Genomic DNA, 57,016 nt, shown 5'->3' with positions numbered 1-57,016 from the left:
GCGACGGGAAAATAAACGCATCCGCCGAAGCAAACGCCGATCCCAAGGTCTTGCCCGTCATGTAGCCCGCAAAAAACGTCGGCGTGCCTTCAAAGATTTTCTCCAGATCGGCGCGATAGGGCCCGTCGCCCACCAGCGCCAGCCGCGCATTGGGAATCGCCTCCAGCACAGGCTTAATGCGATCAATTTCCTTCTCTGCCGAGAGGCGACCCACGTAGAGCAGCAGCGGCGCGTCGGGATGTCCCTGAGTCAAGTGCGATCGCATGTCTGCACTGGCCAGCGACGGGTCAAATAGCTCCACATCCACGCCCTTCTGCCAGACATGAACCCGCTCCACGCCGTGGCTCTCCAGCGCCTCCTGCATTGCCGTCGAAGTCACCAGGTTAATCACCGCCTGATTGTGCATCAGCTTCAGGATTTCCCACAGCACCCCCTCCAGCATCCCCAGCCCATAATGCTCCAGATACTTTGGCAGGTGCGTATGATAGGAAGCCACCAGCGGAATCCCCAGCGACTTGGCATAATACAGCCCGCCCACGCCCAGCACCGCCGGATTCACAATATGGATCAGATCCGGCTTGAATAGCTCCAGTTCCCGCCGAATCGACGGGCGAGGCAGCGCCAGCTTTAGCTCCGGATACAGCGGCAGCGGAAACCCCGGAATCCCGTTGATCCGCGCCCCCTTATACTCCCTCAGCCCGCCCTCCGGCGAAAACACCAGCACCTGATCGCCCATCCGCTGGAGATGGTCCACTGTGTGGCTTAGGCGCGTCACAATGCCATCGACTTTGGGCAAAAACGTTTCGGTAAAGAGGGCAATACGCATAGGAAAGGGGATTAGGAAGGGGGATGTAGAGAGCAATAAAAAGTGCTGACTTGGAGAGGGTTCAGAAGCCAGAAACTAGGATTTACTGGGTTTACTGAGGATCTGACTCCTGACTCCTGACTCCTGATCCGGAAACCTACCCTTTCCACTTCACCTTCGGCAAAATCTCCTTCTCGTCAACACGGTGCTTATACTTCATGGCAAAGTTCAGCAACGAGTCGAGCAGCGAGTCAGACAGGTAGTGGGGCTGCAATCCCAAATCCAGCAGCTTGGTGTTCTTGGCGTTGAAGTAGTGTTCTTCCTTTTCAACGCGAGGATTTTCCAGGTGATCCACCTGCACCTTCAGCCCTAGCGCTTCGCCCGCCTTTTGCACCATGTTGGCTAAGTCGCCAACGCTAAATAGCTCGGTGAACTGGTTGAACACGCGGAACTCGCCGGGTTCTGCCGGGTTGTTGCAGGCGATCTCGATACAGCGCACAGTATCGCGAATGTCGAGCAGTCCGCGAGTTTGCCCGCCTTTGCCGTAGACCGTCAGCGGATGCCCAATGGCCGCCTGGATGCAGAAGCGGTTAAGCGCCGTGCCAAATACGCCGTCATAGTCGAGGCGGTTGATCAGCAGTTCGTCCATACCCGTTTCTTCGGTCAGCACGCCGTAGACGATGCCCTGGTTCAGGTCGGTGGCGCGTAGTCCCCAGATCTTGCAGGCAAAGTGGATGTTGTGCGAGTCATGCACTTTGCTGAGGTGATAGAAGGAACCGGGCTGCTTGGGATAGGGCAGCGTGTCTTTGCGGCCGTTGTGTTCGATAGTGATGTAGCCCTCTTCGATGTCGATATTGGGCGTGCCGTATTCGCCCATCGTGCCCAGCTTGACGAGGTGGGCATCGGGAAAATGCTCGCGCATCACGTAGAGCAGATTGAGCGTGCCCACGACGTTGTTCACCTGGGTCAACACGGCGTGTTCTCGGTCAATCATCGAAAAGGGAGCAGACCGCTGTTCGCCAAAGTGAACAATCGAGTCAGGCTGGAACTGGAGCATCGAATTTTTCAGAAATTCGTAATTGCACAGGTCGCCCACAAACAGGTCGATTGCTTTGCCTGTCAGGTCTTTCCAGCGCTTCAGCCGGGTTTGGATGGGCGCGATCGGGGTGAGGGTGTCGATGCAAAGCTCGTTGTCCCAATGCCGCCGAACGAGGCTGTCCAGAATAGCCACCTCATGTCCCCGATTCGAGAGGTGGAGCGCTGTTGCCCACCCACAATATCCATCGCCACCAATGACTAAAACTCTCATTGCTCAAATTCCGCTTGCCGATACTCCGGTAATTTACCAGTTTTGGGGGCACACTAAAACATTTAGCCGCATTTCAGTTTTCAGAAGCCGCTGTTTACATTCAATCTACTCATGGTTGAGATGAGCCTCCTTTTTTGTATCTCTCAATACCATTCATTACACTGGATCTATAGACCAGTGAATCGAGTGAATCACTCAGGAGGACTGAGGCGATGAGAAAGCTAAACGGCTCGTCTTGGACAACCCAGCGGTTTTTGCAGTTGAGTCAAGACCTTGGCCATGCCTTTGGGCCGGGTCTGGACTCCGCCACCCTGAATCGCCACAGCGATGCATGGACCCCAGAGAAACTGACTTACCTGAGCAAAAGCTTGTCTCGCGCTTTCTTGCTTTAGCAGCCTGTGAAAAAGCGCTGCTAGAGAAGCGATGGCGGGCTTTGTAAGAGCGAAAGCTGGTTGTCGGGCGGCGTGTAGCCCAGGTGTCGCCAGGCAGCGGGAGTAGCGACGCGGCCGCGGGGGGTGCGGTTGAGGTAGCCGATCTGCATCAGGTAGGGTTCGTAAACTTCTTCGATCGTCTGGGCATCTTCGCCTGTGGCAGCGGCCAGCGTTTCGAGTCCGACGGGGCCGCCGCCATAGTTTTCGATGATCACCGTCAGCATCCGGCGATCGGTCCAGTCCAGTCCGCAGGGGTCTACGTTGAAGAGTTCCAGCGCTTCGGCGGCGATCGCCCCATTCACGTCCGCGCCCCTGGCCTTCACCTCGACATAATCGCGCACCCGACGCAGCAGGCGATTGGCAATGCGGGGCGTGCCGCGCGATCGCCGAGCAATCTCCGCTGCGCCATCGGGCGTAATCGGCGTGTTGAGAATCTCCGCTGCCCGCAGAACGATTTGCTGAAGCTCATCTACTTCGTAAAATCGCAGCCGTTGCACCAGCCCAAAGCGATCGCGCAGCGGTGAGGTCAGCGCCCCCACTCGCGTCGTCGCGCCGACCAGCGTAAATTTTTGCAACGGCAGGCTGCGGGTGCGGGCGCTCTGTCCCTTGCCGATGGTGATGTCGATCCGGGCATCTTCCATCGCCGGATAGAGGATTTCTTCGGTGACGCGGGGCAGGCGGTGAATTTCGTCGATAAACAGAATGTCCCCCGGCTTCAGATTGACCAATAGCCCCACGATGTCTCGCGGCCGCTCTAGCGCGGGAGCAGTGGTAATTTTGCAGTCTACGCCCATTTCTGCCGCCAAAATCAGCGACATCGTGGTTTTGCCCAGCCCCGGCGGCCCGTAGAGCAGCAGGTGATCCAGCGACTCGTTTCGCGCCTTGGCGGCCTGGATGGCGATCGCCAGCACCTCTTTCAGATCCTTTTGCCCAATGTATTCTGCCAGTCGCTGGGGGCGAATCCGCTCCTCCGGCTTGCCTGTGTCTTCTGGCTGGCGATCGGGCGTGAGCAGCTTTTCGTCCGCAGCAGGTGATTTAGGCGATCGCCCTACCAAAGGCAGCCCATCCCGACCCGATTCAGAATCCTCAGGCTCCAGAGGGGGCTGTTTTGAGGAAATAATCGCCATTGCCCAACCTGCTCCTAACCTGTTTACAGCGGCTACAATCGTTTGATCCGATGCTTCTGCACTAGATACCTATGTACTAGATGCTTCTGTACTATGGTTAAACTTTAGTTGAACCTTGCGCGAGTCGTGCAAATTTTGCAAACCCTCAAGATTATCTCCGGCGGGCAGACAGGGGTCGATCGGGCGGCCTTGGATGGGGCGATCGCCCACGGGCTAGCCTACGGCGGCTGGTGTCCCCAGGGCGGCTGGGCAGAAGATTTTCCCACACCACCGGGACTGCGGGCCCACTACCCCCACCTGCAAGAAACCCCCAGCCCAGACCCCGCCCAGCGCACCGAATGGAACGTGCGAGACAGCACAGCAACGCTGATTTTGGTACGCAGCGAAGACTGGCAGCACTCCGCCGGAACCCAACTAACGCAGGCGATCGCCACCCACCTGAAAAAGCCCCTGCAAATCATCCAGTTAAACGAAGCGATCGCCCTCGCCGCACTCCGCGCATGGCTGCAAACCCTGCCCCAAAACGCCATCCTAAACATCGCCGGCCCTAGAGAAAGCGAATCCCCCGGCATCTACGCGATCGCCCACAAAGCCCTACTCCATACCTGGCGCACAAACCCAACAGAATAAAAAGCCCCCTTCCCCCTTCCCCCTTCCCTCTTCCTTTTCGTTTTTCGTTTTTCGTTTTTCGTTCTTCGTTCTTCGTTCTTCGTTCTTCCCCCCTCACTCCTCCACCCGATACCCCAACTCCGACAACCGACTGCGTGACTGTCGCCACTTGGGCTGCACTTTCACAAAAAGCTCCTTCGTTTTTCGTTTTTCGTTCTTCGTTCTTCCCCCCTCACTCCTCCACCCGATACCCCAACTCCGACAACCGACTGCGTGACTGTCGCCACTTGGGCTGCACTTTCACAAAAAGCTCCAGATACACCTTGCCCAGGATCAGCTTTTGGATTTGTTCGCGGGCCGCAGTGCCGATCGCCCGAATCATGCTGCCGTCCTTGCCAATCAGAATGCCTTTTTGCGAGTTGCGCTCGACGTGAATCGTGGCAAGAATGCGGGTGATGTCGGGGTCTTCGTCTACGCGGTCAATGGCGATTGCCACCGAATGGGGCACTTCATCGCGGGTCAGCGCCAGAACCTGCTCACGAATTAGCTCACCCATGATGAAGCGTTCGGGCTGATCGGTCACTAAATCCGGCGGATAGTAGTAGGGGCCGGGGTCGAGCCGCTGGATTAGCTGGGCTTGTAGCGCCTCCAATCCCTCGCCTGTCAGGGCGGAAAACTTGGCCAGTTCCCAGTTCTGAGATTCGGCGAGGGCGCGATAGCTGTCGTCAATGTCGGGGCGATCGCTCGGCTGTCGGTCTGCCTTGTTGATGCCCAGCAGCACGGGCGTTTCGGCGCGTTCCAGCAGCTCAGCAATAAAGCGATCGCCCCCGCCCAGTTCCGCCGAGGCATCCACCACAAACAGCACCAGATCGACCGAGCTAATGGCCATCCGCGCATTCTGCACCAGTACACGCCCTAGCTCATGATGCGGCTTGTGGATGCCGGGCGTGTCTACAAAAATGATTTGCGCGTCGGGCGTGGTGAGGATACCCCGCAGCCGATTGCGCGTGGTCTGGGCGACAGGCGAAGTAATGGCGATTTTCTGTCCCACCAACTGATTCATTAGGGTCGATTTGCCCACGTTGGGGCGGCCCACAATGCCCACAAAACCGGACCGGAAGCCGTCGGGCGCAGCCGGAATCAGGGACTCGATGCGACTATCGGGTAAGAAATCGTCGGATGAGGAGTCGTCAGACCGGTCGGACATTTCTCTCTCTGGGTGCAGTAAACAGGTTGCTCGTGGTCACCCCTGCATTATCTTGCACGATGGCGATCAAATCACTGCCCAGGAAGATTGCCGTATCTCGACCGGAGCCGCCGATCAGGTTGCGGCTATTGTCCAAACGGTAGCTGGCGGGGTTGCCCCGCACCTGGATTTTGTCGCCCTGCGCCTGCGAAAAATCGCCAATAATCGCGTAACCAGAACCCAGGTAAAACACCCCGTCTCGGCGCGTACCCAGCACGAAGGTATCGGCTCCTGCCCCGCCAAACAGGCGATCGCGCTCGGTACTCACGCCGCCATAGCCGATCAGCACGTCGTTGCCGTCTTCGCCAGAGAGCAAGTCATTGCCGCGATCGCCCCACAGCCGATCGTTGCCCTGCTGCCCGTATAGCTCGTCGTCGCCGTCGCCGCCCGATAGTTGGTCGTTGCCCGTGGCTCCAAACAGGCGATCGTTGCCGCCTCTGCCCAGCAGCGTATCATTGCCCGCCAGCCCCGACAGCACGTTGCCGCGCCCGTTGCCCTCGATCCGGTTATTCAGCCGATTGCCCGTGCCAAACTGGGCGCTGCCGTACAGCGTCAGGTTTTCAAACAGCAGCGACTTTAGCTCGTAATCGAGCGGAATAATGATGGTGTCGATGCCACCGCCTCTGGGCGGCTCGATAATTTTGAAACGGTAGCTGGTAACGAGGTAAGTATCATTGCCCCGCCCGCCATAAAGCTGGTCAAAGCCTGGCCCGGCCACCAGCAGGTCATTGCCATCACCCCCAAAGAGGCGGTCGTTGCCGCTGCCACCATACAGCTTATCGTCGCCTCCAAACCCTTCTAAAACGTCATTTCCTTCGTATCCAAAGAGTTCATTATCTTCTGCATTTCCCTGGATTAGATTGTTCTCGCTGTTGCCCTCACCGCGTCGGCCCGCAATCAGTTGCAGGTTCTCAACGTAATCCGTCAGGCGGTAATCCACATATGCAAAAACAATATCTGTGCCTTCGTTTGGCAGTTCAAAAATAATGTCACCATCGCGGATGATGTAGGTGTCGTTCCCCAATCCTCCAACGAGGGTGTCAAAGCCCGCGCCCCCGTCTATCAAGTCGTTTCCAGGTGTTCCGATGAGCAGGTCATCATCATCAGTGCCAAGGATAGGGATGATCATTTACGGGGTTCCAATAGCAATCTTCCCAAATCTATCAACCAAGTTTGGGCAAATGTGTTAGGAAACCGTAAATTCTCGGAGGATTCGTGTTTGTTTTGTCCTAATTTTTCCTTTTTCAATCGGGATGAAACTTTCAATCGGGATGAAACAGAGTGGAGCCGTCTTGCATTGCCCTCAGGATTACCCTCAGTATGGCCCTCAGCGCCTTGCTAAAAACCAAGCCTCCGTGGTGAAATTAAGCCTCCGTGGTGGTCTGCGCCCGCTGTTGCCCGTGCAGATGAGCTTCCAGGTTGCCGCCTGCCAGATAGATGGCGCGGATGTCTTCTGGTAGCGCAGTTTCCAGGCGTTCATACCCGGCTTGCAGTTGCGCCTTTACGCCCGCAGCAGTGATGTGTTCGCCTTCTGCCTGGAGGTAGGCGGCGATGCGCGGTTCGCTCCAGCGAAAGGTCTGCGCCATCACGATCATCAGCCGTTGTGACGGGGAAACCTGATCGAGCGATCGCTCGACATAGCATTGCAGCGGCGGCGGCGATGCCTCTAGAGAATAGTGAATGTCTTCGGCAGGGGGCAGTTCTGCCTGATTAATGCATAGAGCTGTGACGTTGATAATCCAGGATTGCAGTGTGATACCGGGGGTGCTGAGATCCAGCCCCAGCAGTTCGTGGAACAGGTGCCGCCAGGTGATGGAGAAGAGATAGTCGGCCTGCATGGGCGATCGCGCGGAGTGGCGAATCAGCGTATACACCAGCGGGCTATAGCGACAGTAAAGCGCAGTAAAGTATTGCCCAGCATCGGGATGCCGCTGGAGCAGCGTCAGCAACTCCTGATCGCTGTAGTGCGACAGAGACTTAATTAAAGGATGATTGGATTCCGGCAGAGAAGGCGTTTGCATAGGCGTTTCTTTTCGGCTTTCTGGAGGTTGTCTTTCAGGGCTTATTTAGTAGCTCCCAATCATAACCACTGCACCCCAGGATGGAAGCCCCTGACAACAAAAATCTAAGAAAAAACTTCAAAAATCTGGCGCAGTAATTTGGCTTCCCTATCACCACACCAGAAATTTGTCATAGCTTGTCATGGGCTACAGGGGACTTTGGCATGAACCTGTACCGTATACTAAACGCAGGTGTTAAGGATCATTACCTGAGCGCCGCCGATTTAATGACCAATCGCCCTTTAGTTGAGTCGCAGGATGTATGAGTTCGGGAATTGACCTGCAAGGCAGCTTTATTCAAGCGTTGATGGATTTGGGCTTGTCGCCCGGTGTCGCCAAGACCATCTGGATTCCCTTGCCAATGGTGCTGATTGTCGGCGCAGTGACGGTGCTGGCGCTCGTGGCTACTTGGCTAGAGCGGAAGGTGTCGGCGGCGGCCCAGCAGCGGATTGGCCCGGAATACGCCGGCCCGTTGGGGATGCTGATTCCAGCGGCAGACGTGGTAAAGCTGCTGTTCAAAGAAGACATTCTGCCCGCCAAAACTGACCCCTGGCTTTTTGCGATCGCCCCTCTGTTGGTCTTTATCCCGGTGTTCCTGTCCTATCTGATCGTGCCCTTCGGTCAAAACCTGCTGATCAGTGACTTGGGCATTGGTATTTTTCTGTGGATTGCGCTGTCGAGCATTGCCCCTATCGGGCTGCTGATGGCAGGCTATGCGTCCAACAACAAGTATTCGCTGATCGGCGGGCTGCGGGCTGCGGCGCAGTCAATCAGCTATGAGCTACCTCTGGCGCTGTCCGTGTTGGCGATCGCCATGATGTCCAACTCCCTTAGCACGGTAGATATCGTGCAGGGACAGTCCGATTACGGCATTCTCGGTTGGAACCTGTGGCGGCAGCCCGTGGGCTTCGTCATCTTCTGGATCGCGGCGCTGGCCGAGTGCGAACGGATGCCCTTCGACCTGCCAGAGGCCGAAGAAGAAATCGTCGCAGGCTATCAGACTGAATACAGCGCCGTAAAGTTCATGCTGTTCTACGCGGGATCCTACGCCAACCTGGTGCTGTCGGCGCTGCTGGCTTCGGTGCTGTATCTAGGCGGCTGGGAGTCTCCTGTATCGGTGAGTTGGTTGGCCAGTCTGATCGGGGTTAGCGAGTCTACGCCCTGGCTCCAAGTCATCACCGCCAGTCTCGGCATCGTCATGACGCTGTTCAAGGCCTACCTGTTTATCTTCCTGGCAATCCTTTTGCGCTGGACGGTGCCCCGCGTCCGCATCGACCAACTGCTTGACCTGGGCTGGAAGTTTCTGCTGCCCGTGTCCCTGGTTAACCTGCTGCTAACGGCCGGGCTAAAGCTGGTGTTTCCAGTGGCCTTCGGTGGCTAAGGTTCAACTCCAAAGACCATTCGTTCTTCAACCTCCCTCCCCCTCCTTCCTATGCTGAAATTTCTCAAGCAAGTCTCTGACTATACCAAGGAAGCAGTTCAAGCAGCCAAATACATCGGTCAGGGCTTGTCGGTCACCTTTGACCACATGCACCGTCGCCCGATTACGGTGCAGTATCCCTACGAGAAACTGATTCCTTCGGAGCGCTTCCGCGGTCGCATCCACTTCGAGTTTGACAAGTGCATCGCCTGCGAAGTCTGCGTTCGGGTGTGCCCCATCAACCTGCCCGTGGTGGACTGGGAATTTAACAAGGAAACCAAGAAGAAGAAGCTGAATCACTATAGCATCGACTTCGGCGTGTGCATCTTCTGCGGCAACTGCGTGGAATATTGCCCCACCAACTGCCTGTCGATGACCGAAGAATACGAGCTTGCGACCTATGATCGCCACGAGTTGAACTACGACAACGTAGCCCTGGGTCGCCTGCCCTACAAGGTGACGCAAGACCCAATGGTGACCCCGCTGCGGGAGTTGGGCTACCTGCCCAAGGGCGTGATGGAACCACACGACCTGCCTGCCGGGTCGCGCCGTGCTGGCAAGCTGCCCGAAGAAATTCTCGACGAGGCCCAGCCTGCGGAAGCTGCACCCGAAGCCTAACGGACAGGTTTATGGGCGCTTTCATTAGCGCTTCCGGGCAACCCACAGGCAACTCGCTCGATCCGTACTCTCGACCTTTCCTCTTCTCGTTCAGGAGACCGACTGTGAATCTGGCAGATGGCGTTCAACTGGTTTCTTTGATTGTGCTGGCGGCAATGATGCTGGCGGCGGCGCTGGGTGTGGTGCTGCTGGACAACATTGTGTACTCAGCCTTTTTGCTGGGTCTGGTGTTTATCAGCATTTCCGGGCTATACATTCTGCTGAATGCCGGGTTCGTGGCGGCGGCACAAATCTTGATTTACGTCGGTGCGGTGAACGTGCTGATCCTGTTTGGCATCATGCTCGTGAACAAGCGCCAGGATTTTGCCCCCGTGCAGAAGGCGTGGCTGGGGAAAGCGGCGACGGGTTCAGTGTGCGCCGGACTATTTGGGCTGCTGGCAACGATGATTGTGGCAACTCCCTGGGGGCTTTCGGACGCGCCGATTGCTGGAGATGAGGCGTTGGTGACCATCGGGCTGCATTTCTTCAGCGATTTCCTGCTGCCGTTTGAGCTAGCATCGGTGCTACTGCTGATGGCGCTGATCGGGGCGATCGTGATTGCCCGTCGCGAGTTCCTGCCCGAAGAGGCGACAACCGAAGACGGCCCCCGAACCTCGCTGACCCTCCCCGAACGCCCCCGTGAACTCACTGGAACCAGTTCTAGAGATTAGGTTCACCCCGTTTCCACTGGACATCCCGACTCTTGACCTCTGACCCCTGATCTCCGACCTATGCAGCTTCAGTATTTCCTCCTACTCGCCGCCGCTCTGTTTTGCATTGGCATCTATGGCCTGGTCACTAGCCGCAACGCCATCCGTGTGCTGATGTCGATTGAACTGCTGCTCAACTCCGTCAACCTCAACCTGATGGCGTTTTCCAACTCTCTTGATCCCAGCGCGGTCAAGGGGCAAGTGTTTACAGTATTTGTGATTGCGATCGCCGCTGCGGAGGCGGCTGTGGGTCTTGCCATCGTGCTGTCCATTTACCGAAATCGCGATACGGTGGATATGGAGCAATTTAATCTGCTGAAGTGGTAGCAGATTGAGACGGCGAGCGGGTGGAGCTAAAGCAAGTCATCATCATTCACAAGTCGGGAAATGCCCTTAGCCAAAAGTGGGCCGAGCGCTGTGCAAAGGAACTGGAGGCACGGGGCTGTCGCGTGTTGATGGGGCCGAGCGGCCCAAGGGACAATCCATATCCAGTATTTTTGGCTTCTGTTTCCCAGCCGATTGATCTGGCGCTGGTGCTGGGAGGCGACGGCACGGCTCTGGGTGCAGCACGGCATCTAGCAGACGAAGGCATTCCTATCCTGGCGGTGAACGTGGGGGGGCACCTGGGCTTTTTGACCGAGCCGCTGGATTTTTTGAGTGAAGATTCGCAGCAGGTGTGGGAGCGGCTGACGAGCGATCGCTTTGCGGTGCAGCGGCGGATGATGCTGCAAGCGACGACCTACGAAGGCAACCGCACCAACCTGGAGCCAATGAGCGATTGCTTCTTTGCGCTCAATGAAATGTGCGTCAAGCCTGCCTCAGCCGACCGCATGGTGACCTCAATCCTGGAAATGGAGATCGACGGCGAGGTGGTGGATCAGTACCAGGGTGACGGGCTGATTGTGGCTACACCGACGGGTTCCACCTGCTACACCCTAGCGGCGAACGGGCCAATTATTCACCCTGGCATGGAGGCGATCGCCGTCACGCCCATCTGCCCCCTTAGCCTCTCCAGTCGCTCCATTGTGCTGCCCGCTGGGTCAGTCGTCAGCATCTGGCCCCTATCTGACCCTGACATGACAACCAAACTCTGGATGGACGGCGTGCTGGCCACTTCCATCTGGCCGGGTCAGCGCGTCGATATTCGCATGGCAGAACGCCCTGCCCAGTTCATTATCCTGCAAGAAAATTATTCCTATTACCAAACCCTGCGTGAAAAGTTACAGTGGGCCGGAACACTCGTCCGCTACAGTAATAACCACCGAAATTAGAGGTTCTGCTGGGTCGAGTACCCGACTATTACAGGTTCAGGCTTAGTCCGATTGGGGAACGCTCTTTAAAGTCCACCCAATCACGCTCGAACGGGCTGAAAAAAGAACCTATGAACCTTAAATCTATTGCGCTCAGCCTTGTGCTGGGGCTATCTACGCCACTGCTGGCAGCAGACTTGTTGACTCCCCAAGCAGCGATCGCCCAAACATTCCCCACTGGAGACTATGCCAGCGACCGATGGTTTATCAGCATTTGGTTTGAGGGCGGCAGCCTGCAATACCAGGGAATCGATCGCAGCAACCAGGCAACGCTAAGACTGGCGGGCGCTGCGGTGTCTGGAGATAGCAGCCGTCGGGTTTACACCTGGCGCAATGGGGACTATCGCTATCAGGTGAGTTGGCGACCCAGCGATCCCGGCTTTATCCGGCTTCAGGTATTTCACCCCAACGGACGGGAACTGGTCAACAGCCTGCTGCAAGAAATCCCGCAATCTCCTTAGCGTCTGTCGGATTCCGAGAAAAAGTGCTGCCGTAGCCACAGATCTGGCTTAACCCAACGCTCGATAGAACTTACACAGTAGGACGATTTCTCGCGGGCTGCCAGCGCGCTTTAGTTTGGACTAACTGGCATCACAATAATGCTCAACAGGATGCCATAAAGAATCTGCTCAACCGTTCATAACAGTTGAACTTAAGGAATTGGATACAATCCTGCTCGCAGTTAAGCTGCTGTTGCAACCGGACTGTTCAGGGATTGTTCGGATGTCTTGCGTTTCGAGGCTCGTTTTTTGACCATCGGATAGCAGGGACGAGGAGTTGGCTTGTGCCCCTTGCCTCGTCCTGGCGATTTACCACGAGGTTTAGGCGCAGGAGCAGGGGTGCCAATCGCTGCCAAAATGCCTGCAAACGCTTGTGCGACCCGACCCGGAGTCAACGTTTCTTGCGGTGCCTGCCAGGGCAAGGGGTGGTCAGTACAGTCCTTTCGCGCTAACCACAACTGCCAACTGAGCAACGGCATCAGGCTGCTCCACTGTTCGGTTGCCGATACAGAACTGAACTGGGGATGTGTCCAATATAGCCTCTGCTTGGCAAAGCGATACCAGTGTTCAATGGCAAAGCGACGGAGGTAGTGCAACCACAGGGTTTCTAACGGAGGCATCTGCTCACCCAGCCAAACTAACCACAAAGGAGCCAAGCGTCGCGTGCTGCTCTGTGTCTCCAGCACCTCCACGCGCAACACTTCCATTGCCCGTTTGGGGGATTTGCGGAAATGGTATGCACTCCAACGACTGACCCGCACTCGTCCCCAGTTGGGATCATCGACTTCAACGGTTTCGACCGGGACACTCCAAGTGTCAGGGTCATTGAGTTTCATCTTATGTCCATGCTTGGCAGGTGCGCCTCGCCCTCGATACGCTGGGGGCGCGCCATAGACACATCGATTGGATGTAACCCGCAGCAGCAAGTCTGCCTCAATCCCTGCCGTTTGGTTGACAAAACTGGCATTGCCGTACCCTCGGTCGTAGATCGCCAACGGACGCACCGCTAACTGCCGAGTCACTTGTTTGAGTTGGAATGCCGCTTTACTGGCGGGTGTTTCAAAGCTGGTGATGCGCTCATGCCGCAATGGTAATGCCCAACTGCCCCTGTCTTCAGCAATCCAGGCTAAGGTACTGTAGTTTTGTCCGGCTATCGGGGCATGTCCTGTTCTGCCTGATAAGGTGCGGTCTTTCAAACGCCTGGCAGCAGGACGGTTCCACCGACTCGCATCACCTGCCAACAACGGTTGCTGCTGAGTCGGTATCTGCTGCACCAACAGCTTCAGCACCTTTGATCGGGGTAGGCGGCTATCGCGCAACGCTTCATAGGTGCTCGACCACTGGCGACGAAAGACAGGACTCTGCGATAGCCTCACAAACGACACGATGCACGCACTCACTAACACGGCATCCATCAGATCAAACAGGGCATCTCTGGCGTTTCCCAAGCTGGCATACAACGTTTGGCGAAATTGCTGAAGTTCGTTGAAAATCATGGGGTCAATGTTGGTTGTACTTCATTGACCTTACGGCAGTCGGTGCTTCTCATTGACTGCCTTCCTCTTCACCATTAGTCCAAACTAAAGTATTTAGATTTTCTTTATAAATTAGCTCTAAAGTCCCCCTTTTTAAGGGGGATTTAGGGGGATCTTGCACGCTTTGCTACAAAGAGTAGGACTTTTCAAACATCCTCTAAAGCCAGTTGCCCAGCAGCACGTAGGATGCCCAGAAGCGGGGCGCGTCGTAGTTTGCCCGCAGTAGGCTCAGCTGGGCCTGGCGCAGAGCTTCGGCTTTGGAGATGGGGCTGCGCGTCAGTTGGTGATAGAACTCGATCATCAGGTCGGCTCCGGCTTCGTCGTCTACGCTCCAGAGCGAGGCGATGGTGCTGCGGGCCCCGGCGCGGACTGCCACGCCTGCGAGACCCAGCGTGGCGCGGCGATCGCCCTCGGCGGTGCGGCAGGCGCTCAACACCAGCAGTTCAATCGGTTCCGGGCTGTCTAGCTCTTGGACTTGCAGCAGGCTGCTGAGGTCTTTCACATTGACCCGGCTATCCCACGCCAGGATGAAGGTGTCGGCAGCATTGGAGCTAAACTCGCCGTGGGTTGCAACGTGGACAATTGAGGCGGGTGCGGCGCTTAGAGAATTCTGGAAATTTTGCTGGGTAAAGCTTGTGTTGATTAGCACGCGGCTGGGCAGGGTTTTTTGGATTTCCTCTAGCTCCTTTTCCACGTTGGGCAGGGCAGGAAAATTGTCTCGTGCTTCCGTCAGCCCGGCTATCAGGGCGCGAAACTGACGCTGCTGGAGCGGGCGCGGGTCGGGCAGTTGCAGACCAGGAGCCAGCGCCACGCTGTAGTGTTCGATCAAATACTGGCGACCGTCGTGCAGGGCTGCCATTGGCACGTTGCGGAGCGCCCCGTCTAGCACGAAAACAAGCGTCTGGTTTTCGGTCAACTGGTCTGCAATGGGGCGAATCAGCCAGTCGTAGACCTGCTGAGACAGCGCCAGTCCTTCTGGGGAGGGGTAAGCGCGATCGCGCAATTCTCGCAGCAGGTCTTCGGACACCCGCTCCACGGTTTCCTGGGCGACGGGCGTGGTGTAACGGCGGAGGGGCTGCTGGGGCTGCTTCAGGATGACTTCAATCCGGTCGGGCAGGACAATGGTATACAGCACGGCGGCGGGCAGCGTAGACAAATCCACTACCCGGTCTAGCTGAAACTGCGTATCCAGGCAGGCTTCCCGAAAGAAGTTGTCCAGTTCTGCCACTTGCAGCCCCTCGATCACGTCCCGCGCCTGCACCAGCCGCTCCAGGTCGGGGGTTGGGTTTTGCGGATCGAGCAGCAAATCGACCAACTGGCGATAGACTGGCTCCACGCTCTCGCGGAAGGAGAACTGCACGTCTCGGTTAATGGCCACCAGATCGCCCCGAATGGCTTGCAGGCTTTGCACGGACTGGCTGTAGGCGGCGATCGCCCCCGTTTTGTCGCCCTGCACCAGCAGCAGTCGCCCCAGTTGCCACTGCCATCGATAGGCGATGTCGGCGGCGGCGATTTGCTGGGCCAGGTTGAGCGCCTGCTGAGTCAGGGTTTGGGCTTCGCGCCACTGTCCCGTTTGTTCGTACAGATGCCCCAAGCTGCCCAGAGCCAAGGACTCTGCCCGCAGGTCGTCCAGTTCCCTCGCCTGCTGCACTGTTTTGGACAGCCGACGGGCGATCGCCTCTAGCCCAGGATCGCCGCCACTGGCCTGGGAAATCGCGGTCAACCCCTGCGCCAGTTCGATCTGGTTAAACAGCGTCGGACGGCTGGGGGGCAGTAGGTCGAGCTGCTGCTGAAGGGCTGGATAGCGCGATCGCGCCTGCTCCCACTGGGCCGTTTCCACCAGCAGGCTGAGATGATTTAGCGCCGCCTGAAGCCGCAACTCTGCCGAGGGGGACACCTGGGCAGCCTCGTCATACAGCTTCAGCACGATTTCCGTCTGCTGCAAAAAGGTGGTGGCGATGCGTTGCTGGCGCTGTTCGTAGGCCCGCCGAGCGCGATTGTCGGATAGGGGGGTCTTCAGTCGCTGAACTGCTTCGGTGGGGGTCATGCCTGCCTGGCCCAGCGTGGCGATCGCCCTGGCCCGGCCCAGATTTGCCAGGCTAAGGGTGACGGCGGCGATCGCCTCCTGGGTGGCGGGCGTGGGCGACTGGGTGTGCAGCGCGGCGGCAATCCGGCGGCTTTGCTCTAGGGCTTGACGGGCCGCGTCCAGATCGCCCGCCACGCGCTGAGCATCCCCAAGCGTCCGCAACACCTGCGCCTTGGTCAGCGAGTCGGGTGTGGCAGCAAGCTGCTGGTTGATAGCGGCGAGTTGGGCGATCGCCCGCCGATATAGCCCTAGGGATTGCAGCGCCTGCGCCTGGTTCATCTGCGTGTCGATGGCGGCTAGGTCGCCCACCTGCTGAAACAGCGCCGTTGCTCGCTCCCAGGACTCTAGCGCTGCATCTGCCTGTCCCCGCGCAAATTGGAGCCGCCCCAAAATGGTCAATGCCTGCGCCTGTGCCTGCTGCACTGTCACAGTACGCACCGCGAGGGAATTCAGCAGTTGCACCGCTTCGGCAATGTGCCGCTCTGCCGTGGCCCATTCTCCAAGCTGCTGATGCGCCAGCGACAGGTTTGCCAGCGTTAGCCCAATTTGGAGACGAGTTTGCTCCCCAAGGCTGGGGTCTGCGCCCGGTTGCCGCAGTTGATCGAGGAGGGCTTCCAATTGGGCGATCGCCTCTCGATAGCGACCCGCGTCGTAGAGCGACCGGGCGGAGTGTGGGGGGTCGGGGGAAGAACGAAGAGCGAAGAACGAAGAAGGAAGAGCGAAGAACGAAGAACGGAGGGGGAATGTGGAGGGGGGCTGTGCGGGAAATTCAGACCAGCGCTGGGTGCGTAAGGTCTCTGGTGGGGAGGTGGCGGGAGCAGCGTGGATTTCTGGCGACGGGGAGGATGCGGCGGGAAGCGTGGCTGTTGCGGAATGCGCTAGGCCTAGTGCCAGCACTAGCCCCAGAAGCAGCGTTGTGATCCACTGCCTGGTTTTGCGACTGTGGGAGACGCGGTGGGAACTGGAGTGGGGCGTTCGCGCAAGCGTTGCGGAGCAACATCGCCTAGGCGTTACGGAGTAATATCGTCCAAGTGTTCTGGAGCAATATCGTCCAAGTGTTCTGGAGCAATATCGTCCAAGTGTTCTGGAGCAATATCGCGCAAGCGTGGCGGAGAAACCTCGTGCAAGCGTGGCGGAGAAACCTCGTCTTTCTGCCGCAAACCGCTGCCCTGGTTTGGCAGTGAAACACGCTGGTCTCCGGTGGTGGCCCTGGCTCATCGTCCGATCGCCCCTGCAAGATGGACTGAGTGTACTCTAGATTTTCGCCAGATTCTTGCCGGGTCGCAGTCCCCGCTAGGAGAAGATTCGTGAAGCGTTGCTAAATAGGGCTGACCAGCCAGCCGCGCATAAAGTAGTAAACCGAAGACAAATATTCGTCTACCACGCGGGTCGTTAGCGCCAGCGCGTCTACATTGGGCACCAGGTCGGCGACGCTGGCAATCAGACGGCGATCGTCCAGTTGAAACAGGAATTGGTCGGTGGGCAGTCCCAGGGTTCGCAGACCGCGACTGGCAAAGGTGGCGCGGGCGCGGCTGACGTTGAGCAAGGGCACCACCAGCAGCAGGCTGTCGGTTTCTTTTTGGTAGCCCAGGGGGGTCAGGATGCGCTCGATAGCCACCGCGTTGCTGTAGAGATCCGTGCCTTCGGTGTCGATTACGATGCGATCGCCCTGCACGCCCGCGCTGGTCAAAATTCCCTGCACCGTCTGAATGGCGATCGCCCGCGCCTCTTGCGACGCATTCAGCCCCAGTTGCGACCCCAGGCTGACGATGACCAGCGGGTTTCGGCCCTGTTCCAACTCACCCCGATAGACGCGAGCCGCAAAGAAGAGCCGCGAGGCCAGCACGTTGGTAAACCCGTCGCGATCGCTGCTGACCTGGGTGCGGCTGCGGTAGGCCGGGTCGGCCGGGTCATTGCTGTCGCCTAGCACCACGATTGCCTTGACGGATGCCGGGTTAAAGTCCACCGGCCGCTGCACCGCTGGGCTATAGGCCAGCGTGCGGGCCGCCTGCGAGGTCAGCCAGTAGGCCACAATCGGCGTACTCGTCAGCAGCAGCACCAGCACCGCCGCCAGCACCAAATTGCCATCCACGCTTTTGGCCCCTTTTTTCAGCGAACTTAGCAGCAGGAAGAACACCAGACCCAGCGGTTTTAGCGGCAGCGACAGCACGCTCCAGACCGTGCCCACGGTGCGATTGGTAGGGTCAATGAACGCCAGAATGACGAAGGCAAACAGGATAATGCCGCCTAGCCACGTCAGATAGACCCTGGGAATAAACTTGCTGAACACGTACCAGAGGATCGTGCCAATTAGCAGCCAGAGCAGAATTCGGGTGAGCAGTTCAAACATGGTTGACGGGTCGCCCGCTGGAGGTCGATGCCGGGGGGCAAAAAGGTCTAGTCCAGTGTAATGCGCGATCGCCCACCCGGTAACGGATTTCTGGCGGCTATAGGCTGGTGAGCTGCGTCCAATACTGGTCGTAGAGTTCCGTCGCGTCGCCGATCGGGGAAATGCGCTCACATTTTTGCAGCGCTGCCTGGTTGGGATAGAGGTTGGGATTGGACTTGAGGGCGTTGGGCAGGAGGTCGATCGCCGCCTGGTTTGCCGTGGCGAACCTCAGCCGCTCCGATGCCTGTGCCAGCACATCTGGCTCCAGCAAGAAGTTAATCCAGGCATAGGCCGCATCGGGGTTGGGGGCAGCCGCCGGAATTACCATCGTATCGGTCCACAGGGACGAGCCGCTGGCAGGAATCAGGTATTGGATGTCGGGATTTTCTTCGGACACCTGGAGCGCGTCGGAGGAATAGGCCATGGCGATCGCCAAGTCGCCCGTCAACATCTGATCGCGCCAGCCGTCGGTGGTAAAGTTGGCGATCGCAGGCTTGAGCTTTTGCAACTGCCGGAACGCCGCCTCCAGTTCCTTTGGGTTGGTGGAGTTATAGGAATAGCCCAGCGACTTCAGCGTTGCGCCCATCACCTCGCGCACGTCGTTAAACAGCGTCACCCGTCGCGCTAGCTTGCTCTGATTATCCCAGAGATAGTCCCAGTCCTGCGGCGAGGGGTTTAGCTGGGTGCGGTTGTAAACTAGGCCGGTCGTACCCCACACGGCGGGAATGCTGAACTGATTGCCGGGGTCGTAGGGCGGGTCTTGGAACTGGGGCAGCAGGTTTTCGGCTCCGGTGATTTTGCTTTTGTCCAGTTCTGCCAGCAGGTTCAGTTCCCTCATCTGCTCCACCATATAGTCGGAGGGGTAGATGATGCTGTACTCGTTGCCGCCGCCGGCCTGCACCTTCGCCAGCATGGTTTCGTTGGAGTCGAACACATCGGCGATCGCCCGCACGCCTGTCTGCTCCTGAAACTGGCTCAGTAGCTCGTCGTCAATATAGTTTGACCAGGTATAAATCCGCAGCGTATCACTGCCGCCCGCGCCGCCCTGCACGTTGCTATAGCCGCCCCGACAGCTCGCCAGCGCCACGGCTGACAGGGCCGCGCCTGCCCCCTGAAGAAACTGCCGACGGGTTTTGCGGCTAAACGGAGCGATTGGCCGATTGGGCTGAGTCATAGGTCTGGGATTGGGTTCTGGGATGGAGACGAGAACTTTCCCAATTATCCCCAGTTCTGACGCAAAAGCGACATTGTGTAGCCAGCGCTACATCTTGACCTGACAATCTGAATCGACCGGGCAACCTAAAGCAATACGGAGAGGGGGGGATTCGAACCCCCGTTGGGTGTGACCCCAAACTTGATTTCGAGTCAAGCGCATTCAACCACTCTGCCACCTCTCCAAAGGGGCATTATCGTATTTTACAGGACGAACGGCGCTAATCGACGGGGGCGATCGCCCGAAACCCTGTTTTTGGAGTCCACTGAATTGCGCCCTGCTGAGCGACCACATGCAGGGGAACGGTTTGGCTGCGGAACCAGGCTTCTGCGGCTTCGCTGGGCGGGCGAGTGGCGATCGCCTGCTGGGGGCGAATCGTGCTGAGCGCTTGGGCATCCAGCTTTATTCCGTCCCACCACAGCACGCTGGTCAGGGTCGCCAGTCGTGGCAGCACAAGTTCCAAAGGCACGGTTTTCGACTCGCGCAGCAGCAGCCAGATTTGGTCACCAATCTGAAATCGCAGCGCTAAGGGGTCTTGATTCACCTGCCGCACCGCCACATCGCCAAGCTGCACCGCCTGATCCAGCGGCAATGTGTAAATCCGGCCGCCCCCCGCCTGGAGTTGCTGAATGAGTTGCTGTTTGTCGGGGGGCTTTGGGGTTTCAGAGGGTTCACATGCTCCAGAAGAAAAATAGAAAGACTGAATCGGTAGATGTTGTGCAAGCTGCATCCAGCCTTCTGTGTGGCATTCGGTGAGGTCGGGGGCGATCGCCCAGGTCACCCGGTTCACCCCCTGCTGTCGCAAAAAGGGCAGCACGGTGAACTGCACGTCCTGGGGGCTGAAGCTGCCGATTAGCCCCACGCGGCTGCGGTGCTGCACGATCAGCATCGGCTCGTCGGCCGTGTCTAGCACGGTCACCGCCAGCCGCGACATCACCGCCGTCCCCGTCGGAATGGCCACCAGCCCAAGACACACGATCGCCGCCACCCACCAGCGCCGATGTAGCGCCGCCACGCCCCACACCAGCAGGTAGATGGCATACAGCGCGACCACCTGACTGGGCGCGATCGCCCCCGCTGCATAGGCATTGCCCGGAAGCTGGTTGGCAAATTCCACCAGCGCGATCAACAACTGGGTTGGCCACAGGAGCAACTGGGCGATCGCGCTGCCCACCGCAGGCACAACCAGCGCCGCCAGCGCACTGAGGCCGCTGCCCAGGCTGATGCCCGTAATCACCGGCGCAGTCAGGATATTGAGCGGCAGGCTGTAGGGCGACACCACGCCGAAGACGTGCAGTTGCAGCGGAAGCGTCCACACGAAGGCGGCGAGAGGCACGGCCACCAGCGGGGCGATCGCGCTGGGCAGCCAGTCCAGCCATTTCGTCAGCACGGGAGCCGTCACCAGCAGCCCCAGCGTCGCCAGCACGCTGAGCTGAAAGCCCAAATCCCAAATCCAGATCGGATTCACCAGCAGCAGCAGCGTCGCCGCCAGCAGCAGCGAGTGGAGCGGGTTGACCTTGCGCCCCAGCGTGATCGCCACCAGCACCGCCAGACCCATCACGCCCGCCCGCGCCACCGACGGCTCCAGCCCCGTTAGGCCGATATAGCCCAGCAGCGCCGCCGCCGAGAGCGCAAAGCTGATCTGGGACGGGAGCGATCGCGTCAGGCTGAGCAAAATACCGATCAGCAGCGATACCTGAAAGCCCGATGCCGCCAGCGCGTGGGCCAATCCCGCATTGGCAAAGCTGTCGCGCAGGTCAAAGGGTACGTCTACGGCCCCCTTGCCCAACAGCATAGCGCTGACCAGGGCCGCCGGTCGCTCGTCAGGTTCTTTAGGTTCTTTAGGTTTTTTGGGGGCAGCTTTCACGGTTAGACCCGCTGCCTGCGATCGCACGATGCGCTGCCGCACCTGCCACAGCGCTTGCTGAAGCCGGGAAGAGAGCGATCGCCTCCACATCCACTGTTCCCGAAACCGCCCCTCTGTTGCCGGAAAATCAACGGTTTTACCCGCCAGTCCTGCAAACATACCGCGCTGTGCCAAGTATTGCCGGAAATCGAAGCCGCCGGGGTTGCTGGCGGGCTTGGGGCGATACAGCGACCCCGACACCGTGAGCATTTGCCCCGGATGCAGGCCGGTCTTCAGCTTCAGCGGCAGCGTTACATACAGCCGCCCAGACACCGCCGCAGCGCGAATGGGTTGGTTGGCCTCGTCCATCTGCTGCACCTGAAACGGCACTAGCTCTAGCTGGAGCTTGCCGCTGCGGGTTTGCTTTGGCGGCGTGTCGATGAAGCCATGCACCGTTACGGCTAAGTTAGTCTGCTCGGCTGCTGCGTCGGGGTTGCTCAGCAGAGCGCTAATGTCAGTTTCCGCAGGTCTGGGCAGGCGCACCTGAAAGTAAAGCGCTGCCAACAGTCCGACCCATCCTGCTATTATCCAGACCGTGGCGGAAGGCCCCGTCCGCCAGAGGCGAGGCGCGATCGCCCCTGCCAGCAATCCCAACCCAGGGAGGGCGATCGCCCCCGCTGAGATGCCCCATACCTGCACCGAAACCCCGGTCAAAAGCAGGCCCAGCCCGTAGGCCAGGCACAGCATTGCGCCGCCCGCTGCATTCATAAATTTTCGCTGTTTGATACACCCTCATGAACAGCAGTATTCCCACCTGGTTTGCCCGATTATCCAGATGCTCGATTATCCAGATGCCCGATTACCAGACGCGGGGAAGATATCCGGGCCGATCGACCAGCGCCGGCCGCAGCAGATGCCAGATCTGAATAAACCAGCGGCGGGCCTCTAGGGTGGAGTGGCCGCGATAGCGGTAGAGGAGGCCGGATTGGAGGCGGGTAGCGGCGTATTGGAGGAATGGGAGGGGGCTAGAGGAAGCTGCGGTAGGGATGAATTGGCGGGTTTGGGGGAGCAGATCGGCAGAAAGTTGAGCAACGGGCTGGCCGAGGATGGCGAAACTGGCGACGACGGGGCAATGGTTCAGTCCGTGGGGACTGCTCAGCGGGGCAGCTCCGCCGAGGATCTGCTGCGGATCGACCCAGAGCAGTCTGCCGTCTTTCCAGACTTCGGTGTGCGATCGCCATTGGCCGCTAGCAAACCCTTCGCCCCGCGCCGTGCGTCCCAGCCGAGTCATCTCCCAGCCTAGCCACAGTGCGTCTTCGTCTAGATCTACCCGCAGCCGCTGCCGATAGTCAGCCCCGTCGAACACGATGGTTTCCTGGGGCAGCCATTCTAAATAGCCGCCTGCTGCAATGTGGATGTGGGTTGCTTGCTCGGCGACCTGGCCGTTGCTGCGGTAAATCTTGCCTGCGGTGGCCGTGGTGCAAAGGGCATGGGCTTTGGGGGCCAGGTGAATTTTCGCGGATAGGCGATCGCCCCCCACCACACCACCCGCCGTGTGCAGCGTGACCACATGACAGACGCGATCGCCCTCTGGGAAGAACGGCCGCTGCACCTTCATCGGAGCCTGCACAAAGCTGCGGCCAAGCTGCGTTCCGCCCGCCCGCGCCACAAAATCCAGTTCCAAGCGCCCCTGCCAGCCCGCCCCGTCCGCTCCCATTACGCCGTCACTCCGCTCCTAGCCTCTCCTAGACCTGCCCAATCTCCAGCACGTTGCCGTCCGGGTCGCGGGTAAACAGGGCGGGACGACCCGATGCGCTCATCTGCACGGGATAGCCATGTTCAACCAGCCGCGTTTTCATGGCATCCAGGTCAGGAGTGGCGATCGCCAAATGGGGATTCCAGCCCCACTTTTCCGCCTCCGTCAGCGAGACCTGAGTGCGCGGATCGGCCATCAGGTGAATCTGCACCTCGCCTAGCTGATACCAGGCTCCGGGATATTTCAAGGGTCGATCGATTTTGGTCAATCCCAGCACGGTGCCATAGAACTGTTCTGCTTTGTCCAAATCCGACACCAACAGCGCCGCGTGCAAGAATCGAGTCAGCATAGGGGCAATTCGCGAGGCGATCCCTACAGGAATCGCGCAATTACATCATCCTGATTCTAGGACGGGTTTCGAGCCGCATCGCAGCGATTTTTAGCTACACCTCAGCCATACCTCAGCTATTCCATGCTTCAAGCTTGCCAACTTGAACCGCACTCCAGCGCTACCAGCCCTATATCTCTCCGAAGTAACGCTGCGAATGAAATGGCTGAAAGCCCGATGAATGCTGGATGAGCTATCCAAAACCGCAAATCCAAAATCAACCGACCTCAAACCACGCCGCGCACCAAAATTCCGGTATACACGCCCTGTACGTCCACTTCTTCCACGTCAAACACGGTTGGCTGGTAGGCGGCGTTGGCGGGCTGGAGTGTTACCGTTGTTTCCGATCGGAGGTAGTGTTTCAGCGTCGCTGCATCGCCTACGCGGGCCGCAACGATCGCCCCATTTTTCAGCGAAGCCGGGTCTGGGTTGCGCCGCAGCAAGATTACGTCGCCGTCCAAAATGTGGGATTCGATCATGCTGTCGCCCTGAACGCGCAGGGCAAACAACTGGGACAAGTCGTAGGGCGATCGCCGCGCCAGGTTAGGAAACAGTTCCAGCGGCAGATAAATTTCTGGCTCGTCTACAAAGGTGGTCTTGGGGCTGTGGGCTGCGATGCCGCCTAGGAGGGGAATGCCCTGGGGTAGCTTGCGCCGACTCCTGGATTTGGGCGAAGCCTGCTCTAGCGCTGCCCAGGGAGAAGTGGCGGATGTCTCTGGCACAGCCTCGACGGTCGAACCCGTGCCCATTGCCTCGGCGGGAACAAGCTGGAGCGTTGGCGCTGGCTGTGCGGAGCGATGTCGCCCGGTTTTTGCCCCGTTCACCTGGCTCGACTGAACCACCTGAATGGCGCGGGCTTTGTGGGGCTTGCGGGTAATGTAGCCTTTGTGGCACAGAGCATTGAGGAGCGATCGCACGGGGTCTTTAGAGCGATAGCTCAGCCCGACCCGAATTTCCTCATAGGTTGGCGAAATGCCCTGCTGCTGGATGAATCCCGTCACCCAATCCAGGCATCGCTGCTGCTTGACGGTCAGCGGCTTGGGGATAGACTGGCGGGTGGATTGCCTGACTGTAGACCGTTTGGCGGTGGGTGGCTTGGCCGTAGGCATGGCTGCAATAGTTTATTTATACTAGATGCTAACATCATAGTTCACTCGTTCTATACCGAATCAAAAACTTTTTATTTGCCTTAATTTGCCGTCCGCCGCTTCACAATTTCTATATCTCTAGGGCGATATCTCAGGACGATCGGGCGGGGTGCAATCATGGGCGTGCGGGCAGAATTTCGGGAGTATCGACGGGCATTTCGACGACCGCTCATGACTGCCCACGGAGTCTGGAGCGAGCGGCGGGGAATTTTGGTGAAGCTGACGGACGCAGCGGGGCGGACGGGGTACGGCGAGATTGCGCCCCTGCCCTGGTTTGGCAGCGAAACGCTGGAGGCGGCGATCGCCCTCTGCCAGTCGCTTCCCGAATTCCTGGATCTGGCGGATATCCGGGCGATCGCCCCCACGCTGCCAGCGGGCCAGTTTGGGCTGGAATCTGCCTGGGACTCGCTGATGCAGCATGACCCCAGAAAGTCTGACCTGCCCGACTGGGAGCCGCCCCACCTCAGCGCCCTGCTGCCTGCGGGGGAGGGGGCAATTTCTGCCTGGAAGCCGCTTTGGGATCGGGGACACCGCACCTTCAAGCAGAAAATCGGTGTGGGCGAGTTGGCAGCCGAACAGGCCGCATTTGCCGAACTGGTCGGGCAGCTTCCGCCCAGGGCAAGGCTGCGGCTGGATGCCAACGGCGGGCTGGATTGGGACACGGCCTGCCGCTGGTTGGAACAATGCGCGGTCCATCCCCAGGTAGAATTTTTGGAGCAGCCCCTCGCACCGTCCCAGTTTGACGCGATGCTGAAGCTGGCCGAGCGCTTTCCCACGTCCCTGGCGCTGGATGAGTCTGTTGCCACGCTGGCCCAGCTCCGCACCTGCTGGCAGCGGGGCTGGCGCGGGGTGGTGGTGATTAAAGCAGCGATCGCCGGGTTTCCCAGCCAGCTTCGCGCCTTTTGCCAGCAGCACCCAGTCGATATCGTCTGGTCGTCTGCGCTGGAAACTGCCGTGGCCCGCCGCTACATCCAGGCGCATCTGGTGCAACCAGAGAATTCGGGGAACCGACCCGATCGCGCTCTGGGGTATGGCGTGGCCCACTGGTTTTGCGACCCTGCGTTTGAGCAAGATTCCGCCGCCGCCCTATGGCAAACTCTGACTGCCTCCGCAATTGCCTAGCCGCCTGCCTGCATCGACCCTGGCTGGTTGGCATCGATCCTGCCGCCTTTGCCCAGCAGGTTCAGACCCGCCAGACGGCGATTCGCGAAGCGATCTCTATGGGAATCATCCCAGCGCTGCGGAGCCACATCGCCCACCCCCTAGCTCCCTGGGAAACGCGCCCCCCGGCGACGCTGCTGATTGCCGAACCCGACCCGCTGAACTTTCTGGCCAGCCTTTGTGCGGCAATTTTGTCGGAGTGCCTAGAGGGATGGGCGATCGCCCTCGGCAATCCCGCCTGGGGCGTGCAGGAATGGTATCAACTCCACCACCACCTGTCCCCTTTGGTCATTCTCACCCCCACCGCTCCCTATCCCGTGCTCCTTCTTGATCCGGTACAGGCTCCGGCTCTCCCTACTTCTGCGGGTGAGGGAAGAACGAAGAACGAAGAACAAAAAGGGAGGGCGGCAGAGCCTCCGGATCTCCTCATTCCTACAGGCGGCTCCTCTGGACAGCTTCGCTTTACTCACCATACGGGAGACACGCTTCTTGCCGCTGTCCGGGGCTTTCGCCAGTTTTTTCAGCCAGAACTCGCCAGCGGGCCGGTGAACTGCTGCTGTGTGCTACCGCTGTATCACGTCAGCGGGCTGATGCAGGCGTTGCGGAGCGCGGTGTCGGGTGGGCAACTGGCGCTGCATTCCTTCAAGGCGCTGGAAGCGGGAGACTTTCCGGCGATCGCCCCCGACCGTTTTTTCCTCTCCCTCGTCCCCACCCAGCTCCAGCGGCTGCTCGACTCGCCAGCGGGCGTAGACTGGCTGCGACGGGTTCACACGATCCTGCTGGGCGGTGCGCCGGCCTGGGACGACCTGCTCATCCAGGCACGACAGCAGGGCCTCCGCCTCGCCCCCACCTACGGCATGACCGAAACTGCCTCGCAAATTGCCACCCAGCGGCCAGCGGAATTTCTAGCGGGGGAACCGGGCTGCGGGCGGGTGCTGCCCCATGCGCTGGTGGACATTGTGGACGCAGCCGGAACGCCGCTGCCTGCGGGAGAAGTGGGGCGAATTCAAATTCGGGCGGCTTCGCTGGCGCGGGGCTATTGGGGAGCGCCAGATTTTGGCGGCCAGTTTGCGACCGATGATCTGGGCTGGCTGGATGGGGCAGGACGGCTGCACATTGCTGGCCGCAGCAGCGACAAGATTATCACGGGCGGCGAAAACGTGTTTCCCGCCGAGGTAGAGGCGGCGATTCGGGCGACGGGGCTGGTGCAGGATGTGGCGGTGGTGGGGGTGGGCGATCGCCACTGGGGGGAAGTGGTGACGGCGCTCTACGTTCCCGCCAATTCCCAGGTTTCTCCAACACGGCTGGAAGCTGCGCTGCAAGACAAGCTCAGCCGCTTCAAACAGCCCAAGCGCTGGATTGCCGCTGACGGGATTCCCCGCAGCGCCCAGGGCAAGCTGAACCGTCGCCAGCTTGCGGAATGGGTGCAAACCGCCCAGCCGCCAGTTGGCGATGGGGGCTGCCAAAAAGACCTGCCATTTCCTGAAACTGCGCGAAATGCGTAAGTCCTGTTAAAGTTTTGGATGACGACAATCGTGCCTCAGTCCACCGAGGCATATACCTTGAGACAGGGGAGGAACGTCCATGAGCGGACGGCTGCTGCTGGTCGATGATGAACCTGGATTGCGCCAGGCTGTGCAGGCGTATCTGGAAGACAGCGGCTTTGTTGTAGAAGTCGCCAGCAACGCCCGCGAAGGCTGGGAAAAGGTTCAGCAGCTGTTACCCGATCTGGTCATTTCCGACATCATGATGCCCCAGGTCGATGGCTATCAGTTTCTCAAGCAACTGCGGGAAGATCCCCGCTTCGAGACGCTGCCCGTGGTGTTTTTGACAGCACGGGGCATGACCTCCGACCGAATTCAGGGCTACAACGCGGGCTGCGATGCCTATTTGCCCAAGCCGTTTGACCCAGAAGAACTGGTGGCCATCGTATCCAGCCTGCTGGAGCGTCGATCGGCGATCGCCCGTGCGGGTGGCGACGACGAAAAGACCGACCTGGCCGACATCAAAGAGCAAATCGCCCAACTGCGGGCCATGCTGTCGCAAAAAGGAACCATCGCCCAAACTCCCGCCCCGATTCACCTCGACTTTACGCCCCGCGAGCAGAGCGTCCTGGAACTGGTTGCCGAAGGGCTGATGAACAAAGAAATTGCTCGTCGCCTCGATACCAGCGTCCGCAATGTGGAGAAATACGTCAGCCGATTGTTTAGCAAAACGGGCACCAATAGCCGCACGGAACTGGTGCGCTATGCCCTGGAGCATGGCTTGACGAAATGAGAGATGGGGAGCTTGGAGGAATTTACTGAGTTAAAGATTGCGAAATGTTGCTTTTCTTTAATTTAGCGACATCTTTCGTTTCACTCCTCAAGAGACTGTTATCTTCATTCTCTAATGATGTAATGGAGAAAACACCCATGCAGACTTCTAAGCACCTGGGCCAATCCCTTGGATTTATGTTGCTTTTGGCAATCGCCTGTGCAGGCATGGTAGGACTGATGACATCCCAGGTCGGCGCTATGCCCTAGCGTGGATGCCCGTGTTTCCTGAGAAGGAGTGTTTCTATTTGTAACCTAGTGCGCGTGACGCTAGTTCCGGATTTATTCCTGGATGGCAGTAGGCTCACGGATCTCTGGCGGGTTGGCGTAGTCGGCCATGCACCTGCAATGCACTCGCAATGCACTTGCAATGTACTTGCAATGTACTTGCAATTTACGTACCAGCAATGTGCGTACTCGCAATGTACTGAGCAAAACGAGAATGCATTCCCAAGCATGGCGATCGCCCCGCCCAGAGGTCTTTTTTTGCCATTTTCTCGAACCGCTCGAACAGAATCGGCCCAACCCGCCCTACAGCCGCTGCAACAGGTCTAGCCCGTGGGTGTCGGTGCCGCAGGTATGCAGCAGACCCAGGCGATCGCCCAGTTGCCTCACTTCTTCGGTCTGGCGGGGGCTGGGCTGCCACGGCGAGGGGTTGTTGTAGGCATAGTAGGTTTCGATGCCGTCAATCCCCAGGTCGGCGGCAGCGGGGATCAACTCGTGGGGCGATCGCTTATATCGTGCCGGGTGGGCCAGCACCGCCAGCCCGCCTGCCCGGTGAACCGCAGCAATGACCCGCCCGGCCTGTCGAGCGTCGCCGTCTACCGACTGCCCCTGCTGATAGACGTGCAAGTTTGGATGCGCCGGGTCAAAGGCATAGCAGAGGATATGCACCTCGTCCGCCAGCAGTTCCGCCGTAACCTCCATGCCCGCCCACAACCGGGGCAGAGGCCTAGACGCAGGATTCTCCGCCTCGTCTACCCACGCTGACTGGAGACTGCTCAGCCACCGCTGCGCTCGAACATAGCCGCCCGTGGAATGGTGATCCGTAATCGCTAGGCCGGAGAGTCCAATGGCGATCGCCTGCTCCATGAGCTGCTCCGGCTGGAGTTTGCCATCCGAGCAAACCGTGTGCATATGAAAGTTGTAAAACCGGGGACAGCTTTCGGCTGTAATCGTTTGAAACACCTGCCGCAGCGATGCAGCATCCTGTGCCCCTGAGGACTGAGCATTCACCCCTTGGGTGAGACTAACCGCCATAGTCTGCGCTTCATGATGTTTTACATCCGCAATTCTAGGGTTTCTGCAAACTTATTGCCAACCAAGAAGCGCTTGGAATGGGGGCAAACCGTTTTGTATCGCGCTATTTGCTCCCTACCTGTTCAATCTTACGGTGGCCCTTAATCCAGCGGATGCCTTGGGGATGGTTGCGTTGGCGAGCTTATGTACTAATACGGGCGATCGCGCTAGGATGGACAAGCGTTGCAAATCGTTCTCAGCAGATTCTCTGAATCGCTCCGGTGAATCAGCCGTGCGCCCGTCCAGGAGCGGTAGAATATTAAGAATGGTTTCGCCTGTGGTTTCGCCTGCCAGCCCCAGCCCCTATGCCTCAACGTGCCGACACTGCCAAGCGCCGGAAAAAAGTCGATTCTTTGGGCGAGTCTGCGAATGGGCACGCTCCGAATCCTCAAGACCTGTCTGAATCGGGCAAACTGACGGCAATTCGAGAAGGGATCGCTTCGGAAATCGCCCAACCCGGCTCGGCTGCTAATCCCCAAAACACAATCCGGATTCGCGGCGCTCGTCAGCATAATCTGAAGAACGTGGATTTGGACTTGCCGCGCGATCGCCTGATTGTGTTTACGGGCGTGTCGGGGTCGGGCAAGTCGTCGCTCGCCTTTGACACGATCTTTGCCGAGGGGCAGCGCCGCTACGTAGAGTCCCTCAGCGCCTACGCCCGTCAGTTTCTCGGCCAGGTAGACAAGCCCGATGTAGACGCGATCGAGGGCCTCAGCCCCGCCATCTCCATTGACCAGAAATCCACCTCCCACAACCCGCGCTCCACGGTGGGAACCGTCACGGAAATTTACGACTATCTGCGGCTGCTCTATGGGCGGGCGGGAGAGCCGCATTGCCCCCAGTGCGATCGCTCCATCGCGCCGCAAACCATCGACCAGATGGTGGATCAAGTGATGACCCTGCCTGACCGCACCAAGTTTCAGATTCTCGCGCCCGTGGTGCGCGGCAAAAAGGGGACGCACAAGAAACTGCTGTCGGGGCTGGCGGCGGAGGGCTTTGTGCGAGTGCGCGTCGATGGCGAAGTGCGCGAACTGAGCGACAACATCGAACTCGACAAAAACCAGTTCCACAACATTGAAATCGTCGTCGATCGCCTGATTAAAAAGAACAACATTCAGGAACGCTTGGTGGACTCGCTTTCGACCTGCCTGAAACGGTCAGAGGGCATCGCCATCATCGACGCGACGCTGCCGGACGTGGATGACGTCGTGCAGTTTCCGACCAAGCCTGACCTGCAACTGCCCGTGCTGCCGGGGATGGCGGCGGAACCAGCGGGGCGCTATGGCGTGGATTTGGAACAAAACGCGCCCAAAAACCAGCTAGAACTGCTGTTTTCCGAAAACTTTGCTTGCCCGGAACACGGCGCGGTCATGGAGGAACTGTCGCCCCGCCTGTTTTCCTTCAACTCGCCCTACGGAGCCTGTCCCCATTGCCACGGGCTGGGGTCGCTGCGGACTTTCTCGGCGGAACTGGTCGTTCCTGACCCAAGCCTGCCTGTGTATGCGGCGATCGCCCCCTGGTCAGAGCGCGACAACACCTACTACTTCTCGCTGCTCTACAGCGTCGGACAGGCGTTTGGCTTTGAAATCCAGACCCCCTGGGAAAAGCTGACCCCCGACCAGCAGCACGTCATCCTGCACGGCAGCGACGAGAAGATCTACATCGAGTCGGACTCGCGCTATCGAGACACCAAGGGCTATTACCGCAAGTATGAGGGCGTGCTACCCATGCTCGATCGCCAGTATCGAGAGTCCACATCGGAGCAGTTCAAGCAAAAGCTGGAGCAATACCTGATCGACCAGCCCTGCGAAGTGTGTGGGGGCGATCGCCTCAAGCCAGAAGCCCTAGCCGTCCGCCTGGGGCAATATCGCCTGAAAGATCTGGCCAGCGTCTCGATTCGCGAATGCCTCAACCGGGTTAACCAGATGCAGCTAACGCCCCGGCAGGCACAGATCGGCGACCTGGCGCTGAAGGAGATCCGGGCGCGGCTGCAATTTTTGCTGGATGTAGGGCTGGACTATCTGACGCTGGATCGCACGGCAATGACCCTTTCCGGCGGCGAGGCCCAGCGCATCCGCCTGGCCACACAAATCGGCTCTGGCCTGACAGGCGTGCTGTACGTCCTGGACGAACCCAGCATTGGGCTACACCAGCGCGATAACGATCGCCTCTTGCACACGCTCAACCGCCTGCGAGACCTGGGCAATACGCTAATCGTGGTGGAGCATGACGAAGACACCATCCGCGCCGCCGATTACCTAGTGGACATTGGGCCCGGCGCAGGCGTTCATGGCGGCAACATCGTGGCCCACGGCTCGCTGCAAAACCTGCTGGAGGCAGAGGACTCGCTGACGGGTGCGTACCTGTCTGGGCGGCGCGTCATTCAAACGCCTGCGGAACGCCGCAAGGGCAATAGCCGCAGCCTCAAAATCCGCAATGCCCGCCGCAATAACCTGAAAAATCTGGATGTCGATATTCCGCTCGGAAAATTCGTCTGCGTTACGGGTGTCTCTGGCTCTGGCAAATCAACGCTGATTAACGAACTGCTCTATCCCGCGCTGCAACATCACTTTGGGCGTAAAGTCCCCCAGCCCAAGGAAATGGCGGAAATGCAGGGACTTGCCGCCCTCGACAAGGCGATTGTCATTGACCAATCGCCCATTGGCCGCACGCCCCGCTCCAACCCTGCCACCTACACGGGTGTATTTGACGTAATCCGCGACCTGTTTGCCGAAACGATTGAGGCCAAGGCGCGGGGCTATAAGGCGGGACAGTTTTCCTTCAACGTCAAGGGCGGGCGCTGCGAGGCCTGCGGCGGGCAGGGCGTAAACGTGATCGAAATGAACTTCCTGCCGGATGTGTACGTGCAGTGTGAGGTGTGTAAGGGGGCCCGCTATAACCGGGAGACCCTGCAAGTGAAATACAAGGGCAAGTCGATTTCCGACGTGCTGAACATGACGGCAGAGGAGGCGCTGGAATACTTCGAGAATATTCCCAAAGCGTCGGCGAAGCTGCAAACGATGGTGGACGTGGGGCTGGGCTATGTGCGGCTGGGGCAGACCGCGCCGACGCTCTCTGGCGGTGAGGCGCAGCGGCTGAAGCTGGCGACGGAACTCTCGCGCCGCGCCACGGGCAAGACGCTGTACCTGATCGACGAACCGACGACCGGACTTTCGTTCTACGACGTGCATAAGCTGCTGGACGTGCTGCAACGCCTGACGGACATGGGCAATACGGTGCTGGTCATCGAACACAATCTGGATGTGATCCGTTGCTGCGACTGGGTGATTGACCTGGGCCCCGAAGGGGGCGATCGCGGCGGGCAGATCATCGCCGTGGGCACACCGGAGCAAGTTGCTGAAGTCCCTGAATCCTATACCGGGCAATATCTCAAGAAAGTGCTGGCTCAGCATCCCCCCGCGAAGTGAGCGCTCCGGCGAGAATCTGGTGTGATTGCCTGGTTGCTTACTTTTCAGATTGCTTACTTTTTAGATTGCTTACTTTTCGGTTGCTTACTTTTCGGTTGCAATAATATGCAGATCAATGTGCTGATGATGGATGTGCTTCATCAGCTTTTGGGTAAAGGAGCCTTTGAGCAGGCGTTTCCAGGTGGGCTGCTGGCTTTCGCCGATGACGATTTGGGTGATGTGGTATTCGGCGGCAATCTGGGCGATCGCCTGCGGAACGTTTTGTTTATCGATTCGCAAAAACGTTCCGTCAAACTCGCGACACAGGTTCTCGCAGGTTTCGATCAGAAATTCGCACTGCCCTCGATCTTCGCGCTGCGCCTTCTGCTGCTGTGCAATCGAGTCCCGCCTCTGCCCCGCCTCTGCCCTCGACGGCTGGGTTGACTCAGCGCGAACTGGAGATTCTCTCGCTAATGTCTAAGGGAAAGAATAATCAGGAAATTGCGGGTACGCTTTACATCACACCAGGAACCGTGCGCGTCCATGTTCACTCGATCTTGCAAAAGCTAGAAGTGCGCGATCGCACTCAAGCCGTATTAGCCGCGATTCAACAACACCTGGTCTAATGCAAAATCGCGGGTACAAGGTTAGTTCTGTTACTCCACGGTTCTGTTACTCTGCGGCTCTGTTACTCTACGAATTTCAGCACCTTGACCTGCGGTTCTGGAAGTTCGGCATACTGCGTCGCCTTTTGCTCAAGTTTGGAAAGCTGCCCCAGGGCGAGGCTACAGGGCATTCCATATTTGGCCTGGACGCGATCGCTGGCAATGTGCAGCGCGGTGCGCGATCGCTCCAAAAAGTCTGCCAAAGGATAAACCTGATCTGGGGTAAAGTAGTCCTTAATGACCAGGGACGGCGAATAGCAAAGCTCCTGGGAGCCGTCTGGCCACTCAATCTGAAAACGAAGCTCTGGCATTGGTGAAGGGTCAGGGGTGAGAAGGGGGAAATTTGGAGACTGGGCTGAAGCGGCCGGTCGAGCGATCGAGCTAGGCATTCAGCGTCTCTCCTATCGTACTCGTACCGCATTCATCTGCTTTTATCTGTATCGCGGAGTTCAGGACACAGATAAAGTACCCGCCTCGAAACACTTCAGCTTCCCCGAATCCACTCTGTTACGCCGCCGGGTTTGTCGATGAGCGTGATGCCCTGGGCTTTTAGCTCGTCTCGAATGCGATCGCCCTCAGCCCAGTTTTTCGCCTGTTTTGCCGCCGCCCGCTGCTGCACCCGCGCTTCGATTTCTGCATCGCTGAGTCCATCGGGTTCCGGTGCTGCGTCTGGCGAAACGGTCAGCCCCAGCACCTCTGCCAGCGCCACCAGCGTTTGCCACTGGGCTTTCAGTGCGGCGGGTTCTGCCAGGGTTTTGCCGTCGTGGGTGAGGCGGTTGCCCTCTTTTTGCAACTCTTTGGCCAGTTCAAACAGCACCGCCAGCGCCACGGGCGTATTCAGGTCGTCGTCCATCGCCGCCTGAAACCGTTGCACTGCCTCACTTTCAGCAGAAATTTTCATCGTTGCTGGGTCGCCAGAGTCCGCCCCAATCTCAGCCGCAAAGCCCAGCGCTGCGCCGTGTCGATAGCCAAACCGCAGACCCTCCGTCAGCGTGTCCCAGGCGTTTTGGGCAGAGGCGATCGCCTCTTCGGTAAAGTCAATCGGCTTGCGATACTGCGCTTGCAGCACAAACAGCCGCAGCACCATCGGGTCAAAGCCGCTCTCTAGCATCTGGCGAATCGTGGTGAAGTTGCCCAGCGATTTGGACATTTTTTCGCCACTGATATTCACAAAGCCGTTGTGCAGCCAGAAGCGCGACAGGGGCTTGGCCAGCGCCGCCTCCGACTGGGCGATCTCGTTTTCATGGTGCGGAAAGATTAGGTCTTGCCCGCCCGTGTGGATGTCGATGCTGTCGCCCAGTTCCTCGCGCACCATCACCGAGCATTCGATATGCCAGCCGGGTCGTCCCTTGCCCCAGGGCGAATCCCACTCCGGCTCACCGGGCTTTGCCGCCTTCCACAGGGCAAAATCTAGAGGATGGTGCTTTTTCGCCGCTTCCTCATCGACGCGGCCGCTGGCCCCGGCTTCCATCTGGTCGAGCCTGCGCCCCGACAGTTTGCCGTAGCTGGGAAATTTTTCGACAGCGTAGTATACGTCGCCGCCGGATTCGTAGGCATAGCCGCGATCGATTAGCGACTGGATGAACTCGACGATCTGCGGCACAACTTCGGTGGCCTTGGGATATACGTCGGCGCGGCGGATGTTCAGCCGATCCATGTCGTCCAGGTATGCTTGGATATAGGTTTCGGTGATGACGTTCCAGGGCACGTTTTCCTGGTGCGATCGCCGAATGATTTTGTCGTCAATATCGGTGAAATTTTGCACGTATTTCACCGCGTAGCCGCGCCACAGCAGATAGCGCCGCAGCGTGTCCCAGGCGATATAGTTCCGCGCATGGCCCACATGCGAATAGTCGTATACCGTCACGCCGCAGGCATACATCCTGACCACGCCGGGTTCCAGCGGCTCAAACGGCTCGACTCGTCGCGTCAGGGTGTTATACAAACGGAGAGACATGGAAGGCTTTATCGCAGGACATATAAACCATCAAATTGTATTGCAGATAGAGCCGCGCTTGAGCCAAACGCTGAGAACCTGCTACGGTGCAATTGGTGTGGATTCAATTGGTGTGGATTTTGGATTGCTAGTTGGTGCGGGGCTTTTAGCAGTTCGTTCTTAGTGCCATTTAGATAGCGTCGCTTGGAAGAATCGATCCGAGGCGTGTATCGAGGAATTGTATTGAGTTTTCAGCTAGAACTTATGAACCAGATGTCTATGAGCCAAATCTTTCTGGCGATCGCCTCTATTCTCGGCGGGCTGTCTGTGGCTGCTGGAGCCTTCGGGTCCCACGCGCTGCGGCCCAAACTGAGCGATCGTATGTTGGAAATTTTTGAAACGGGCACGCGCTATCAGATGTATCACGCGCTAGCGCTGCTCCTGGTGGGGCTATTGCTGCTGCGGGCTGAGGCGGGGCTAGGCTGGCTGAACGCGGCGGGATGGGCATTTGTTGCAGGGACGCTGATCTTTTCTGGCAGCCTCTACGCCCTCAGCCTTAGCGGTGTGAAAGTGCTGGGAGCCGTTGCGCCAATTGGGGGCACTGCGCTGATGGTGGGCTGGGGCTGCTTGGCGATCGCCGCCCTTAGCTTAAAGTAAAACCTGCGCTGCAAAGCTCAGACAAGCTCAGGGGTGAACCGCAGAAATCGCGCCCTGGAAGCGTCGGGCTGCGTCGGTCATTCCTGCATAGTTCACAATTGGTTCTTCCACAATCAGTTCGCTGGGAAACACAAACTCGGCGGTTTCGTAATACTGTTCTGTCCACTCGGCTCGTTGGGACATCTGATCCATGTAGCCGACGAAATGACCCACCAGGAAATACACCGCGACCAGCGCCGCTGCCGCCATCGAAACCAAAAAGCCCGCCAGCATCAGCGAAAACTCTTTACGGTCAAGCGCCTCCTGCATGAGGTGCAGTGCCCATGCCACCAGCGCTACGACGATGAACAGGATAAAAATCATTCTTATAGGAATGTAACGTTTTGTAATATTTCACATTGTAACAGTTCCTCAGAAAAGTGTCTCTTAAGGTAACCTAGAGATTTTGGGAAGAGGGAAGAACGAAGAGGGAAGAGGGAAGAGGGAAGAACGAAGAGGGAAGAACGAAGAGGGAAGAGGTTCGTTTTTCGTTTTTCGTTTTTCGTTCTTCCCATCACCCCCTAACCGTCACCTGCTGTCCCTTCAAATACTCCTTAATCTCGGCAACCGTAAGCTGGCCGTAGTGTAGCAGGGAAGCCAGCAGCGCCGCCTCTGCCTTGCCCTCGGTCAGCGCTTCATGGATGTGGGCGCAGGTGCCTGCCCCGCCGGAGGCAATGACTGGAATCTGCACCTGTTCGGCGATCGCCCGCGTCAGTTCCAGGTCATAGCCCGCCTGCGTGCCGTCTGCATCCATACTGGTCACCAGCAGTTCCCCCGCGCCGCGCTGTTCCACGTCCTTGGCCCAGGTGAGCGCATCCAGCCCCGTATTCTCTCTCCCGCCGCGCACATAGACATCCCAGCCGGGATTGTTGGGATCGGTTCGCCGTCGCGCATCGATGGCGACGACGATGCACTGATTGCCAAAGCGATCGCTCGCCCGGTTGATAAAATCTGGGTCGCGCACAGCTGAGGAATTGATGCTCACCTTATCGGCCCCTGCCCGCAGCAGTTGCTTGATCGTGTCTAGGGAGCTAATGCCGCCGCCCACCGTCAGCGGAATAAACACCTGCTCCGCCGTGCGATACACCACGTCATAGATGATGTTGCGGTCTTCGTGGGTGGCGGTGATGTCTAGAAACACTAGCTCATCTGCTCCGGCATCGTTGTAGACTTGCGCCAGTTCCACGGGGTCGCCCGCATCCCGCAGGTTGACAAAGTTCACGCCTTTCACCACGCGCCCCGCCTTCACATCCAGGCAAGGCAAGATTCGTTTTGCCAGCATTGCGATCGCCTATTGAAGATATTGAAGAGTCCACAAAAATTCAGCAAACATTCGACGAAATTTCTCTGCCCAAACTTCAGCCCTGCGCTGGTCTGAGAAAAAGCGCCACCAAGTCACCACAATATCGCTTAAATGGGGCGCAATACAGCGCAATAGACTGATACACTGGCTAATTGTTTGCCGATCGTTGAGTGTCGAGATGCAAATTGGTCAAAAGGTTCGGGTTCGTCGGTTGCGCGATCGCACGGGTCAAGCCGTCGTGAAGCACCTGGGGCAAGTGGGCGAGGTTCAAGATTTCAAAATGACGGATGGCAGCGGCGTGGGGGTCGTTGTGCAGTTTGATGACAAGTTTTCCACCTGGTTTTTTGAAGACGAGCTAGAGGTCGTTTCTTAGGGAGACGCATGAGTTTCATCCTGACGTTTTTGGGCAAAGGCGGAACCGGACGGACGACTGTGGCGATCGCCGCTGCAAAGCAATTCGCGTTGCAGGGTCAGCGGACGCTGCTGGTGGGACAAGACCCCGGCCCCGCCTTTGGTCTGCTGCTGGGTGCATCCGTCGGCGCAACGCCCCAGGAGATTGGCGCAAATCTGAGCGCCGTCCACCTGCAATCTACCGCGCTGATGGAGTCCAGTTGGGAGGAACTCAAGCGTCAGGAAGCGCAGTACCTCCGCACGCCGATTCTCAAAGCGGTCTACGGTCAGGAGTTGGGCATCCTGCCGGGAATGGACGGAGCGCTGGCGCTGAATGCCCTGCGGGAATTTGACGGCAGTGGCAAGTATGAGGTTATCGTGTACGACGGTGCGGGGGATTTGTCTACGCTGCGAATGCTGGGGATGCCGGAAATCGCCACCTGGTATTTTCGCCGTTTCCGCAAGGTGGTGGCGGATTCTGACCTGTGGAAAGCTGTGTCGCCCTTTGTGCAGCCCGTCGCCGCTGCGGTGCTAAATGTGAACTGGTCGGGCGATTTGTTTGACCAGCCCGCGATGCAGCAGAGCAATAATCTCATGGAGCGGGGCAAAGCGGCGGTCAATGATCCCAGCCGTGTTGCTGCCTATTTGGTGACGACGCAGGATGCGGCGGCGATCGCCACTGCCAAGTATCTCTGGGGCAGCGCCCAGCAGGTGGGGTTGACTGTGGGCGGCGTGATTCTCAATCAGTCGTCTGACGGGAGTGCGATCGCCCCAGAGTTTGCGCCGCTCCCGGTGACTGCGTTGCCAAACTATCCAGGGCAAGACTGGCAGCCTTTGATCGAGGCCCTGCCCGACTTTACCCAAGCAAGTCAGGCTCCCAGGGCGATCGCCGTCAATATTGCCGAGCGCAAGGTGGCTCTTTTCCTTCCCGGTTTCGACAAAACTCAGGTGAAGCTCATTCAGTCTGGCCCCGAAGTCACCGTCGAAGCAGGCGACCAGCGCCGCAATATCGCTCTGCCGCCCGAACTCAGCGGCCGCCAGGTGACGGGCGCTAAGTTTCAGGACAGCTTTTTGATTATTTCGTTCTAGGGCATGTTTTAAAACCCTTCGATCCCCCCTAGCCCCCCTTAAAAAGGGGGGAACTGAGCCGAACCACTCCGGAGGTCCCCCTTAATAAGGGGGATTTAGGGGGATCGACTCAAGGCAATCAACGACCTAGAAAGTTTTAAGACACTGCCTAGGACTGGCTCTAAGAGCTAATTTGTAAAGGAGCCTGAAAGCCTTGTTAATCAAGGATTTCCGAGAAACCGCTTTTCCTGGGCAAACATGACCTCAAAGCCACACATGCCAAGAGTTTCAGGCTTCTTAAGATTTGCTTCATAAATTAGCTCTAAAGTGCTACAGATTGACAGATTGAGTGAGCTGTTGTACTGGTTAATCAATCAACCGAAGCTCTCGGCAGGAGCATCCCACTTTCGATGAAACAGTCAACTGGCGAGCTGTCCATTGAGGTAGGCACAGCGCAGACTCAACATGGCATTAACGGAGGCCGTATTCCAGCGAGCACCCGAAATTTGGAGGCGTCGCCCAATCTGTTTGACAGCCGATTCTACGGCTCCTGATCCAATAGAACAGAGTTGCTCAGCCTGGTAGAACCCATAATTCACGATGCGAGAGCGATGGGTGCTCAGATAGGCTTCAAAATTGCGGGCTTGCTTGCGCCGACAGTCGGCAAAGAGGGCCCTGGCGGCTTCCACTTGACCTTGCCATAACAGCATTTCCGCCGCTGCTAAGCGCTTGAGCGACCCACCGACTTTGTAGAGGTTTTCTTTGAGATGGTACCAATCGAGGATTTCCCAACGGGTCTCAACGGTGGTGAGTTGAGCAAACAGATTCCACACCCCAGCGTGACCATCGCCCAGACAGACCAGTGGGGAGAGCAAGCGTTGAGCGCTGAGATAATCAATCAAGCTGTCATTGTCTTGGAAGAAGGCGTTGTAATCAATCCCCTCCACCCGCACCGCTTTGTAGTCTCGCCACGGGCTATCGGACTCTAGCAGGTCACGCAGACGGACTTTGCCGCCATCAATGCTGACCTCACTGACGCCTTGTTTAGCCTCGGCAGACTCGAACGACTGACGCCCCACCAGACGTTGTTGGGTCGAGTGCCCGACCCGCATCCCGGTCAGGGCTACGATGTCATCCTCTGCATCTTGAAACGATTCGTTGGCACTTAACTTTAGTTTGGACTAACTGGCATCACAATAATGCTCAACAGGATGCCATAAAGAATCTGCTCAACCGTTCATAACAGTTGAACTTAAGGAATTGGATACAATCCTGCTCGCAGTTAAGCTGCTGTTGCAACCGGACTGTTCAGGGATTGTTCGGATGTCTTGCGTTTCGAGGCTCGTTTTTTGACCATCGGATAGCAGGGACGAGGAGTTGGCTTGTGCCCCTTGCCTCGTCCTGGCGATTTACCACGAGGTTTAGGCGCAGGAGCAGGGGTGCCAATCGCTGCCAAAATGCCTGCAAACGCTTGTGCGACCCGACCCGGAGTCAACGTTTCTTGCGGTGCCTGCCAGGGCAAGGGGTGGTCAGTACAGTCCTTTCGCGCTAACCACAACTGCCAACTGAGCAACGGCATCAGGCTGCTCCACTGTTCGGTTGCCGATACAGAACTGAACTGGGGATGTGTCCAATATAGCCTCTGCTTGGCAAAGCGATACCAGTGTTCAATGGCAAAGCGACGGAGGTAGTGCAACCACAGGGTTTCTAACGGAGGCATCTGCTCACCCAGCCAAACTAACCACAAAGGAGCCAAGCGTCGCGTGCTGCTCTGTGTCTCCAGCACCTCCACGCGCAACACTTCCATTGCCCGTTTGGGGGATTTGCGGAAATGGTATGCACTCCAACGACTGACCCGCACTCGTCCCCAGTTGGGATCATCGACTTCAACGGTTTCGACCGGGACACTCCAAGTGTCAGGGTCATTGAGTTTCATCTTATGTCCATGCTTGGCAGGTGCGCCTCGCCCTCGATACGCTGGGGGCGCGCCATAGACACATCGATTGGATGTAACCCGCAGCAGCAAGTCTGCCTCAATCCCTGCCGTTTGGTTGACAAAACTGGCATTGCCGTACCCTCGGTCGTAGATCGCCAACGGACGCACCGCTAACTGCCGAGTCACTTGTTTGAGTTGGAATGCCGCTTTACTGGCGGGTGTTTCAAAGCTGGTGATGCGCTCATGCCGCAATGGTAATGCCCAACTGCCCCTGTCTTCAGCAATCCAGGCTAAGGTACTGTAGTTTTGTCCGGCTATCGGGGCATGTCCTGTTCTGCCCGATAAGGTGCGGTCTTTCAAACGCCTGGCAGCAGGACGGTTCCACCGACTCGCATCACCTGCCAACAACGGTTGCTGCTGAGTCGGTATCTGCTGCACCAACAGCTTCAGCACCTTTGATCGGGGTAGGCGGCTATCGCGCAACGCTTCATAGGTGCTCGACCACTGGCGACGAAAGACAGGACTCTGCGATAGCCTCACAAACGACACGATGCACGCACTCACTAACACGGCATCCATCAGATCAAACAGGGCATCTCTGGCGTTTCCCAAGCTGGCATACAACGTTTGGCGAAATTGCTGAAGTTCGTTGAAAATCATGGGGTCAATGTTGGTTGTACTTCATTGACCTTACGGCAGTCGGTGCTTCTCATTGACTGCCTTCCTCTTCACCATTAGTCCAAACTAAAGAGGGCAATAAGGCGGCTGAAACACCAAGATGACATTGTCCGGTATCGTCAGGGTCTGAGCCGTATGGGCTGCGGCATTATCCACCTGAATCAGATGTAAATCATCGGGGAACTGAGCCGCAAAGCTGTGCAAAAACGCCTCAAAACAGGAACTGTCGAGATGAGAAAACTCGACTATCCACGATGCACCGCTCAGCGGTTCCACTAGACCGTACAGCCACCGATACACAAAGTCCCATTGAACTGAACCAATCGGCTGCACCCCAAAGCCCGTCAACTTGCGATGTTGAACCGTCAGCAGTCCGACGCGGCTCTCATCGCTGCACCAATAGCGGATTCGCCCCCCGTAGCGTTGTCTCAAGGCTGGCGGAATCGACTGGCTTATCTGGGCTGCAAGGTTTGCTGAACGGACTCGCACGCCCCAGGAGTCTGCTTCTTTGACACCGGACGGGGCACTTTGAGCTTCGCTTTGAGCCGATAGCGCACCGTCTTATGCACCGTCTTGTAGGGGACGGGTTGACCATGCACCGCTGCGAGCCACTGCTGCACTGCTCCATAACTGCTAAAGCCTTCTGGATCTTGCAGTTCCCGCTCCAAAGATGCCAGGACTTCACCGCTAATCGCTCGCGGTCGTCCACTGCGAGATGCCACCTTCACCAACGCTTCGAGTCCACTCTGTCGATACTGGCTCAGCCAACGAGACACGGTCGTGCGATGGCAACCGCTCAGTTGGGCTAACTGCTCAACGCTCTTCGCTTGTCCGGTTTTTAACCACCACAACACCTGTACTTTACGGCGCTGTGATGACCGTTGCTGTTGTTCCAAGACGGCTTTTAGTTCTTCTGCTGTTTCAGCGATATCGATTTTGAGGACTCCACTCATGGCGGCTCGCTCTAACGTCTTCTTACATGTAGCAGATCTTTGGAGATTTGATATTAGAGGATGTTTGAAAAGTCCTACTATTTGTAGCAAAGCGTGCAAGATCCCCCTAAATCCCCCTTAAAAAGGGGGACTTTAAGGCGGTTTCCCCCCTTGTTAAGGGGGGCTAGGGGGGATCTCTGAGTGCTTAACATTACAGGCGATACCTTTTCAAACACCCTCTTAGCAGCTTGGCAGAATTCAATCGTTAATCCTGTAAGAGCTAATTTGTAAAGGAGCCTGAAAGCCTTGTTAATCAAGGATTTCCGAGAAACCGCTTTTCCTGGGCAAACATGACCTCAAAGCCACACATGCCAAGAGTTTCAGGCTTCTTAAGATTTGCTTCATAAATTAGCTCTAAATGTGGTCTATCTACTTACTTATTTCAGAGCAAAGAAGTTAAAAACCTGGTTGACTGACAAAACTAATCGGCGACACAGCAGTACGTGTGTACTTTGAATTCGATTCGATAGGTGCGTTGCTCATGCTGTTTGCGAGATGCCATCGCGGGTTCAGGATCGCGGTTATGAGTGAAACAGACATGACGGATGAGTGGCCACCCGTTCTCTAGGGCGGCTTTCAGCCAATCCCATCTAATGCGGAAGTAGCTATTGCCACGAAACCAATGGGGGTCAACCCATCGCCGTTTGCCTGTTGCGACGACCTCGAGACCTTGAGCGGTGACGTAGAGCGTCGCGACGGCCAAAAGGAACCAAAGCCGGGATAGGGCGCAGAGGGAGCGAATTTCAGATTTCTGGAGATTCCAGCCGTTGGATTGGTCATCGAGAAACGCCTCCTCAATGTCGAAGCGCAAGCCGTATTCCTCGAAGGTGCGCAGGTGGGTGGGTTCATCGCTGACGATGGTCCAAAACTCGCCGTTGAGGCTGTTATGACCAAAGGCGATATGCACCGGCCCGTACCACTCGCCTTTGTGGAGCTTCACGGTGTGCCAACAGAGAGCCTCCCCGCGCTGAAGGTGAATGTCCTTCAATTGACACCATCCATGGCCCGCCCGCCAAATCCAAGTATTCCGCTTGATGCGGATGCGGTAGTGCCACCCGAGTTCAGCGGTTATGGCGGCTCATGGCCTCGGTGTGAATGAAGCCCCGGTCGGCTAAGACGACCACTTTTACCCCCGCCGGCAAGCGATGGGCGGCTTGGTGGAGCATCTCCCGGTAGTCACTGAAGGCGACGGACGCACTGCGGTGCTGGAGCACCCGCCAGACCACAGGCAACGCCCGGCCTCGATGCACCACCGCTAGGCGAATCAAGCAATACTCATCCCAAAACAGCGAGGTGTCCAAGCTCAGGTACAAACAATCCTCATCCCAATGGGCTAATGCCGCTTGAATCAGGGGCTTGTACAGGCGATGGACGTTCAGGCGACTGTTGTGCAGCCAGCGGCTTAGCCGTCGTTGTTTGCTTTGTGCCTGCACCCCTCGACACGGCACATAGGGCAGCCAGCGAGTCAGGTTGATTTCTCCGCGCTGGAGCAAAGCCACCACCATCCACAGGCAGGTCGTCAGATGGCTACGATGAGCCCAGGGCACCGATTGACCCAGCCAAGCGTTCAAGGCATTGTAGAGGGGGGAGTTTTTTTCACAGCATCTACGCTTTTGAGTAGTATCTAAGCTTAGAACGCTGGCTCCCCACTTCTTCCTCCAATCCCTGAAACTACCGCACCACAAGCTGTTCAGCAGATTTCAGGTAACTTTTGTCAGTCAACCAGGCCCAGCCCTCACTAAAAGGACTGGGCATCCGGGTATTTTCAGAGGGCACTGAGCAGGACGCTACTAGTCAATCGCCTTCTTCACTTCGTCCTTGATGTCTTCGGTGGTGTGGCGAGCCTTGGCTTCGGCCTGCTTGGCGTGACCTTCCACCTTGTCCTTGGGATCGCCCGTCACTTCACCGACGGCTTCTTGCACTTTACCCTCGATGTTTTTCGCAGTTGCCTTCACGCGATCTTCGATACTCATAGTTTTCGTACCTCGTTGTGCGGTTTAACGTCTTGACTCTGCATCTGACCGCGAATCACGGTGCTGCTTAGCAGGCAATTCATCGGGCGAATCAGTGCATGAATCAATCGAACACTTTCACAATAGGCGCTTCTCCCAAAGCTTCCATCCCTCACAGGGCGGGAGTCTTGAGGCGTAGGGATCTGCCCAGCGCTCTAGTCCGGTAGGGAGAAGGCAGGTTAAAGGGCTGAAGGAATTAGGACTTATGCAGTTGGACAATTTCTCGCGGGCACAGCCCGCGAGAAATTGTCCAAAACCCAAAGAGCTTATCGCAAGTGCGTAAGTCTTGAGAATAAGAGAGTGAAGAGGTGGATGGCGTGAGGAAATGTTCCCCTGAAAACCGCCTCTCGCGATACAGTTCAGTTTTGTTACAGAAGTACATAATAGTTACAATTGGTTCAATTGATGTAACCACTGAACGCACTCCCTGCAAATCGCCCCCCATGACTCAAGCTTCTACTCCGTCGAGAGCGTCTGTGTCGCCGCTGCTGCTGATTGCGCCGTTTTTCCTGTGGGGAACGGCGATGGTGGCGATGAAGGGCGTGATTCCGCAAACCACGCCGCTATTCATGGCGGGGGTTCGGGTGCTACCGGCGGGGCTGCTGATTTTGCTGGCGGCGGCAGTAATGGGGCGATCGCAGCCGAAGGGGTGGAAGGCCTGGGGCTGGATTGCGCTGTTTGGTCTGGTGGATGCGGCGCTGTTTCAGGGTTTTTTGGCTGAGGGACTGGTGCGGACGGGCGCGGGTCTGGGGTCGGTGATGATCGACTCGCAGCCCTTGGCGGTGGCGCTGATGGCGCGGTTCCTTTTTGGCGAGCGAGTGGGGGGCTTTGGCTGGCTGGGGCTGCTGTTTGGCGTGGTGGGGATTAGCCTGCTAGGGTTGCCAGAGGGCGTAATCCAGGCGGCGCTGCACGGCAGTTTTTCCCCAGCTCTGGGCGCAAGCCTGCTGCACGACCTGTTTCAAAACGGGCAATGGCTGATGCTGATGGCGGCGCTGTCGATGGCGGTAGGCACGGTGATGATGGGCTATGTGTCGCGCCATGCCGACCCGGTGGCGGCGACGGGCTGGCATATGGTGCTGGGTGGCATTCCGCTGTTTGTGCTGTCGGCGCTGGGGGAAACGAATCAGTGGCAGCAGCTTGGCTGGACAGACTGGATGGCGATGAGCTATTCCACGATTTTTGGCAGTGCGATCGCCTATGGACTGTTCTTCTATTTCGCAGCCAGCGGCAACCTGACTAGCCTCAGTTCCCTGACGTTCCTCACGCCTGTTTTTGCGCTGCTATTTGGCAACCTGTTCCTGTCTGAAGTGCTGAATCCGGTACAGTGGGTCGGGGTAGGGCTGACGCTGGTGAGTATTTACCTGATCAACCAGCGTGAGGTGCTGGCAGCGAAGTTTCAGCCTGCGGCAGTGGAAAAGGCTGCGACCTCGCTGGCGGCGGAACTGGAGGCCGAGATTGAAGCCGAAATCGAAGCGGTGAATGAAAAAATTGCAGCGCATCGGCGATCGCGCCTGGAAGGAGCTAGGGATTAGTGGGGCGGTCTCAGCGCTATTGCTGTGCTGGTTCTCCTTCAAGCCTGTTGACGCTGGCGGGAATTGTTAAGTACGGTGAAGAGGTTCAAGATGCTAAGCCTCTGGAGCCGTTCGATCCATGAAACTTTCGCCCAGGCTGAAAAAGCTGCTGGTGGCTCTGCTTTCGCTGGCGATCGCCTATGCCGTCATGGCGTTTGCCTTCAAGCTCATCGGGCTAGAGAATGCCCACCTCTGGGTTGAACGCGCCGGCCCTTGGGCCCCACTCCTGTTCACGGTTGTCTGTGCGGCGAGCTTGATTGCTGCCCCGCTTAGCGGCAGTTCCATCTTTATTGCGGGTGGGGCGCTGTTTGGCAAAGAAACTGCCTTTGTGCTGAGCTTCATCGCGTCGCTGATCGGGTGCAGCATAAATTATTGGATTTCCCGTCGCTACGGTCGCCGGGTTGCAGTGCGACTGGTGGGCAAAGATGAGATTGAGGAACTGGATGCGTTTGTGGCTCGCCTAAAGGGGCATCACAGCGTCCTTTATATGGCACTGATTATGCTGCTGGGTCAGGATGTCGTGAGCTACGCCATTGGCCTCACCAAGATCGACTACTTCCACTTTTTCCTGGCGCTGGTTCCTGCTGCGGCCGTGCTTGTTGGCTTTTATATCTACGTCGGCACGAGCCTTCTAGAAGCCCTGATTGCGTAGCGGCAATTTGGTTTTGGATTTTGGATTGGCGATTTTGGATTGCCAAGAGCGGGTCACCTGACCCTGTATGACCCAGTATTGAAGATGTATCGAAGACCCATAAATGCCACAAGACTTGAGGAGGCTTGTGGGTTCCCTCAAGTCTTTTACAGGTCATTGGGCCAGGATCTACGCACTTGCGATGGGTTTTCTGAATTTTGGACGATTTCTCGCGCTCTTTAGTTTGGACTAATGGTGAAGAGGAAGGCAGTCAATGAGAAGCACCGACTGCCGTAAGGTCAATGAAGTACAACCAACATTGACCCCATGATTTTCAACGAACTTCAGCAATTTCGCCAAACGTTGTATGCCAGCTTGGGAAACGCCAGAGATGCCCTGTTTGATCTGATGGATGCCGTGTTAGTGAGTGCGTGCATCGTGTCGTTTGTGAGGCTATCGCAGAGTCCTGTCTTTCGTCGCCAGTGGTCGAGCACCTATGAAGCGTTGCGCGATAGCCGCCTACCCCGATCAAAGGTGCTGAAGCTGTTGGTGCAGCAGATACCGACTCAGCAGCAACCGTTGTTGGCAGGTGATGCGAGTCGGTGGAACCGTCCTGCTGCCAGGCGTTTGAAAGACCGCACCTTATCAGGCAGAACAGGACATGCCCCGATAGCCGGACAAAACTACAGTACCTTAGCCTGGATTGCTGAAGACAGGGGCAGTTGGGCATTACCATTGCGGCATGAGCGCATCACCAGCTTTGAAACACCCGCCAGTAAAGCGGCATTCCAACTCAAACAAGTGACTCGGCAGTTAGCGGTGCGTCCGTTGGCGATCTACGACCGAGGGTACGGCAATGCCAGTTTTGTCAACCAAACGGCAGGGATTGAGGCAGACTTGCTGCTGCGGGTTACATCCAATCGATGTGTCTATGGCGCGCCCCCAGCGTATCGAGGGCGAGGCGCACCTGCCAAGCATGGACATAAGATGAAACTCAATGACCCTGACACTTGGAGTGTCCCGGTCGAAACCGTTGAAGTCGATGATCCCAACTGGGGACGAGTGCGGGTCAGTCGTTGGAGTGCATACCATTTCCGCAAATCCCCCAAACGGGCAATGGAAGTGTTGCGCGTGGAGGTGCTGGAGACACAGAGCAGCACGCGACGCTTGGCTCCTTTGTGGTTAGTTTGGCTGGGTGAGCAGATGCCTCCGTTAGAAACCCTGTGGTTGCACTACCTCCGTCGCTTTGCCATTGAACACTGGTATCGCTTTGCCAAGCAGAGGCTATATTGGACACATCCCCAGTTCAGTTCTGTATCGGCAACCGAACAGTGGAGCAGCCTGATGCCGTTGCTCAGTTGGCAGTTGTGGTTAGCGCGAAAGGACTGTACTGACCACCCCTTGCCCTGGCAGGCACCGCAAGAAACGTTGACTCCGGGTCGGGTCGCACAAGCGTTTGCAGGCATTTTGGCAGCGATTGGCACCCCTGCTCCTGCGCCTAAACCTCGTGGTAAATCGCCAGGACGAGGCAAGGGGCACAAGCCAACTCCTCGTCCCTGCTATCCGATGGTCAAAAAACGAGCCTCGAAACGCAAGACATCCGAACAATCCCTGAACAGTCCGGTTGCAACAGCAGCTTAACTGCGAGCAGGATTGTATCCAATTCCTTAAGTTCAACTGTTATGAACGGTTGAGCAGATTCTTTATGGCATCCTGTTGAGCATTATTGTGATGCCAGTTAGTCCAAACTAAAGTAAATAGAGGCAGGCGAACCTGAGGGTGAACTTTAGTCTGAAAGAGATGCTTCTGAAGCCCGCCTATGAGTCGCCTACCGGAAATCGCCAATCCCAAGCGCAAAGCCTATCCCAGTGATATGAGAGATGCAGAATGGAGCGTTTTGCAACCGCTGATACCTGCCGGTAAAGGCTTTGGTCGTCCCCGTGAAGTGGACTTTCGAGAAATCCTCAACGCAATCTTCTACGTGCAGCGTACTGGATGCCAGTGGGAAATGCTACCGCATGACCTTCCCCCGTATACAACGGTGTACTTCTACTTTTGCAAATGGCATCGCAAGGGGATTTGGCAGCAGATGCACGACCAACGCCGAGCAGACCTGCGGCAGAAAATGGGCAGAACCATAGACTCCAGTGTGGCAATTGCTGATTCCCAATCGGTCAAGACCACCGAAAAAAGGGGGGCATCTACGGTTTCGACGGTGGCAAAAAGGTTAAGGGGCGTAAGCGCCACCTCGTTGTAGACTCCCAAGGGCTTTTAATTGGGGTATTAGTCACCGAAGCGAATGCCTCAGAACGGCTTGGAGCCGTGGTCACGCTCGATGAAGCCAGCGATAAACTCTCCCGGCTTGAGGTGGTGTGGGTAGACCAGGGGTATAGCAGCAAGAAGTTTGCCCATGCAGTCCAACAGGTCTGTGGGGAACCTGTCCGCGTAGAAGTCATCAAACGAACCTCCAAGTCGTTTGAAATTCTGCCTAAGCGCTGGATTGTGGAGCGAACTTTTGGCTGGTTGAATCGCTATCGACGCTTGAGCAAAGACTACGAATTGTATTGCGAAATGAGTGAAGCCATGATCTACGGTGCCATGATTCAATTGATGCTCAAGCGCTTGGCAGCTTAGCTACTTTATAAATCAGCTCTAAACAAGCAAGTATTCACACGCTGGTTTGAGCAATCCCTAAACCCATTGCAACCGATGCTGCATTTAGCCAAAGCCCACTGGCAGGCGATCCGCGCCCATGCCGAACAAACCTACCCGCAAGAATGCTGTGGGCTGCTGCTAGGACAGACAGCATCGACAGGCGACGAAACGATTCGGACGGTGGTAGAACTGTGGACGGCTGAAAATGCCTGGAACCCAGAAGCCGCTGCGCTGATTTCAGACCTGCTGAGCCAGCCTCAACTCGCAAACAGCAAGCGCGATCGCTACTGGATTGATCCCCAAGAAATGCTGGCTGCGATGAAATATGGGCGCGATCGCCAGCTCGACATTATCGGCGTGTATCACTCCCATCCCGACCATCCCGCTGTGCCCTCAGAATGCGACCGGGCGATCGCCTGGCCACACTATTCCTATATCATCGTGTCTGTTTCCCAAAGAAGCGCCCAGGATTTACTATCCTGGAATTTGGATCAAGACCATGCCTTTCAGGCAGAACCCCTCATCTATTCTGAATCATCTTAGAGCTAATTTGTAAAGGAGCCTGAAAGCCTTGTTAATCAAGGATTTCCGAGAAACCGCTTTTCCTGGGCAAACATGACCTCAAAGCCACACATGCCAAGAGTTTCAGGCTTCTTAAGATTTGCTTCATAAATTAGCTCTTAGGACTTACTACTCTGTAAATTAAGTTTTTTGGACTCAAGCGAGTGAGTAGTAGACTGTTCACAGTCCTATTGTTAGTTGAGTAGAGATGAAAAAGTGCCAAGTCGAACTGCGTCCAACCGACCGCGATTACCTAAAGAATTTGTTGCGTAAGGGTCAACTGGGAGCCCGGCAGTTTAAGCAGGCAACTGGTTTACTGGAACTTGACCGAGGCAAACCCGTAAGTGCCGTTGCGATGACCTTAAGTGTCTCAGAGACGACGGTGCAGGCATGGCGCGAGCGCTATGAACAGGAAGGATTGCAGATGCTGCATGACAAGCCCCGCTCGGGTCGTCCAATCGAGTTTGATGGTGAGCAACGAGCCAATATTACGGCTTTAGCCTGTAGTGAAGCCCCAGTCGGTCATGACCGCTGGGACTTGCGTCTGCTGGCGGATAAGGCGGTTGAACTGAACTATTGCTAGAGTATTTCACATACGCAAGTCGCGAAGATTTTCAAAAAAACGAGTTGAAGCCTCACCTCAAGCAGACGTGGTGTCTGGGTCAATTGGATAGCCGCTTTATTGCTCAAATGGAACAGATCCTTTGGTTGTACGCCCAACCTTATGACCCTGCCTACCCGGTAGTCTGCTTCGATGAGCGTCCCTGTTTCCTCATCGGTGAGGTGGTTGCCCCGTTGCTGATGCAAGCGGGTCATGTCTACAAAGAACACTACAGTTATGAAAAAAATGGCTCTTGTGCCTTGTTAGCGGCAATTAAACCCTGAACGGGAAACCGTCTAGCTGAAACTGCCAGGAGCAAACTTAGTCGTCACTACGACAACATTCGACCTGCACCAGTGGGAGTAAAACCGTCAGATACTTAATTTACAGAGTACTTACGCACTTGCGATTAAGTTTTCTGGGTTTTGGACGATTTCTCGCGGGCTGCGCCCGCGAGAAATCGTCCAACTGTGTAAGTCCTATAATCTGTTCTGAATAATTGTGATGTCGAGATGAAGTGTAGCGGGATGTTGGAATATTTTGGAGTATTGGAGTCGTAGTCTGATGAAAAGATTGAAAAGATTCCGACGAATCGATTGAATTAGTTTTAAGGAGGAACAGACATGAGGAAGATAAATCTAAATCCTTCCTCATTCCGCCTGAATCTATCACTCCGTTACCCAAAAACCTTAATATCCTGTCCTAGCTCCTAACCTCTAAACCCTGATACCCAAACCCCTATGCTCAATCCCAATCTGGACGAGATCCAGTTAACCAAAGACGACTACGAACGATATTCCAGACACCTGATCCTGCCGGAGGTCGGTGTAGAGGGACAAAAGCGGCTGAAAGCGGCTAGTGTTCTCTGCATCGGTACAGGTGGGCTAGGTTCCCCGTTGCTGCTGTACCTGGCGGCGGCGGGCATTGGCCGCATCGGCATTGTAGATTTTGACGTGGTGGATCACTCCAACCTGCAACGGCAGGTGATTCACGGCACCTCCTGGGTCGGCAAACCTAAAATTCAGTCCGCCAAAAACCGGATTTTGGAAATCAACCCCTACTGCCAGGTGGATCTTTACGAAACCCGCCTCAGTTCCGAGAATGCGTTGAGCATTATGGAACCCTACGACATTGTGGTAGACGGCACCGACAACTTCCCAACGCGCTATCTGGTGAACGATGCCTGTGTCCTGTCGGGCAAGCCCAATGTCTACGGCTCTATCTTCCGGTTTGAGGGGCAGGCGACGGTGTTTAACTACCAGGACGGGCCCAACTACCGCGACCTCTATCCCGAACCCCCACCACCGGGTCTGGTGCCCTCCTGCGCCGAGGGTGGCGTGCTGGGCATTCTCCCTGGCATTATTGGCGTGATCCAGGCGACGGAAACGGTGAAGATTATTCTGGGGCAGGGGCAAACCCTGAACGGGCGGCTGCTGCTGTTCAACGCGCTTAACATGACCTTCCGAGAGCTAAAGCTGCGCCCCAATCCAGAGCGTCCGGTGATTGAGAAACTGATCGACTACGAAGAGTTTTGTGGAATTCCCCAGGCCAAAGCAATGGAAGCACAGCAACAGTCTGAAATGCAGGAAATGACCGTGACTGAGCTAAAGCAACTGCTCGACAGTGGTGCAGATGGCTACGTGGTGATTGATGTTCGCAATCCCAATGAATACGAAATTGCCAAAATTCCCGGTACGACGCTGATTCCGCTGCCGGAAATTGAAAACGGCGACGGCGTGGCCAAGGTGCAGGAGTTGCTGAACGGGCACAAGCTGATTGCCCACTGCAAGATGGGCGGGCGCTCGGCCAAGGCGCTGGCGATTTTGAAAGAGCGGGCCGGGATCGACGGCATCAATGTGAAGGGCGGCATTACTGCCTGGAGCCGCGAGGTTGATCCCTCCGTGCCGGAATACTAGGTCATGGAACACTAGGTCAACCGATGACCTCTCCCGTGGGGCGATCGCCCGTTTTGTGGCGGCAGGTTTTGGGGCTGGCTGCAGTGCAGTCGGCTATTACGCTGATGTGGGTGATGTATGGAGCCTACGTCCCTCAACTGCTGGAGCAATTTGGGCTACCGATCAGCCTGGGGGTGGCGATCGCCGCCCTGGAAAATGCGCTGGCGATCGCCTTCCAGCCGCTCATGGGGAGCCTGTCTGACCGGGCGCAGCGCTGGACGGGCACCCGCTTCCCCTTCATTGCCGTCGGGGTCGTGTTAACGGCGGCGCTCTTTTTGGCGATTCCTGGCATCACGGTGCTGGACACGGGCACGGCGCTGCGGGGTCTGATGCTGTTCGTGCTGGTGGCGTGGTCGCTGGCGATGACGGTGTTTCATAGTCCCGTGCTGTCGCTTTTAGGGCACTACACGACGGTTTCGCATCTGCCGCTGGCCGCCAGCTTCCTCACGGTGGCCAGTGGCATTGTGGGGACTCTGGTGCCTGTGGTCAACCAGATGATCTTGAACCTGGGGCCGCTGGCCACTTTCTTGGTGGGATCTACAGTGCTGCTGCTGGCGGCGGCGCTGCTGAGGCGGCTGGATGCGCCAGTTTCCTTCACCCTGTCAGGGGCGATCGCCACGGATGCGTCACCGTTGCCCTCGCTGGGCAGCCTCAGCTTTTTGGCGGCGGTGGGGCTTTGTCTGGGCTGGGGGGCAGCGGCTAATGATGGATGCGGTGCGCGGCATGACCTCGACCCATCTGCCGGGTCAAAACTCGAATCAAATCATGCTCTGGGTGGCGATCGCCATTGCCGTCGTTGCCGTGCCCTTGGGGGCGATCGCCACTCGCCTGGGCAATCGACTAGCCCTGACGGCTGGCGTAGTGGGGGCAGTGCTGGTGGCGACGCTGTGGGGGCTGGTGCCCTCGGCGGCGATTGTAGCGCTGGGTATTCTAGTGCTGATTTTGGCGCTGGCGCTGATTCAAAACGGCGGCTTGCCTGTAGCCCTTGCCCAAGTGCCCGTGAGCCGTGCTGGGCTGGGCGTGGGGCTATACCTCGGCGGCGTTTCGGCGGCCAATCTCCTGCAAAATGCGTTGCAGGCGGGTCTGCTGTCACTCAGCCTGGGTAGGCTGTCGCTGCTGGGTGCGGCGGCGCTGCTGGTGGCGATCGCGCTGCTGTGGGCCCGCAAGCCTTCTCCTACTCCTGGGTGAGGGGCGGTCGCCCAGTCAGATCCTCCAGGATGAGCAGATAGTTTTACGCAAGTTGGGTGAGGTTTTAGCTCTGTTTCAGCGATTATTCTAAGAAGCATAGAGGTTAACTCTCAGTTGCCTGATGACAGGCACCTCTTGTTTGAGAAACGGGGCTAAGGGGGCTTGCCCCGTTTTTCTTTTTAAATCTGGTTAAATCTGGCTGGTTAAATCTGGCGACAAACCAGCTAGCGATAAGAAGTCACCAACACTTCGGTAATTTTTCCCCGGCGACGGGCGTTGGAGTTGATTGAGCGGGCGGCAGTGATGGTGTGGGTGGGAAAGTCTGCGTAGAGGTCGCGGATAAACTCGCAGTCAGAGTTGGACAGCATTGCCTTGACCCCGCGCCGCGCCAGTTCTGCAAACACATCCCGCAGGCGAATTTGGTCGTCTCGGTTAAAGGCGTAGCGGTTGTAAGACGTGAAGCGGCTGGTGGCGCTGATGGGGTAGTAGGGCGGGTCGAGGTAGACAAAATCCTGCGGCGTGCGGGCGTGTTCCAGCACCATCTCAAAGGGATGGGCGAATAGTTCCGTGTGGCGGAGGGCGATCGCCGCTGCTTGCAGCAAGTCTACGTGGCAAATCTTAGGGTTTTTGTAGCGCCCCATCGGCACGTTGAACTGACCCCGCGAGTTCTCTCGGTATAGTCCGTTAAAGCAGGTTCGGTTCAGGTAGATCAGCCGTGCCGCCCGCTCCACATCCGTCGTTCCCGGATTGCTCCGCACCCAGTAGTAATAGTCCTGACCGTGATGAAGCTGGTGTTCTTCCAGCAGCACTATCACATCCATCACGCGATCGCGCACACAGCGATAGACGTTCACCAGCTCATCGTTAATATCCATCAGCACCGACCGCGCCGGTTGCAGCCGAAAAAAAATCGCGCCGCCCCCCAAAAACGGCTCGTGATAGGTTTCAAAGGAATCGGGAAAGTAGGGGAGATATTGCGAAATCAGTTGTCCCTTGCCCCCGGCCCACTTGAGAAAGGGGCGCGGCAAGAGAGTGGGCGAAACGCTAGTAACCAAGGAACTATCCGGGGAGACGGTGCGGGTACAGATGAAATTACCCATTAGAATAGATGACGAGAAAAATTTCGGCGCATTTTCTTATTTGCAACTCCAATGCAGGACTTTTTTACCAACGTTTCTCGCTACCCCCGCTATTTAATTAGCTTTTCGCTGGGCGTGCTATACACATTCGTCAAGCCGCTGTTGCCGCTGTTTCAAAGGCCCACGACGGCGATCGCCACGTCTCTTCTGCTCCTCTCTGGCTTCGCCTTCATTGCCTTTACCCTCCGCGCTATGCTGGAGCTTTAGGGATTCAGACGCTCGGTGTCGGGTGCTAGGTCGCAATCACCAGATACCGCCTGATCCCTGACCCCGCTCCTTCACCCATGAACCCTGATTCTTTTGCAACCCTATGGCAACCGATCGGCGGGTTTCCCGCGTCTCAGAATTAATCAAGCGCGAAGTGAGCCAGCTTCTGATCTCTGGCATCAAGGACGATCGCGTTGGCGTGGGCATGGTCAGTGTTACCGAGGTCGATGTGTCGGGAGATTTGCAGCACGCCAAGATCTTCGTCAGTATTTACGGTTCGGACGAGGCCCGCGCAGAGACGATGGCGGGGCTAAAGTCTGCTACGGGTTATGTCCGCAGCACGCTGGGTCAGCGGATTCGCCTGCGTCGCACGCCGGAAGTTGTGTTTGTGGAAGATCGCTCCATCGAGCGGGGCACTCAAGTCCTGTCGTTGCTTAACCGCCTCAGCGCCGAGCGCAAGCCAGAGACTTTGGAAGCCCTCCAGTCGTCTGAGAACCGGGCTGAGTCAGACTTTTCCGACGAACCGGAAGATGAATTTGACGATGAACTCGACGACGAACTAGAGGATGAACTAGATGACGAGTTCGACGACGAACTGGACGACGAATTTGCCGACGAACTCGATGATGACTTCGATGACGAACTGGATGAGGATGAGGACAATTCCCTCATTCGCGCTGAGGATTAGCCCAATTTTTAGCCCGGTTTCATGACGACTCGCGCCCAGCTTCGTCCCCAGTGGGAAGACCTGTCGCTGCCGCAGCAGGTGGCGCAGATGGTGGTCGTGCGAGCCTCCGGCTACTGGTTTGACCATCAGATTCAGTATCCCGCCTGGGAGCCACCCCTGGAAACACTGCGCTACTGGGTGGAGGATTTGGGCGTGGGTGGTGTGATTTTGCTGGGCGGCAGTGCGGCGGAGGTGGCCGGGCGATCGCACTGGCTCCAGTCTTGGGCAGAGTTGCCGCTGCTGATTGCTGCCGATGTGGAAGAGGGCGTGGGGCAGCGATTTGCAGGCGCGACCTGGTTTCCCCCGCCGATGGCGCTGGGTGAACTTGCCAAGCGGGATTTGCCTGCGGCCTTGCGCGATGCCGAGGCGATGGGCGCGGCCCTGGCGCAGGAAGCCCTTGCCGTGGGCATTAACTGGGTGCTGGCTCCAGTGGTGGATGTGAACAACAACCCGGCGAATCCAGTGATCAACGTGCGGGCCTTTGGCGATACACCAGAGATCGTCAGCAAGCTGGCCACCGCCTTTATTCGAGGCGCACAGCAGTTTCCGGTGCTGACCTGTGCCAAGCACTTCCCCGGCCACGGCGACACGGCCACCGATTCGCATCTAGATTTGCCGCTGATCCCCCACGGATTGACTCGACTAGAGCAGGTTGAATTTCCTCCGTTTCAGGCGGCGATCGCCCAGGGGGTCGATTCCATCATGAGCGCCCACCTGCTGATTCCGGCGCTGGATGAACGCTGGCCCGCCACGCTGTCGCGCCGGATTTTGACCAGGCAACTGCGCGATCGCCTGGGCTTTGACGGGCTGGTTTCAACGGATGCGCTGGTCATGGGAGCGATCGCCAATCACTATGGCCCCAACGAAGCCGCCGTGCTGGCCGTGGAAGCGGGAGCCGACATTTTGCTAATGCCTGCTGACCCAGAGGGCGCAATTCAGGCCGTCTGCGATGCTGTCGCGTCGGGTCGCATTGCCCCAGCGCGGATTCAGGACTCCCTCGCCCGCATTCAGCAGGCCAAGCGCAAGCTGCGTCCCCAAATGCCCACGGGCGGCACGTCCCACGCCTGGGAAAATTTGCCGCCTGCTGGGTTCGACATCGAGCCGCTGATGGCGCATCTGGCCCAACCCCAAACCCAGCACTTGGCGACCGACCTGCTGCAAGGGTCGATGCGGGTTCATGTGCCTACGCGCTCCCGGTTGCAGAATCTGACCCTTGCCGCGCCGCGCCGCACGCTCATTGTGCTGGATGATGTGCTGGAGCGAGAGTTTTTGAACCGCACCGCGCCAGCGATCGCCCTCCCCAGACAGCGCGGCTTTCGGGTGGAAATCGTCGATGGGCACACACCGGCCGGTCTAGCGCTTCAGGAACCGTCGCCCA

Annotated in this window: 51 protein-coding genes, 1 tRNA gene and 4 pseudogenes (2 of these 56 only partly in view); 27 read left to right on the top strand and 29 right to left on the bottom strand. The window is 57.4% G+C overall.

Annotated elements, in window-relative coordinates:
* Both HPC62_RS07300 and HPC62_RS07295 read right to left on the bottom strand, forming a co-directional pair.
* A protein-coding gene (locus HPC62_RS07300) for a glycosyltransferase family 4 protein (RefSeq protein WP_172354432.1) crosses the window boundary here: on the bottom strand, window positions 1-826 show its 5' portion. 305 nt of this gene lie to the left of the window's left edge; the window shows 826 of its 1,131 coding nt (coding positions 1-826); its start codon is at window positions 824-826; its stop codon lies off the left edge, out of view.
* A gap of 136 nt (window positions 827-962) precedes the next feature.
* The gene (locus HPC62_RS07295; protein WP_172354430.1) at window positions 963-2,114 is read right to left on the bottom strand and encodes an NAD-dependent epimerase/dehydratase family protein; all 1,152 of its coding nucleotides are present in this window, start codon (window positions 2,112-2,114) and stop codon (window positions 963-965) included.
* A gap of 212 nt (window positions 2,115-2,326) precedes the next feature.
* On the opposite strand from HPC62_RS07295, the gene HPC62_RS07290 reads away from it, so the two are divergent.
* Window positions 2,327-2,506 (top strand): hypothetical protein, encoded by a 180-nt coding sequence (locus HPC62_RS07290; RefSeq protein ID WP_172354428.1) that lies wholly within the window; start codon window positions 2,327-2,329, stop codon window positions 2,504-2,506.
* A gap of 20 nt (window positions 2,507-2,526) precedes the next feature.
* Here the strand turns inward: HPC62_RS07290 and ruvB are convergent, their stop codons facing one another.
* On the bottom strand, window positions 2,527-3,672 hold the full coding sequence (gene ruvB / locus HPC62_RS07285) for a Holliday junction branch migration DNA helicase RuvB (RefSeq protein ID WP_172354426.1): 1,146 nt from the start codon (window positions 3,670-3,672) through the stop codon (window positions 2,527-2,529).
* A 108-nt stretch (window positions 3,673-3,780) separates the two neighbouring features.
* On the opposite strand from ruvB, the gene HPC62_RS07280 reads away from it, so the two are divergent.
* The gene (locus HPC62_RS07280) at window positions 3,781-4,302 is read left to right on the top strand and encodes a putative molybdenum carrier protein (protein WP_225910616.1); all 522 of its coding nucleotides are present in this window, start codon (window positions 3,781-3,783) and stop codon (window positions 4,300-4,302) included.
* Between the two features lie 211 nt (window positions 4,303-4,513).
* Here the strand turns inward: HPC62_RS07280 and era are convergent, their stop codons facing one another.
* From era to HPC62_RS07265, 3 genes are all read right to left on the bottom strand, one after another.
* A complete protein-coding gene (gene era, locus HPC62_RS07275) occupies window positions 4,514-5,488 on the bottom strand; it encodes a GTPase Era (RefSeq protein ID WP_172354424.1) in 975 nt (324 codons plus the stop codon).
* Window positions 5,472-6,656, bottom strand: coding sequence for a calcium-binding protein (locus HPC62_RS07270; RefSeq protein ID WP_172354422.1), 1,185 nt, complete (start codon window positions 6,654-6,656; stop codon window positions 5,472-5,474). The genes era and HPC62_RS07270 overlap by 17 nt, the downstream gene beginning before the upstream one ends.
* A gap of 235 nt (window positions 6,657-6,891) precedes the next feature.
* Entirely contained in the window at window positions 6,892-7,548 is a 657-nt protein-coding gene (locus HPC62_RS07265) for an RNA polymerase sigma factor (RefSeq protein WP_172354420.1), read from the bottom strand.
* Between the two features lie 301 nt (window positions 7,549-7,849).
* Between HPC62_RS07265 and nuoH the strand changes: the two genes are divergently transcribed.
* The 6 genes from nuoH (at window position 7,850) to HPC62_RS07235 (ending at window position 12,145) form a co-directional block, all read left to right on the top strand.
* Window positions 7,850-8,968 carry an NADH-quinone oxidoreductase subunit NuoH gene (gene nuoH / locus HPC62_RS07260; RefSeq protein ID WP_172354418.1) on the top strand — a complete coding sequence of 373 codons (1,119 nt, stop codon included), beginning with the start codon at window positions 7,850-7,852 and terminating at the stop codon, window positions 8,966-8,968.
* A gap of 51 nt (window positions 8,969-9,019) precedes the next feature.
* On the top strand, window positions 9,020-9,625 hold the full coding sequence (gene ndhI / locus HPC62_RS07255; protein ID WP_172354416.1) for an NAD(P)H-quinone oxidoreductase subunit I: 606 nt from the start codon (window positions 9,020-9,022) through the stop codon (window positions 9,623-9,625).
* Between the two features lie 104 nt (window positions 9,626-9,729).
* Window positions 9,730-10,335, top strand: a complete 606-nt coding sequence (locus tag HPC62_RS07250; RefSeq protein WP_225906654.1) for an NADH-quinone oxidoreductase subunit J — start codon at window positions 9,730-9,732, stop codon at window positions 10,333-10,335.
* Between the two features lie 60 nt (window positions 10,336-10,395).
* A complete protein-coding gene (gene nuoK / locus HPC62_RS07245; protein WP_068513455.1) occupies window positions 10,396-10,701 on the top strand; it encodes an NADH-quinone oxidoreductase subunit NuoK in 306 nt (101 codons plus the stop codon).
* A gap of 20 nt (window positions 10,702-10,721) precedes the next feature.
* Window positions 10,722-11,645 (top strand): NAD(+) kinase, encoded by a 924-nt coding sequence (locus tag HPC62_RS07240; protein ID WP_172354412.1) that lies wholly within the window; start codon window positions 10,722-10,724, stop codon window positions 11,643-11,645.
* A gap of 110 nt (window positions 11,646-11,755) precedes the next feature.
* Window positions 11,756-12,145, top strand: a complete 390-nt coding sequence (locus tag HPC62_RS07235; protein ID WP_172354410.1) for a hypothetical protein — start codon at window positions 11,756-11,758, stop codon at window positions 12,143-12,145.
* A gap of 221 nt (window positions 12,146-12,366) precedes the next feature.
* Here HPC62_RS07235 and HPC62_RS07230 read toward each other — a convergent pair whose 3' ends face one another.
* The 9 genes from HPC62_RS07230 to lexA form a co-directional block, all read right to left on the bottom strand.
* A complete protein-coding gene (locus tag HPC62_RS07230; protein WP_172353244.1) occupies window positions 12,367-13,680 on the bottom strand; it encodes an NF041680 family putative transposase in 1,314 nt (437 codons plus the stop codon).
* 196 nt (window positions 13,681-13,876) lie between these two features.
* Window positions 13,877-16,702, bottom strand: coding sequence for a CHAT domain-containing protein (locus tag HPC62_RS07225; protein WP_172354408.1), 2,826 nt, complete (start codon window positions 16,700-16,702; stop codon window positions 13,877-13,879).
* Between the two features lie 421 nt (window positions 16,703-17,123).
* Window positions 17,124-18,155 (bottom strand): YdcF family protein, encoded by a 1,032-nt coding sequence (locus tag HPC62_RS07220; protein ID WP_172354406.1) that lies wholly within the window; start codon window positions 18,153-18,155, stop codon window positions 17,124-17,126.
* A gap of 97 nt (window positions 18,156-18,252) precedes the next feature.
* Complete coding sequence (locus tag HPC62_RS07215; protein ID WP_172354404.1) at window positions 18,253-19,368, bottom strand: polyamine ABC transporter substrate-binding protein; 1,116 nt, start codon at window positions 19,366-19,368, stop codon at window positions 18,253-18,255.
* Between the two features lie 136 nt (window positions 19,369-19,504).
* Window positions 19,505-19,591: transfer RNA gene (locus tag HPC62_RS07210), tRNA-Ser, on the bottom strand.
* A gap of 36 nt (window positions 19,592-19,627) precedes the next feature.
* Entirely contained in the window at window positions 19,628-22,021 is a 2,394-nt protein-coding gene (locus HPC62_RS07205; protein ID WP_172354402.1) for a ComEC/Rec2 family competence protein, read from the bottom strand.
* Window positions 22,022-22,112: 91 nt separating this feature from the next.
* On the bottom strand, window positions 22,113-22,970 hold the full coding sequence (locus tag HPC62_RS07200) for an urease accessory protein UreD (protein WP_172354400.1): 858 nt from the start codon (window positions 22,968-22,970) through the stop codon (window positions 22,113-22,115).
* 28 nt (window positions 22,971-22,998) lie between these two features.
* Complete coding sequence (locus HPC62_RS07195) at window positions 22,999-23,358, bottom strand: VOC family protein (protein ID WP_172354398.1); 360 nt, start codon at window positions 23,356-23,358, stop codon at window positions 22,999-23,001.
* Window positions 23,359-23,624: 266 nt separating this feature from the next.
* On the bottom strand, window positions 23,625-24,506 hold the full coding sequence (lexA, locus tag HPC62_RS07190; RefSeq protein ID WP_172354396.1) for a transcriptional repressor LexA: 882 nt from the start codon (window positions 24,504-24,506) through the stop codon (window positions 23,625-23,627).
* 156 nt (window positions 24,507-24,662) lie between these two features.
* Here lexA and HPC62_RS07185 point away from each other — a divergent pair, with 156 nt between their 5' ends.
* From HPC62_RS07185 to HPC62_RS07175, 3 genes are all read left to right on the top strand, one after another.
* The gene (locus HPC62_RS07185; protein ID WP_172354394.1) at window positions 24,663-25,667 is read left to right on the top strand and encodes an o-succinylbenzoate synthase; all 1,005 of its coding nucleotides are present in this window, start codon (window positions 24,663-24,665) and stop codon (window positions 25,665-25,667) included.
* A complete protein-coding gene (locus HPC62_RS07180; protein ID WP_172354392.1) occupies window positions 25,634-27,211 on the top strand; it encodes an AMP-binding protein in 1,578 nt (525 codons plus the stop codon). Before HPC62_RS07185 ends, HPC62_RS07180 begins: the two co-directional genes overlap by 34 nt.
* A 79-nt stretch (window positions 27,212-27,290) precedes the next feature.
* Window positions 27,291-27,983 (top strand): response regulator transcription factor, encoded by a 693-nt coding sequence (locus tag HPC62_RS07175; RefSeq protein WP_172354390.1) that lies wholly within the window; start codon window positions 27,291-27,293, stop codon window positions 27,981-27,983.
* 569 nt (window positions 27,984-28,552) lie between these two features.
* On the opposite strand, the gene HPC62_RS07170 is transcribed toward HPC62_RS07175, so the two are convergent.
* Window positions 28,553-29,281, bottom strand: a complete 729-nt coding sequence (locus HPC62_RS07170) for a PHP domain-containing protein (RefSeq protein WP_172354388.1) — start codon at window positions 29,279-29,281, stop codon at window positions 28,553-28,555.
* Window positions 29,282-29,625: 344 nt separating this feature from the next.
* On the opposite strand from HPC62_RS07170, the gene uvrA reads away from it, so the two are divergent.
* Entirely contained in the window at window positions 29,626-32,748 is a 3,123-nt protein-coding gene (uvrA, locus tag HPC62_RS07165; RefSeq protein ID WP_225906781.1) for an excinuclease ABC subunit UvrA, read from the top strand.
* Between the two features lie 84 nt (window positions 32,749-32,832).
* Here the strand turns inward: uvrA and HPC62_RS07160 are convergent, their stop codons facing one another.
* Entirely contained in the window at window positions 32,833-33,126 is a 294-nt protein-coding gene (locus HPC62_RS07160) for a universal stress protein (RefSeq protein ID WP_172358818.1), read from the bottom strand.
* A 41-nt stretch (window positions 33,127-33,167) separates the two neighbouring features.
* On the opposite strand from HPC62_RS07160, the pseudogene HPC62_RS07155 reads away from it, so the two are divergent.
* Window positions 33,168-33,353, top strand: a pseudogene (locus HPC62_RS07155) (response regulator transcription factor); the annotation flags it as partial.
* Window positions 33,354-33,415: 62 nt separating this feature from the next.
* Here the strand turns inward: HPC62_RS07155 and HPC62_RS07150 are convergent.
* Both HPC62_RS07150 and cysS read right to left on the bottom strand, forming a co-directional pair.
* Window positions 33,416-33,703, bottom strand: a complete 288-nt coding sequence (locus HPC62_RS07150) for an MSMEG_0570 family nitrogen starvation response protein (protein ID WP_172354386.1) — start codon at window positions 33,701-33,703, stop codon at window positions 33,416-33,418.
* A gap of 173 nt (window positions 33,704-33,876) precedes the next feature.
* Entirely contained in the window at window positions 33,877-35,349 is a 1,473-nt protein-coding gene (gene cysS, locus HPC62_RS07145) for a cysteine--tRNA ligase (RefSeq protein ID WP_172354384.1), read from the bottom strand.
* A 258-nt stretch (window positions 35,350-35,607) separates the two neighbouring features.
* Here cysS and HPC62_RS07135 point away from each other — a divergent pair, with 258 nt between their 5' ends.
* Complete coding sequence (locus HPC62_RS07135; RefSeq protein ID WP_172354381.1) at window positions 35,608-35,985, top strand: DUF423 domain-containing protein; 378 nt, start codon at window positions 35,608-35,610, stop codon at window positions 35,983-35,985.
* 27 nt (window positions 35,986-36,012) lie between these two features.
* Here the strand turns inward: HPC62_RS07135 and HPC62_RS24285 are convergent, their stop codons facing one another.
* On the bottom strand, window positions 36,013-36,348 hold the full coding sequence (locus tag HPC62_RS24285; RefSeq protein WP_205371513.1) for a hypothetical protein: 336 nt from the start codon (window positions 36,346-36,348) through the stop codon (window positions 36,013-36,015).
* Window positions 36,349-36,538: 190 nt separating this feature from the next.
* Entirely contained in the window at window positions 36,539-37,306 is a 768-nt protein-coding gene (hisF, locus tag HPC62_RS07125; protein ID WP_172354380.1) for an imidazole glycerol phosphate synthase subunit HisF, read from the bottom strand.
* 199 nt (window positions 37,307-37,505) lie between these two features.
* Here hisF and petP point away from each other — a divergent pair, with 199 nt between their 5' ends.
* Both petP and HPC62_RS07115 read left to right on the top strand, forming a co-directional pair.
* Window positions 37,506-37,700: a cytochrome b6f subunit PetP gene (gene petP / locus HPC62_RS07120; protein ID WP_172354379.1), complete on the top strand. Its 195-nt coding sequence runs from the start codon at window positions 37,506-37,508 to the stop codon at window positions 37,698-37,700.
* A gap of 8 nt (window positions 37,701-37,708) precedes the next feature.
* The gene (locus HPC62_RS07115) at window positions 37,709-38,806 is read left to right on the top strand and encodes a Get3/ArsA fold putative tail anchor-mediating ATPase NosAFP (RefSeq protein ID WP_172354378.1); all 1,098 of its coding nucleotides are present in this window, start codon (window positions 37,709-37,711) and stop codon (window positions 38,804-38,806) included.
* Between the two features lie 398 nt (window positions 38,807-39,204).
* Here HPC62_RS07115 and HPC62_RS07110 read toward each other — a convergent pair.
* From HPC62_RS07110 to HPC62_RS07080, 7 genes and pseudogenes are all read right to left on the bottom strand, one after another.
* Window positions 39,205-39,960 (bottom strand): annotated as a pseudogene (locus HPC62_RS07110) (ISKra4 family transposase); the annotation flags it as partial.
* 107 nt (window positions 39,961-40,067) lie between these two features.
* Entirely contained in the window at window positions 40,068-41,381 is a 1,314-nt protein-coding gene (locus HPC62_RS07105; RefSeq protein WP_172353244.1) for an NF041680 family putative transposase, read from the bottom strand.
* Between the two features lie 84 nt (window positions 41,382-41,465).
* Entirely contained in the window at window positions 41,466-41,831 is a 366-nt protein-coding gene (locus tag HPC62_RS07100) for a hypothetical protein (RefSeq protein ID WP_172354377.1), read from the bottom strand.
* Between the two features lie 20 nt (window positions 41,832-41,851).
* The gene (locus HPC62_RS07095) at window positions 41,852-42,352 is read right to left on the bottom strand and encodes a helix-turn-helix domain-containing protein (RefSeq protein WP_172354232.1); all 501 of its coding nucleotides are present in this window, start codon (window positions 42,350-42,352) and stop codon (window positions 41,852-41,854) included.
* Between the two features lie 460 nt (window positions 42,353-42,812).
* Window positions 42,813-43,331, bottom strand: a complete 519-nt coding sequence (locus tag HPC62_RS07090; protein ID WP_225910615.1) for a hypothetical protein — start codon at window positions 43,329-43,331, stop codon at window positions 42,813-42,815.
* A 121-nt stretch (window positions 43,332-43,452) separates the two neighbouring features.
* Complete coding sequence (locus HPC62_RS07085; RefSeq protein ID WP_172354058.1) at window positions 43,453-43,938, bottom strand: hypothetical protein; 486 nt, start codon at window positions 43,936-43,938, stop codon at window positions 43,453-43,455.
* 243 nt (window positions 43,939-44,181) lie between these two features.
* Window positions 44,182-44,364 carry a CsbD family protein gene (locus tag HPC62_RS07080; RefSeq protein ID WP_172354376.1) on the bottom strand — a complete coding sequence of 61 codons (183 nt, stop codon included), beginning with the start codon at window positions 44,362-44,364 and terminating at the stop codon, window positions 44,182-44,184.
* 482 nt (window positions 44,365-44,846) lie between these two features.
* Between HPC62_RS07080 and HPC62_RS07075 the strand changes: the two genes are divergently transcribed.
* The 8 genes and pseudogenes from HPC62_RS07075 to HPC62_RS07040 all read left to right on the top strand — a co-directional run bounded on the left by HPC62_RS07075 (window position 44,847) and on the right by HPC62_RS07040 (window position 53,483).
* Complete coding sequence (locus HPC62_RS07075; RefSeq protein ID WP_172354375.1) at window positions 44,847-45,935, top strand: DMT family transporter; 1,089 nt, start codon at window positions 44,847-44,849, stop codon at window positions 45,933-45,935.
* Between the two features lie 118 nt (window positions 45,936-46,053).
* Window positions 46,054-46,626, top strand: coding sequence for a TVP38/TMEM64 family protein (locus HPC62_RS07070; protein WP_172354374.1), 573 nt, complete (start codon window positions 46,054-46,056; stop codon window positions 46,624-46,626).
* Between the two features lie 306 nt (window positions 46,627-46,932).
* Entirely contained in the window at window positions 46,933-48,246 is a 1,314-nt protein-coding gene (locus tag HPC62_RS07065; protein ID WP_172353244.1) for an NF041680 family putative transposase, read from the top strand.
* A 178-nt stretch (window positions 48,247-48,424) separates the two neighbouring features.
* Window positions 48,425-49,239 (top strand): annotated as a pseudogene (locus HPC62_RS07060) (IS5 family transposase).
* 75 nt (window positions 49,240-49,314) lie between these two features.
* Window positions 49,315-49,803: a Mov34/MPN/PAD-1 family protein gene (locus HPC62_RS07055; protein WP_172354372.1), complete on the top strand. Its 489-nt coding sequence runs from the start codon at window positions 49,315-49,317 to the stop codon at window positions 49,801-49,803.
* A 373-nt stretch (window positions 49,804-50,176) separates the two neighbouring features.
* Complete coding sequence (locus tag HPC62_RS24280) at window positions 50,177-50,404, top strand: helix-turn-helix domain-containing protein (RefSeq protein WP_205370243.1); 228 nt, start codon at window positions 50,177-50,179, stop codon at window positions 50,402-50,404.
* Window positions 50,405-51,162: 758 nt separating this feature from the next.
* The gene (gene moeB, locus HPC62_RS07045) at window positions 51,163-52,338 is read left to right on the top strand and encodes a molybdopterin-synthase adenylyltransferase MoeB (protein WP_172354370.1); all 1,176 of its coding nucleotides are present in this window, start codon (window positions 51,163-51,165) and stop codon (window positions 52,336-52,338) included.
* Between the two features lie 23 nt (window positions 52,339-52,361).
* Window positions 52,362-53,483, top strand: coding sequence for an MFS transporter (locus HPC62_RS07040; protein WP_172354369.1), 1,122 nt, complete (start codon window positions 52,362-52,364; stop codon window positions 53,481-53,483).
* A 306-nt stretch (window positions 53,484-53,789) separates the two neighbouring features.
* Here the strand turns inward: HPC62_RS07040 and HPC62_RS07035 are convergent, their stop codons facing one another.
* The gene (locus HPC62_RS07035) at window positions 53,790-54,620 is read right to left on the bottom strand and encodes a DNA adenine methylase (RefSeq protein WP_225906696.1); all 831 of its coding nucleotides are present in this window, start codon (window positions 54,618-54,620) and stop codon (window positions 53,790-53,792) included.
* 96 nt (window positions 54,621-54,716) lie between these two features.
* On the opposite strand from HPC62_RS07035, the gene HPC62_RS07030 reads away from it, so the two are divergent.
* The 3 genes and pseudogenes from HPC62_RS07030 to HPC62_RS07020 all read left to right on the top strand — a co-directional run.
* On the top strand, window positions 54,717-54,911 hold the full coding sequence (locus HPC62_RS07030; RefSeq protein ID WP_172354367.1) for a DUF751 family protein: 195 nt from the start codon (window positions 54,717-54,719) through the stop codon (window positions 54,909-54,911).
* Window positions 54,912-55,014: 103 nt separating this feature from the next.
* Window positions 55,015-55,386: pseudogene (gene rbfA, locus HPC62_RS23390) on the top strand (30S ribosome-binding factor RbfA); the annotation flags it as partial.
* Window positions 55,387-55,620: 234 nt separating this feature from the next.
* A protein-coding gene (locus HPC62_RS07020) for a glycoside hydrolase family 3 N-terminal domain-containing protein (RefSeq protein ID WP_172354365.1) crosses the window boundary here: on the top strand, window positions 55,621-57,016 show its 5' portion. Its footprint extends 251 nt past the window's final position; the window shows 1,396 of its 1,647 coding nt (coding positions 1-1,396); the start codon lies at window positions 55,621-55,623; its stop codon lies off the right edge, out of view.

Source organism: Thermoleptolyngbya sichuanensis A183 (assembly GCF_013177315.1).
GTDB classification, from domain to species: domain Bacteria; phylum Cyanobacteriota; class Cyanobacteriia; order Elainellales; family Elainellaceae; genus Thermoleptolyngbya; species Thermoleptolyngbya sichuanensis.
Note: the sequence above shows the minus strand (reverse complement) of the source record. Positions and strands in the feature narration are given on the sequence as shown.

What these genes read in the sequence shown, in the direction of transcription:
- uvrA (WP_225906781.1), top strand. Translation starts at nt 29,626, where the DNA reads ATGCCTCAACGTGCCGACACTGCCAAGCGCCGGAAAAAAGTCGATTCT.
- HPC62_RS07220 (WP_172354406.1), bottom strand. Translation starts at nt 18,155, where the DNA reads ATGTTTGAACTGCTCACCCGAATTCTGCTCTGGCTGCTAATTGGCACG.
- ndhI (WP_172354416.1), top strand. Translation starts at nt 9,020, where the DNA reads ATGCTGAAATTTCTCAAGCAAGTCTCTGACTATACCAAGGAAGCAGTT.
- HPC62_RS07235 (WP_172354410.1), top strand. Translation starts at nt 11,756, where the DNA reads ATGAACCTTAAATCTATTGCGCTCAGCCTTGTGCTGGGGCTATCTACG.
- HPC62_RS07205 (WP_172354402.1), bottom strand. Translation starts at nt 22,021, where the DNA reads ATGAATGCAGCGGGCGGCGCAATGCTGTGCCTGGCCTACGGGCTGGGC.
- petP (WP_172354379.1), top strand. Translation starts at nt 37,506, where the DNA reads ATGCAAATTGGTCAAAAGGTTCGGGTTCGTCGGTTGCGCGATCGCACG.
- HPC62_RS07070 (WP_172354374.1), top strand. Translation starts at nt 46,054, where the DNA reads ATGAAACTTTCGCCCAGGCTGAAAAAGCTGCTGGTGGCTCTGCTTTCG.
- HPC62_RS07200 (WP_172354400.1), bottom strand. Translation starts at nt 22,970, where the DNA reads ATGGGAGCGGACGGGGCGGGCTGGCAGGGGCGCTTGGAACTGGATTTT.
- HPC62_RS24285 (WP_205371513.1), bottom strand. Translation starts at nt 36,348, where the DNA reads ATGATTTTTATCCTGTTCATCGTCGTAGCGCTGGTGGCATGGGCACTG.
- era (WP_172354424.1), bottom strand. Translation starts at nt 5,488, where the DNA reads ATGTCCGACCGGTCTGACGACTCCTCATCCGACGATTTCTTACCCGAT.
- HPC62_RS07105 (WP_172353244.1), bottom strand. Translation starts at nt 41,381, where the DNA reads ATGATTTTCAACGAACTTCAGCAATTTCGCCAAACGTTGTATGCCAGC.
- lexA (WP_172354396.1), bottom strand. Translation starts at nt 24,506, where the DNA reads ATGCCTACGGCCAAGCCACCCACCGCCAAACGGTCTACAGTCAGGCAA.
- ruvB (WP_172354426.1), bottom strand. Translation starts at nt 3,672, where the DNA reads ATGGCGATTATTTCCTCAAAACAGCCCCCTCTGGAGCCTGAGGATTCT.
- HPC62_RS07080 (WP_172354376.1), bottom strand. Translation starts at nt 44,364, where the DNA reads ATGAGTATCGAAGATCGCGTGAAGGCAACTGCGAAAAACATCGAGGGT.
- HPC62_RS07175 (WP_172354390.1), top strand. Translation starts at nt 27,291, where the DNA reads ATGAGCGGACGGCTGCTGCTGGTCGATGATGAACCTGGATTGCGCCAG.
- HPC62_RS07135 (WP_172354381.1), top strand. Translation starts at nt 35,608, where the DNA reads ATGAGCCAAATCTTTCTGGCGATCGCCTCTATTCTCGGCGGGCTGTCT.
- HPC62_RS07185 (WP_172354394.1), top strand. Translation starts at nt 24,663, where the DNA reads ATGGGCGTGCGGGCAGAATTTCGGGAGTATCGACGGGCATTTCGACGA.
- HPC62_RS07195 (WP_172354398.1), bottom strand. Translation starts at nt 23,358, where the DNA reads ATGCTGACTCGATTCTTGCACGCGGCGCTGTTGGTGTCGGATTTGGAC.
- HPC62_RS07265 (WP_172354420.1), bottom strand. Translation starts at nt 7,548, where the DNA reads ATGCAAACGCCTTCTCTGCCGGAATCCAATCATCCTTTAATTAAGTCT.
- HPC62_RS07030 (WP_172354367.1), top strand. Translation starts at nt 54,717, where the DNA reads ATGCAGGACTTTTTTACCAACGTTTCTCGCTACCCCCGCTATTTAATT.
- HPC62_RS07295 (WP_172354430.1), bottom strand. Translation starts at nt 2,114, where the DNA reads ATGAGAGTTTTAGTCATTGGTGGCGATGGATATTGTGGGTGGGCAACA.
- HPC62_RS07180 (WP_172354392.1), top strand. Translation starts at nt 25,634, where the DNA reads ATGGCAAACTCTGACTGCCTCCGCAATTGCCTAGCCGCCTGCCTGCAT.
- HPC62_RS07055 (WP_172354372.1), top strand. Translation starts at nt 49,315, where the DNA reads ATGCTGCATTTAGCCAAAGCCCACTGGCAGGCGATCCGCGCCCATGCC.
- HPC62_RS07095 (WP_172354232.1), bottom strand. Translation starts at nt 42,352, where the DNA reads ATGAGTGGAGTCCTCAAAATCGATATCGCTGAAACAGCAGAAGAACTA.
- nuoK (WP_068513455.1), top strand. Translation starts at nt 10,396, where the DNA reads ATGCAGCTTCAGTATTTCCTCCTACTCGCCGCCGCTCTGTTTTGCATT.
- HPC62_RS07270 (WP_172354422.1), bottom strand. Translation starts at nt 6,656, where the DNA reads ATGATCATCCCTATCCTTGGCACTGATGATGATGACCTGCTCATCGGA.
- moeB (WP_172354370.1), top strand. Translation starts at nt 51,163, where the DNA reads ATGCTCAATCCCAATCTGGACGAGATCCAGTTAACCAAAGACGACTAC.
- HPC62_RS07230 (WP_172353244.1), bottom strand. Translation starts at nt 13,680, where the DNA reads ATGATTTTCAACGAACTTCAGCAATTTCGCCAAACGTTGTATGCCAGC.
- nuoH (WP_172354418.1), top strand. Translation starts at nt 7,850, where the DNA reads ATGAGTTCGGGAATTGACCTGCAAGGCAGCTTTATTCAAGCGTTGATG.
- HPC62_RS07150 (WP_172354386.1), bottom strand. Translation starts at nt 33,703, where the DNA reads ATGCCAGAGCTTCGTTTTCAGATTGAGTGGCCAGACGGCTCCCAGGAG.
- HPC62_RS07290 (WP_172354428.1), top strand. Translation starts at nt 2,327, where the DNA reads ATGAGAAAGCTAAACGGCTCGTCTTGGACAACCCAGCGGTTTTTGCAG.
- HPC62_RS24280 (WP_205370243.1), top strand. Translation starts at nt 50,177, where the DNA reads ATGACCTTAAGTGTCTCAGAGACGACGGTGCAGGCATGGCGCGAGCGC.
- HPC62_RS07065 (WP_172353244.1), top strand. Translation starts at nt 46,933, where the DNA reads ATGATTTTCAACGAACTTCAGCAATTTCGCCAAACGTTGTATGCCAGC.
- HPC62_RS07170 (WP_172354388.1), bottom strand. Translation starts at nt 29,281, where the DNA reads ATGGCGGTTAGTCTCACCCAAGGGGTGAATGCTCAGTCCTCAGGGGCA.
- HPC62_RS07215 (WP_172354404.1), bottom strand. Translation starts at nt 19,368, where the DNA reads ATGACTCAGCCCAATCGGCCAATCGCTCCGTTTAGCCGCAAAACCCGT.
- HPC62_RS07040 (WP_172354369.1), top strand. Translation starts at nt 52,362, where the DNA reads ATGACCTCTCCCGTGGGGCGATCGCCCGTTTTGTGGCGGCAGGTTTTG.
- cysS (WP_172354384.1), bottom strand. Translation starts at nt 35,349, where the DNA reads ATGTCTCTCCGTTTGTATAACACCCTGACGCGACGAGTCGAGCCGTTT.
- hisF (WP_172354380.1), bottom strand. Translation starts at nt 37,306, where the DNA reads ATGCTGGCAAAACGAATCTTGCCTTGCCTGGATGTGAAGGCGGGGCGC.
- HPC62_RS07115 (WP_172354378.1), top strand. Translation starts at nt 37,709, where the DNA reads ATGAGTTTCATCCTGACGTTTTTGGGCAAAGGCGGAACCGGACGGACG.
- HPC62_RS07075 (WP_172354375.1), top strand. Translation starts at nt 44,847, where the DNA reads ATGACTCAAGCTTCTACTCCGTCGAGAGCGTCTGTGTCGCCGCTGCTG.